This is a genomic window from Puniceicoccales bacterium (assembly GCA_031255005.1).
Lineage (GTDB): Bacteria > Verrucomicrobiota > Verrucomicrobiia > Opitutales > LL51 > JAIRTH01.
This window is the reverse complement of the sequence record JAIRTH010000016.1, coordinates 1-57,671: the sequence shown is the minus strand read 5'-3', so window position 1 is coordinate 57,671 and position 57,671 is coordinate 1. Positions and strand designations below refer to the sequence as shown.

45 protein-coding genes, 3 tRNA genes and 3 pseudogenes (1 of these 51 running past the window's edge) are annotated in these 57,671 nt (G+C 40.6%); 23 read left to right on the top strand and 28 right to left on the bottom strand.

Annotated elements, in window-relative coordinates; genetic code table 11:
- Both dnaE and LBH49_01965 read left to right on the top strand, forming a co-directional pair.
- A protein-coding gene (dnaE, locus tag LBH49_01970) for a DNA polymerase III subunit alpha (protein MDR0351391.1) crosses the window boundary here: on the top strand, nucleotides 1-1,569 show its final stretch. The gene continues 1,953 nt to the left of window position 1, outside the view; the window shows 1,569 of its 3,522 coding nt (coding positions 1,954-3,522); its start codon lies off the left edge, out of view; its stop codon occupies nucleotides 1,567-1,569.
- Between the two features lie 20 nt (nucleotides 1,570-1,589).
- Nucleotides 1,590-1,934, top strand: coding sequence for an HIT domain-containing protein (locus tag LBH49_01965; protein MDR0351390.1), 345 nt, complete (start codon nucleotides 1,590-1,592; stop codon nucleotides 1,932-1,934).
- Here the strand turns inward: LBH49_01965 and LBH49_01960 are convergent.
- Nucleotides 1,896-2,795: a hypothetical protein gene (locus tag LBH49_01960; GenBank protein MDR0351389.1), complete on the bottom strand. Its 900-nt coding sequence runs from the start codon at nucleotides 2,793-2,795 to the stop codon at nucleotides 1,896-1,898. The genes LBH49_01965 and LBH49_01960 overlap by 39 nt on opposite strands.
- A 230-nt stretch (nucleotides 2,796-3,025) precedes the next feature.
- On the opposite strand from LBH49_01960, the gene dnaK reads away from it, so the two are divergent.
- The 3 genes from dnaK to groL are packed head-to-tail and all read left to right on the top strand — an operon-like array spanning nucleotide 3,026 to nucleotide 6,941.
- Nucleotides 3,026-4,945 (top strand): molecular chaperone DnaK, encoded by a 1,920-nt coding sequence (dnaK, locus tag LBH49_01955; protein MDR0351388.1) that lies wholly within the window; start codon nucleotides 3,026-3,028, stop codon nucleotides 4,943-4,945.
- 37 nt (nucleotides 4,946-4,982) lie between these two features.
- Nucleotides 4,983-5,282, top strand: a complete 300-nt coding sequence (locus LBH49_01950) for a co-chaperone GroES (GenBank protein MDR0351387.1) — start codon at nucleotides 4,983-4,985, stop codon at nucleotides 5,280-5,282.
- Between the two features lie 24 nt (nucleotides 5,283-5,306).
- Complete coding sequence (gene groL, locus LBH49_01945) at nucleotides 5,307-6,941, top strand: chaperonin GroEL (protein ID MDR0351386.1); 1,635 nt, start codon at nucleotides 5,307-5,309, stop codon at nucleotides 6,939-6,941.
- A gap of 66 nt (nucleotides 6,942-7,007) precedes the next feature.
- On the opposite strand, the gene ispF is transcribed toward groL, so the two are convergent.
- Nucleotides 7,008-7,487: a 2-C-methyl-D-erythritol 2,4-cyclodiphosphate synthase gene (gene ispF, locus LBH49_01940; GenBank protein MDR0351385.1), complete on the bottom strand. Its 480-nt coding sequence runs from the start codon at nucleotides 7,485-7,487 to the stop codon at nucleotides 7,008-7,010.
- Nucleotides 7,484-8,251 (bottom strand): hypothetical protein, encoded by a 768-nt coding sequence (locus tag LBH49_01935; protein MDR0351384.1) that lies wholly within the window; start codon nucleotides 8,249-8,251, stop codon nucleotides 7,484-7,486. The genes ispF and LBH49_01935 overlap by 4 nt, the downstream gene beginning before the upstream one ends.
- A gap of 91 nt (nucleotides 8,252-8,342) precedes the next feature.
- On the opposite strand from LBH49_01935, the gene LBH49_01930 reads away from it, so the two are divergent.
- The gene (locus tag LBH49_01930; GenBank protein ID MDR0351383.1) at nucleotides 8,343-9,044 is read left to right on the top strand and encodes a LysM peptidoglycan-binding domain-containing protein; all 702 of its coding nucleotides are present in this window, start codon (nucleotides 8,343-8,345) and stop codon (nucleotides 9,042-9,044) included.
- Between the two features lie 58 nt (nucleotides 9,045-9,102).
- On the opposite strand, the pseudogene LBH49_01925 reads toward LBH49_01930, so the two are convergent.
- Nucleotides 9,103-11,097, bottom strand: a pseudogene (locus LBH49_01925) (carboxy terminal-processing peptidase).
- A gap of 316 nt (nucleotides 11,098-11,413) precedes the next feature.
- Entirely contained in the window at nucleotides 11,414-12,727 is a 1,314-nt protein-coding gene (gene ffh / locus LBH49_01920) for a signal recognition particle protein (protein ID MDR0351382.1), read from the bottom strand.
- Between the two features lie 104 nt (nucleotides 12,728-12,831).
- On the opposite strand from ffh, the gene LBH49_01915 reads away from it, so the two are divergent.
- The 5 genes from LBH49_01915 (at nucleotide 12,832) to trxA (ending at nucleotide 18,056) form a co-directional block, all read left to right on the top strand.
- Nucleotides 12,832-13,902: a hypothetical protein gene (locus tag LBH49_01915; GenBank protein ID MDR0351381.1), complete on the top strand. Its 1,071-nt coding sequence runs from the start codon at nucleotides 12,832-12,834 to the stop codon at nucleotides 13,900-13,902.
- Between the two features lie 47 nt (nucleotides 13,903-13,949).
- The gene (ruvA, locus tag LBH49_01910) at nucleotides 13,950-14,540 is read left to right on the top strand and encodes a Holliday junction branch migration protein RuvA (protein MDR0351380.1); all 591 of its coding nucleotides are present in this window, start codon (nucleotides 13,950-13,952) and stop codon (nucleotides 14,538-14,540) included.
- A 164-nt stretch (nucleotides 14,541-14,704) separates the two neighbouring features.
- The gene (gene rho, locus LBH49_01905) at nucleotides 14,705-15,874 is read left to right on the top strand and encodes a transcription termination factor Rho (protein MDR0351379.1); all 1,170 of its coding nucleotides are present in this window, start codon (nucleotides 14,705-14,707) and stop codon (nucleotides 15,872-15,874) included.
- A 28-nt stretch (nucleotides 15,875-15,902) separates the two neighbouring features.
- Nucleotides 15,903-17,654, top strand: a complete 1,752-nt coding sequence (locus LBH49_01900) for a hypothetical protein (protein ID MDR0351378.1) — start codon at nucleotides 15,903-15,905, stop codon at nucleotides 17,652-17,654.
- A gap of 45 nt (nucleotides 17,655-17,699) precedes the next feature.
- Nucleotides 17,700-18,056, top strand: coding sequence for a thioredoxin (gene trxA, locus LBH49_01895; protein MDR0351377.1), 357 nt, complete (start codon nucleotides 17,700-17,702; stop codon nucleotides 18,054-18,056).
- Between the two features lie 9 nt (nucleotides 18,057-18,065).
- Here the strand turns inward: trxA and LBH49_01890 are convergent, their stop codons facing one another.
- The 3 genes from LBH49_01890 to LBH49_01880 all read right to left on the bottom strand — a co-directional run bounded on the left by LBH49_01890 (nucleotide 18,066) and on the right by LBH49_01880 (nucleotide 19,943).
- On the bottom strand, nucleotides 18,066-19,304 hold the full coding sequence (locus LBH49_01890) for a 6-phosphofructokinase (GenBank protein ID MDR0351376.1): 1,239 nt from the start codon (nucleotides 19,302-19,304) through the stop codon (nucleotides 18,066-18,068).
- A gap of 49 nt (nucleotides 19,305-19,353) precedes the next feature.
- Entirely contained in the window at nucleotides 19,354-19,542 is a 189-nt protein-coding gene (locus LBH49_01885; protein ID MDR0351375.1) for a hypothetical protein, read from the bottom strand.
- 326 nt (nucleotides 19,543-19,868) lie between these two features.
- Nucleotides 19,869-19,943 (bottom strand) — tRNA-Arg (locus tag LBH49_01880).
- Nucleotides 19,944-20,091: 148 nt separating this feature from the next.
- Between LBH49_01880 and LBH49_01875 the strand changes: the two genes are divergently transcribed.
- The 3 genes from LBH49_01875 (at nucleotide 20,092) to ftsH (ending at nucleotide 24,275) form a co-directional block, all read left to right on the top strand.
- The gene (locus tag LBH49_01875; GenBank protein MDR0351374.1) at nucleotides 20,092-20,820 is read left to right on the top strand and encodes an LOG family protein; all 729 of its coding nucleotides are present in this window, start codon (nucleotides 20,092-20,094) and stop codon (nucleotides 20,818-20,820) included.
- Nucleotides 20,813-22,240 carry a tRNA lysidine(34) synthetase TilS gene (gene tilS / locus LBH49_01870; protein MDR0351373.1) on the top strand — a complete coding sequence of 476 codons (1,428 nt, stop codon included), beginning with the start codon at nucleotides 20,813-20,815 and terminating at the stop codon, nucleotides 22,238-22,240. Before LBH49_01875 ends, tilS begins: the two co-directional genes overlap by 8 nt.
- Before the next feature lie 88 nt (nucleotides 22,241-22,328).
- Nucleotides 22,329-24,275 (top strand): ATP-dependent zinc metalloprotease FtsH, encoded by a 1,947-nt coding sequence (gene ftsH / locus LBH49_01865; GenBank protein MDR0351372.1) that lies wholly within the window; start codon nucleotides 22,329-22,331, stop codon nucleotides 24,273-24,275.
- A gap of 182 nt (nucleotides 24,276-24,457) precedes the next feature.
- Here the strand turns inward: ftsH and sufB are convergent, their stop codons facing one another.
- Complete coding sequence (gene sufB / locus LBH49_01860) at nucleotides 24,458-25,849, bottom strand: Fe-S cluster assembly protein SufB (protein MDR0351371.1); 1,392 nt, start codon at nucleotides 25,847-25,849, stop codon at nucleotides 24,458-24,460.
- A 1-nt stretch (nucleotide 25,850) separates the two neighbouring features.
- Entirely contained in the window at nucleotides 25,851-26,594 is a 744-nt protein-coding gene (gene sufC / locus LBH49_01855) for a Fe-S cluster assembly ATPase SufC (GenBank protein ID MDR0351370.1), read from the bottom strand.
- A gap of 97 nt (nucleotides 26,595-26,691) precedes the next feature.
- Between sufC and ispG the strand changes: the two genes are divergently transcribed.
- Together ispG and LBH49_01845 are read left to right on the top strand one after the other, a co-directional pair.
- Entirely contained in the window at nucleotides 26,692-27,819 is a 1,128-nt protein-coding gene (gene ispG / locus LBH49_01850) for a (E)-4-hydroxy-3-methylbut-2-enyl-diphosphate synthase (GenBank protein MDR0351369.1), read from the top strand.
- A 46-nt stretch (nucleotides 27,820-27,865) separates the two neighbouring features.
- On the top strand, nucleotides 27,866-28,840 hold the full coding sequence (locus LBH49_01845; protein ID MDR0351368.1) for an NAD-dependent epimerase/dehydratase family protein: 975 nt from the start codon (nucleotides 27,866-27,868) through the stop codon (nucleotides 28,838-28,840).
- A 7-nt stretch (nucleotides 28,841-28,847) separates the two neighbouring features.
- On the opposite strand, the gene LBH49_01840 is transcribed toward LBH49_01845, so the two are convergent.
- The 3 genes from LBH49_01840 to LBH49_01830 all read right to left on the bottom strand — a co-directional run bounded on the left by LBH49_01840 (nucleotide 28,848) and on the right by LBH49_01830 (nucleotide 32,430).
- A complete protein-coding gene (locus LBH49_01840) occupies nucleotides 28,848-30,557 on the bottom strand; it encodes a hypothetical protein (protein ID MDR0351367.1) in 1,710 nt (569 codons plus the stop codon).
- A gap of 198 nt (nucleotides 30,558-30,755) precedes the next feature.
- Nucleotides 30,756-32,243: a hypothetical protein gene (locus tag LBH49_01835; protein MDR0351366.1), complete on the bottom strand. Its 1,488-nt coding sequence runs from the start codon at nucleotides 32,241-32,243 to the stop codon at nucleotides 30,756-30,758.
- Between the two features lie 112 nt (nucleotides 32,244-32,355).
- Nucleotides 32,356-32,430, bottom strand: a tRNA-Met gene (locus tag LBH49_01830).
- Nucleotides 32,431-32,566: 136 nt separating this feature from the next.
- On the opposite strand from LBH49_01830, the gene LBH49_01825 reads away from it, so the two are divergent.
- Nucleotides 32,567-33,160, top strand: a complete 594-nt coding sequence (locus LBH49_01825; GenBank protein ID MDR0351365.1) for a hypothetical protein — start codon at nucleotides 32,567-32,569, stop codon at nucleotides 33,158-33,160.
- 103 nt (nucleotides 33,161-33,263) lie between these two features.
- On the opposite strand, the gene LBH49_01820 is transcribed toward LBH49_01825, so the two are convergent.
- The 5 genes from LBH49_01820 to LBH49_01800 all read right to left on the bottom strand — a co-directional run bounded on the left by LBH49_01820 (nucleotide 33,264) and on the right by LBH49_01800 (nucleotide 37,512).
- A complete protein-coding gene (locus tag LBH49_01820; protein MDR0351364.1) occupies nucleotides 33,264-34,577 on the bottom strand; it encodes a replication-associated recombination protein A in 1,314 nt (437 codons plus the stop codon).
- Entirely contained in the window at nucleotides 34,574-35,233 is a 660-nt protein-coding gene (locus tag LBH49_01815; protein ID MDR0351363.1) for an MBL fold metallo-hydrolase, read from the bottom strand. Before LBH49_01815 ends, LBH49_01820 begins: the two co-directional genes overlap by 4 nt.
- A gap of 427 nt (nucleotides 35,234-35,660) precedes the next feature.
- Nucleotides 35,661-36,095: a hypothetical protein gene (locus LBH49_01810; GenBank protein MDR0351362.1), complete on the bottom strand. Its 435-nt coding sequence runs from the start codon at nucleotides 36,093-36,095 to the stop codon at nucleotides 35,661-35,663.
- Between the two features lie 234 nt (nucleotides 36,096-36,329).
- Complete coding sequence (locus LBH49_01805; protein ID MDR0351361.1) at nucleotides 36,330-37,001, bottom strand: hypothetical protein; 672 nt, start codon at nucleotides 36,999-37,001, stop codon at nucleotides 36,330-36,332.
- A gap of 199 nt (nucleotides 37,002-37,200) precedes the next feature.
- The gene (locus tag LBH49_01800; GenBank protein ID MDR0351360.1) at nucleotides 37,201-37,512 is read right to left on the bottom strand and encodes a hypothetical protein; all 312 of its coding nucleotides are present in this window, start codon (nucleotides 37,510-37,512) and stop codon (nucleotides 37,201-37,203) included.
- Between the two features lie 411 nt (nucleotides 37,513-37,923).
- On the opposite strand from LBH49_01800, the gene LBH49_01795 reads away from it, so the two are divergent.
- The 3 genes from LBH49_01795 (at nucleotide 37,924) to miaB (ending at nucleotide 43,899) form a co-directional block, all read left to right on the top strand.
- Nucleotides 37,924-41,037 (top strand): ribonucleoside-diphosphate reductase subunit alpha, encoded by a 3,114-nt coding sequence (locus tag LBH49_01795; protein MDR0351359.1) that lies wholly within the window; start codon nucleotides 37,924-37,926, stop codon nucleotides 41,035-41,037.
- 81 nt (nucleotides 41,038-41,118) lie between these two features.
- Nucleotides 41,119-42,576 carry a lysine--tRNA ligase gene (gene lysS / locus LBH49_01790; protein ID MDR0351358.1) on the top strand — a complete coding sequence of 486 codons (1,458 nt, stop codon included), beginning with the start codon at nucleotides 41,119-41,121 and terminating at the stop codon, nucleotides 42,574-42,576.
- A 3-nt stretch (nucleotides 42,577-42,579) separates the two neighbouring features.
- The gene (gene miaB, locus LBH49_01785) at nucleotides 42,580-43,899 is read left to right on the top strand and encodes a tRNA (N6-isopentenyl adenosine(37)-C2)-methylthiotransferase MiaB (GenBank protein ID MDR0351357.1); all 1,320 of its coding nucleotides are present in this window, start codon (nucleotides 42,580-42,582) and stop codon (nucleotides 43,897-43,899) included.
- A 19-nt stretch (nucleotides 43,900-43,918) separates the two neighbouring features.
- On the opposite strand, the gene LBH49_01780 is transcribed toward miaB, so the two are convergent.
- From LBH49_01780 to LBH49_01755, 6 genes and pseudogenes are all read right to left on the bottom strand, one after another.
- Nucleotides 43,919-45,175, bottom strand: a complete 1,257-nt coding sequence (locus LBH49_01780) for a hypothetical protein (protein MDR0351356.1) — start codon at nucleotides 45,173-45,175, stop codon at nucleotides 43,919-43,921.
- A pseudogene (gene rpoD, locus LBH49_01775) lies at nucleotides 45,162-45,857 on the bottom strand (RNA polymerase sigma factor RpoD). The gene LBH49_01780 and the pseudogene rpoD overlap by 14 nt, the downstream one beginning before the upstream one ends.
- A 570-nt stretch (nucleotides 45,858-46,427) precedes the next feature.
- Nucleotides 46,428-46,754 (bottom strand): annotated as a pseudogene (locus LBH49_01770) (RNA polymerase subunit sigma).
- 69 nt (nucleotides 46,755-46,823) lie between these two features.
- Nucleotides 46,824-48,653 (bottom strand): DNA primase, encoded by a 1,830-nt coding sequence (gene dnaG, locus LBH49_01765; GenBank protein MDR0351355.1) that lies wholly within the window; start codon nucleotides 48,651-48,653, stop codon nucleotides 46,824-46,826.
- A gap of 14 nt (nucleotides 48,654-48,667) precedes the next feature.
- The gene (locus tag LBH49_01760) at nucleotides 48,668-50,773 is read right to left on the bottom strand and encodes a hypothetical protein (protein ID MDR0351354.1); all 2,106 of its coding nucleotides are present in this window, start codon (nucleotides 50,771-50,773) and stop codon (nucleotides 48,668-48,670) included.
- Between the two features lie 52 nt (nucleotides 50,774-50,825).
- The gene (locus LBH49_01755; GenBank protein ID MDR0351353.1) at nucleotides 50,826-51,602 is read right to left on the bottom strand and encodes an RNA pseudouridine synthase; all 777 of its coding nucleotides are present in this window, start codon (nucleotides 51,600-51,602) and stop codon (nucleotides 50,826-50,828) included.
- A gap of 84 nt (nucleotides 51,603-51,686) precedes the next feature.
- On the opposite strand from LBH49_01755, the gene LBH49_01750 reads away from it, so the two are divergent.
- Together LBH49_01750 and LBH49_01745 are read left to right on the top strand one after the other, a co-directional pair.
- Nucleotides 51,687-51,762 (top strand) — tRNA-Ile (locus LBH49_01750).
- 50 nt (nucleotides 51,763-51,812) lie between these two features.
- Nucleotides 51,813-53,213 carry an MATE family efflux transporter gene (locus tag LBH49_01745; GenBank protein MDR0351352.1) on the top strand — a complete coding sequence of 467 codons (1,401 nt, stop codon included), beginning with the start codon at nucleotides 51,813-51,815 and terminating at the stop codon, nucleotides 53,211-53,213.
- A gap of 2 nt (nucleotides 53,214-53,215) precedes the next feature.
- On the opposite strand, the gene LBH49_01740 is transcribed toward LBH49_01745, so the two are convergent.
- The 4 genes from LBH49_01740 to LBH49_01725 all read right to left on the bottom strand — a co-directional run bounded on the left by LBH49_01740 (nucleotide 53,216) and on the right by LBH49_01725 (nucleotide 56,498).
- Nucleotides 53,216-53,464, bottom strand: coding sequence for an acyl carrier protein (locus tag LBH49_01740; GenBank protein ID MDR0351351.1), 249 nt, complete (start codon nucleotides 53,462-53,464; stop codon nucleotides 53,216-53,218).
- 80 nt (nucleotides 53,465-53,544) lie between these two features.
- The gene (ruvB, locus tag LBH49_01735) at nucleotides 53,545-54,570 is read right to left on the bottom strand and encodes a Holliday junction branch migration DNA helicase RuvB (GenBank protein ID MDR0351350.1); all 1,026 of its coding nucleotides are present in this window, start codon (nucleotides 54,568-54,570) and stop codon (nucleotides 53,545-53,547) included.
- The gene (gene trxB / locus LBH49_01730; GenBank protein MDR0351349.1) at nucleotides 54,564-55,484 is read right to left on the bottom strand and encodes a thioredoxin-disulfide reductase; all 921 of its coding nucleotides are present in this window, start codon (nucleotides 55,482-55,484) and stop codon (nucleotides 54,564-54,566) included. The genes ruvB and trxB overlap by 7 nt, the downstream gene beginning before the upstream one ends.
- Before the next feature lie 57 nt (nucleotides 55,485-55,541).
- Nucleotides 55,542-56,498 (bottom strand): CPBP family intramembrane metalloprotease, encoded by a 957-nt coding sequence (locus tag LBH49_01725; GenBank protein MDR0351348.1) that lies wholly within the window; start codon nucleotides 56,496-56,498, stop codon nucleotides 55,542-55,544.
- A gap of 70 nt (nucleotides 56,499-56,568) precedes the next feature.
- Between LBH49_01725 and LBH49_01720 the strand changes: the two genes are divergently transcribed.
- The gene (locus LBH49_01720) at nucleotides 56,569-57,606 is read left to right on the top strand and encodes an NAD-dependent epimerase/dehydratase family protein (GenBank protein MDR0351347.1); all 1,038 of its coding nucleotides are present in this window, start codon (nucleotides 56,569-56,571) and stop codon (nucleotides 57,604-57,606) included.
- The last annotated feature ends 65 nt before the right edge of the window (nucleotides 57,607-57,671 follow it).

The following is a 57,671-nucleotide window of genomic DNA, read 5'->3' as shown; positions in this document are numbered from 1 at the left end:
CCCAGTGACTGGATTAATGATTATGTTGCAGGAAAAAATGATCCATCAAAAATAAAATATCCTCATCCTCTGCTGAAAGACATTTGTCGAGAGACCTATGGCATAATGGTTTATCAGGAGCAGGTCATGGAGGCCGCCAAGGTCATCGCTGGCTATAGTCTTGCCGGTGCGGACATTTTACGCAGAGCCATGGGTAAGAAGAAGATAGATGTGATGAATGCCCAGAAAGCTAATTTCATAGCCGGGGCAAAAAAACACAATCATATAAGCCAGGAAAAGGCCGAAGAAATATTTTCTATACTGGAAAAATTCGCTGGCTATGGCTTTAATAAATCGCATTCAATTGCTTACGGGATAATATCTTATCAAACAGGATATCTGAAGGCTAACTATCCGTTAGAGTACATGGCGGCCATGTTATCTTCGGAACTTGGCAATGCAGACAAGGTGGCCTATTACATCGGTGAATGTGCCAGAATGAAGATTCCAGTCCTTGGTCCGGATATAAATAGTTCATTGGGTAGCTTTACGCCTCAATGGCAGGATGGATGCATTAGATTTGGTTTGGGTGCCATAAAAGGCGTGGGTGATGCTGCGGCGGAAAATATAATCGCCGAGCGGCAGAAACACGCTGACTTCGTGGATTTTGTGGATTTTGTGCATCGAGTCGATCTGCGCCTGATCAATAGGCGCGTACTGGAATGTCTTCTGTTGAGCGGAGCCTTTGATTCTTTCGGTGTCGATAGAAAACATCTGATGGAATCAGCCGAAAGTGTTATTACCGAAGCTCTTTTGTTGCAAAAGGATCGGGCCATTGGTCAAATAAATTTATTTGACATGTTCGATGAGTCTGTGGATGGTACAGTATCTATCAATACTTCTGGTCCGTTAATGCCTCGTTCGGAGAAGCTTAGACACGAAAAGGCATTGCTTGGATTTTATGTGAGTGGCCATCCTTTGGACGAGTTTAGCCATTGGATTCCTAGGATAGATTATCCGGCCGGTGATGTGGAGGCGATGGAAGATGGAGCGGTGTTCCGGATCTGCGGCGTGGTAAATTCCATCGAAAAAAGAATTACAAAGAAGGATAATCGCCTCTGGGCCACTTTTTCTTTGGAGACGATGACCAAGCAGTTTTCTTTTAATTGTTTTCCCGATGCCTATGAAACCGTTGGTGCCAGCTTGATGGAATCTCGGGTGATGGTGGTTACCGGAACGATCCGGAAAAATAACGATGAAATCAGATACAATGTTTCTTCTGTAGATGCAATGCAGGATTCGCTGCGAAAAATTGTGAAAAAAATTGTGTTTAGAATCGATTGTGCCGAAAAATGTATAAAAAATGCATTGATGGAAATAAATTCCTATTTGCAGAATAATCCTGGTTCGATCGAAGTGATTTTGAGCTTTAGATTTAAAAACGGTCAAACTTTTCCGGTAAAATTACCACTGTCGTTGAGCTGTTGCGCCTCAATGGCTGACCTTAGTCGCCTGATGAAAGATCCCATGGATGTGGATATGGTCACAGTGGTGCCGGTAATTTCAAGAAAAGCTGTACAAATTTTCTAACTTTGCTTAGAGTTAAAATCGTGGAAAATAATACAATATTTCAGAAAATCATCGATGGAGAGGTCAAGAGCGAGATATTATTCGAGGATGAATTTTGCATCATAATAAATGATATAAATCCCCAGGCGCCAATCCATGTGTTGATCATTCCAAAAAAATACATTCCTAGAATTTCAGAGGTCACAGATGTGGATATTAATATTCTTGGAAATTTACTGAGAGCTGCCAGTGATTTTGCTCAGAAAAAGTCTCTGGAAACTGGTTTTAGGCTGGTAATAAACAATGGGTTGATGGCCGGCGAGACAGTTCCGCATTTACATGTTCATCTACTGGCTGGTCGACCGTTGGCCTGGCCTCCGGGTTGAATTACGTCGATATTTTTTCCGTTGGCTTGGTGGATTTGTTGTTGGTGTTGGAGCGTTGTCATCGGTGACTCTGCCTAAATTATTGATGGTTTTTTTAAAAAAGCTGTTGATGGATTTTATTGCAGTAGTTACCATGTTTAGCTCAGGTATTTCTGTCATTGAAGAAAAGAAAGAGGAAATTAAATGATCATTGTCATATTTGAAAAAGTCTACACATAACTGTTTTGCAATATATTCCCAATTAGACACATTATAAAAATCTTTTGAATAATTTATCCGGAGTTTTTTGCCTCTTTTTTTACCTAGATTGAAATTTAGGAAGTTAACTATGCCAATTTTGACGGTGACAGTTTTCGCAATGAAATGGCAGCTATCACCTGTGTTTTCATTGGTTTCTGCTTTATGGCCACTTTTGGTGAATCTGTCGATTAGTATCTCTATGTTGCTGACAGAGATCGGTGGCCGTGAAATCCATAACTCACGGAGGTTTAATACGATATTATCAATGGTCATGGATTTTTTTACCATCTCTGTTAGGGCAAGCTTTCCAGATATGATGTCGAATTTCGCGAGATCAATGCACTCAAATTGCCCTTTGGGGTTTTGGATGATTAGGTCTCGAAAATCTATGATGCCATTAAAGACGTTGCAGCGAGATTCACGCACAATTATCGTAAACCCAAATTTATGCTTGGAGTAAATTTTGATGGCCGTTGGCAGCCAAAAATTGATGGTTAGTGCCGCCAATAGCAGAAGTACAAGAGAGGAGAAAAGCGTAATTAATAGCATCGATAGTAATTTTTTGCCAATGGATGCAGTGGTGAATAAAATTCTAAATGGCCATAGTATGAATTTAAACATGGAAATGAATTTTCTAAAAAATGTACCAATTTTTTTAAATATCAAACACTTTATCTTCTTAATGGAGTTTGAATTAAAGATTAAATTATACTATAGAGAGTGCTTTGTGTTTAGTCAATAAATTCGGTAATTTTTAATTTCTGTAAAAAAATTTAGATTATTTTTTTTATTTTTTTGCCTTTTGGGAACAAAAATTGCTATATATTTTTGCAGATAGGAGTTAATAAATTATGGCAAAAATTTTAGGTATAGATCTTGGGACAACCAATTCATGTATGGCCGTTATGGAGGGCGGCGAAGCAGTGGTCATTCCAAATTCCGAGGGAGCAAGAACCACGCCATCGGTGGTCGCTTTTGCAAAGTCTGGTCATAGGCTTGTGGGGCAAGCAGCTAAACGACAGGCAATTACGAATCCACAAAACACTATTTTTTCGGCGAAACGATTGATTGGGCACAAATACGATGAAATTAAAGAATTGGCCGATTCGCTGCCCTATAAGGTGGTGGCTGGTAAGAATGGTGCTGCTTGTATTCAATGCAAAGTTGGCGATAAAACCGAAATATTTTCGCCGGAACAGATATCATCTATGATTTTGGCAAAGCTAAAAGCTGATGCGGAAACCTATCTAGGAGAGAAAGTTACCCAGGCAGTTATAACTGTACCGGCCTATTTCAATGATGCTCAGCGCCAGGCCACCAAGGATGCCGGTACAATCGCAGGGTTGGAGGTTTTGCGCATTATAAATGAACCCACAGCCGCTTCTTTGGCCTATGGCCTGGATAAAAAAGGTGAAAAGAAAATTGCGATCTATGACCTGGGTGGTGGCACCTTCGACATATCGATTTTAGAAATAGGCGATGGTGTGTTTGAAGTCAAAGCAACCAATGGAGATACTCATCTTGGTGGCGATGATTGGGATAGTGCGGTCATCAACTGGTTGGCCGATGATTTTAAAAAAGAAAATGGCATAGATTTAAGAAATGATCCGGTTGCTCATCAACGACTTAAGGAAGAGGCTGAGAAGGCAAAAATTGCTCTATCATCGGCCCAACAAACCGACATAAATCTGCCATTCGTTACCGCCGATGCCAATGGCCCGAAGCATCTTAATGTTACATTAAGTCGGCCACAGCTTGAGCAAATCTGCGATGATCTCTATCAAAGAACCATAGCTCCCTGCAGAAATTGTCTGAAGGATGCTGGTTTTAGTGCTTCGGATATAAATGAATTGGTTTTGGTCGGTGGCATGACCCGATCTCCAAAGGTTGTCGAGACGGCCAAGCAAATAGCTGGGAAAGAACCTCATCAGGGTGTTAATCCCGATGAAGTGGTTGCCGTAGGGGCTGCAATTCAAGGTGGTGTTTTGAAGGGCGAAGTCACTGATGTGCTTCTGCTTGACGTGACTCCATTGACCCTTGGCATAGAAACTGCCGGCAGTGTGTCGACGCCGATGATCGAACGCAATACGACGATTCCAACGAAAAAGACTCAGGTGTTTTCCACCTACGCTGATAATCAGACTGCGGTGGACATAAAGATTCTCCAAGGTGAACGCCCCATGGCAAAAGACAATAAGATGTTGGGTATCTTTAGATTAGATGGCATTCCCATCGCCCAAAGAGGTCTTCCACAAATAGAGGTTACCTTCGATATAGATGCCAGCGGCATTTTGAACGTGTCGGCCAAAGATTTGGGCAGTGGCAAAAATCAGCACATAACCATTTCCGGAGCCTCAGGATTATCCGAGGAGGAGGTGGAAAAGTTGAGAAAAGAAGCTGAAAAATTCGCCGAAGCGGATAAAAAAGAAAAGGAAAAGGTGGAAGTTAGAAATCATTTGGATTCGTTTATCTATCAGACTGAAAAACAGATAAAAGATACAGCGGATAAACTTTCCGAAGAAGATAGGAATAAACTTGAAACTGCGGTAAATGAGGCAAAAAAAGTCTTTGAAAACAATGGAGCGTCGGTGGAAGAATTGAAATCTGCCCAAGAAGCACTAACAAGGGTTTTCCAGAACATGGCCCAGGAATTATATAAAAATGTCCAGCCTAAGGAGGAAAGCAATGGTGCGGCCGAGGAAGCTTCACAGAAAAAACCCGAAGGGGTGGTGGATGCGGATTTTGAGGTGATAGATGATGGTAAAAATTAGTGGACAATGGATGAACAATTTTGCATTGGAAAATATTATGAATATGAAAGAAAATATACAACCATTAGGTGATCGAATCCTCGTTAAACAGTCCGAGGAGAAGGAGCAAGTAAAAGGTGGAATAATCATACCTGATTCGGCGAAGGAAAAATCTCAGGAGGCTACCATTGTGGCCCTTGGGACGGGTAAACGCGACGAAGATGGTGAAAGAATTGAGTTTGATGTTAAGGTCGGTGACCGGGTTTTGGTCAGCAAATACGGCGGTACCGAGGTCAAACTTGGTGATGAAACCTATTCGTTGGTCAGGAGTGATGATCTATTGGCTATACTTAAATAACACATTGATAATCAGGAGAATAAAATTATGGCAAAGCAATTAATGTTTGATGAGCAAGCACGCAAAAAAATATCAGATGGCGTGGCTACTTTGGCAAAGGCTGTCAAAGTCACACTGGGGCCCAAAGGCCGCAATGTTTTAATAGATAAGAAGTTTGGTGCACCTACCATTACCAAAGATGGTGTCACCGTGGCGAAGGAGATCGAATTGAAAGATCCCTTTGAAAATATTGGAGCGCAAATGGTTAAAGAAGTGGCTTCGAAGACTTCGGATAATGCTGGCGACGGAACCACAACTGCCACGGTTTTGGCCGAGGCGATCTTCCGTGAAGGATTGAGGAATGTGGCCTCTGGTGCCAATCCGATTTTCCTCAAAAGGGGAATAGATAAAGCGGTGGAAGCCGTTGTGGCAGAACTGGCTAGAACTTCAAAAAAAGTAAATGAATCCGGTGAAATTCGGCAGGTGGCCACGGTTTCGGCCAACTGGGATGAAGAAATCGGAAAAATCATTGCCGAAGCCATGGAAAGGGTCGGTAAAGATGGAACCATAACCGTAGAGGAAGCCAAGAGTATAGAAACCACGTTGGATGTGGTCGAAGGTATGCAGTTCGATAAGGGTTATTTAAGTCCATATTTTGTGACCAATCCGGACAGCATGGAGTGTAGCCTGGATAATGCTTATATACTTATCTATGAGAAAAAAATAAGTTCGCTGAATGATCTACTGCCACTGTTGCAGACCGTGGCCCAAAGCGGCAAACCTCTAATGGTTATTGCCGAAGATGTGGACGGTGAAGCATTGGCTGCGCTGGTGGTGAATAAGCTGCGCGGTACGTTGCATGTCTGCGCGGTGAAAGCTCCTGGTTTTGGTGATCGTCGTAAGGCTATGATGGAAGATATCGCCATATTGACCGGTGGTAAATTCATATCCGAAGATCTGGGCATAAAATTGGAAAGCGTCAAAACCGAGGATCTTGGCCGTGCGAAGAGAATAAATGTGACCAAAGAAACCACCACCATAGTTGAAGGTGCCGGTGAGCGCTCAGCCATAGACGCTAGGGTAAAGCAGATTCGCCATCAGATCGATGAGGCAAGTTCGGATTATGATAAGGAGAAGTTGCAGGAGCGCTTGGCGAAATTAGCCGGAGGTGTGGCAGTCATAAGCGTTGGTGCAGCCACCGAGCCGGAGATGAAGGAAAAAAAAGATAGGGTTGATGATGCTCTCCATGCCACAAGGGCTGCCGTTGAGGAAGGAATTTCCGCCGGTGGGAGCGTGGCTTTGCTGCGTTCAGCCAGTGTAATTAATGACCTAGATCTCAGCGGTGACGAGAAGATCGGTGCTTCGATTGTCCATCGTGCCATAGAGGCTCCATTGCGTCAACTATGTGAAAATGCCGGTGTAGAAGGTTCATTGATTGTCAATGAAGTTAAGACGAAGAGCGGTACCCATGGTTACAATGTGGCCACCGGAAAATTCGAAGATTTGATGGCTGCCGGTGTGGTCGATCCGACCAAAGTCAATCGAGCGGCTCTGCAAAATGCTGCTTCGGTGGCTGGTTTACTTTTAACCACCGAATGTATGGTCACAGAACTTCATGAAGAAAAAGCTTCCTGTGGACATATGCCTCACCATGGCGGAGACATGGACGGTATGATGTGATTTAGCCAAAGAAAAGGATTACTATCCATTTGAATGCTAGGCCGATAGAGAACTTTATCCATCGGCCTATTTATTGATTTCGTTCAGTAGACATATGGCGTGGCAGGCTATGGCGTCGCCACTTCCGATGGCATCAAGACCTTCATTGGTTGTCGCTTTAATGCCAATCTGCGAAGAATTTATATCCATGGCAGCAGCCAAGGTTTCTTGCATCTTCGATATAAAAGGTGCCAGTTGCGGTCGCTCGGCCCTCAATATAGCATCGATATTTACAATGCGATAACCTCGCTCCATGGCCATTAGTGTGGCTTTGGTCAGGATTTTTAGTGATACTAATCCGCGATTGCCTTCATCATCGTCGGGAAATAGCTGCCCTATATTTGGTAAAGCCAAGGCTCCGAGGATGGCATCCGCCAAAGCATGGCATAGACAATCCGCATCGGAATGTCCAAGAAGTCCTTTGTCATTAGGTATTTTTATGCCACCAAGTATCAGATCTCGGCCAAAAACCAGTCGATGAACATCAAAACCAATGCCAATTCTCATGAAAATTTTCTGATGATTTTCAATAAAATTTCAAAGTTTTTCGGTGGCTTAGCTTCCAGAGTTATTTCATGGCCATAGATGGATGAATGCAAAATGACCTGACTAAGATGAATACATTGACTGTGGAACAGAGCTGTGGATGGTTTTTTTTCGAAATGAATTTTTTTAAAATACCTGAGACTTGGAATGGGCACATCATTGTAGATATCTTCGCCCAATAGCTTTAGGCCACAAGTGGCTCCATGGATGCGAAGTTGATGATATCGTAGGTAATGGCAGGAAGCTTCATAGATGGAAAAATCGCCTATTTGTTCCATTAATTTAAATTTTGTCCGAGATTTTTTTCCAGTGTTCCGAGAAATGATGGCCATGGGCTTTGAAAAATGCTTGGCCAATGGCAGCTCGCAAATAATCTCAGATTCAACATGTTCTGTGTTTTTACAAAGCATCGTGAACCTGAATAGCAGGATCTCGGATCCATAGGCATTTCTAAGTAATTCCGAAGCTTTGCGATGGGTGGCGATGATCGCGCAGCCGCTGATATGGCAATCCAGTGGGTACACGGATCTGTAAAACGCCTCTGGCTTTTTTCCTCGGAGGGCGGTCACTATATTTTTACCATGCTGTTGAGCCGAATCGTCCAGTTCGATGAAATTTGGTTTATTTAGTGCGATAAAATCATTGCAATTATGAATTATATCTATTTTTGTTGGTTTATCTAGCAAAACCAATTCTCGGAAACTTAAGAAATTTTTTGTTGGCACAGAGCTAAAGAATGCAATTACAGAATTGCCGTAAATGAAAATTTTTATTTCAAAAATATTTTTATGTTGTAGATTAAAATCATCTGGGTGTATGGACTTTTCTATACGGAGAAAGATTATTGTTTTAGGTTGTCTAGCCACGGTGAGTGGTTGCTGTAAATCTGGCAATGAATTGAGTACAGAAGAAGTTGATGATAAAAGGTTTGTCGCCGGACAAAGGTTGCAAAGAGAAGGTAGAGATGTGGATGCCATGGATAAATTTCTTGCCGTCATTGATGAAAGGAAAAGTGCACCCAGATCTCATTTGGAGGCCGGTAAAATTTATTTGGAAAAATATGATGATCCGGTGATGGCCATCTATCATTTTCGTCAGTTTTTGTTGAAATCTTCATCCACGCTGGAGGATAATTTGGTGACACAAATGGTCGAGACTGCTCAAAAACGCTTTGTGCAAAAATTGCTCGGCAAAAGTGCAGAAGGCTATGATAATCAGAATTTTCTGGTTTTGTTGAAGCGGCTACGAGAAGAGAATATTTCGCTGAAAAGACAGCTGGATGAGCTAAGGAAAGCAGAAAATATCAGTGAAAAAGATATCTATTTTTCTGAAAATCGACAGCTGCAAGGTTCGCTGAATAGCTATACAGTTTTGGCCGGTGATACGCTTTCGAGCATCAGCCAAAAGGTATATGGATCTTCGGAGAAATGGAATGTAATTTTTGCGGCCAATGGCGATAAATTAAAGGCTCCAGATAGCTTAAAAGTTGGTCAGGTTTTGGTAATTCCGAGAGATTGAGCCAGTCAATCATTACCCTAATTGCTTCTCGTAGATGGGTATCCGGTCTATATTTTTTTGGTTCTTTTTTATTGTCTTTTTCTTTGCTTTGCTTTTCGACTGCATCGAGGACGATTTCGGCGTACTTATAATCTGATGCTTCGAGTTTTTCGAATTCCTTTTCAATCTTTTCCTTAAAATTTTCTTCGCTTTCTTTTTCTCGGCGGCGTTTATCTAGGTTTAGAGATATTTGTTTATTGTCCAATTTTTCCTTAGCATTGGCTATGCGTTCGGTGAGTAGCTTGAATTCCGGCAGCGAATTTTGTCTGGTTTTACTTTTAGTTGCCAGAGTATCTATGGTTTTTTCATCGACAAAAAATCCAAAGTGTTTGGCATTGGCTACGTAATCATACTTGGCTGCTGCTATCGAATCCCAGGGCAGTGCGTTGGGCAGAGAAGATTCGCCAAGTGGGACTAGTGAATCGAACGAACTGAGTGGAATGTGAGCTTCAACTCCTTTTATTTGAGTGGAGTTACCGCTGGGTAGATACCATTTTTGCAGCGTTATTTTGGCAGCACCAAGTTTATTATCTTTTACCAATTTTATAAAATTATCTATGGGGATCAGTGCCTGTACAGATCCTTTTCCGTGGGTTGCTTCTTCGCCGATTACTATGATCCGATGATGATCCTTGAGGGCACCGGGTAATATTTCGGCGGCGGATGCACTGAATTTTGAGACCAACACTATCATGGGGCCTTGCCATTGGATGGTATTTTTTTCGCTCCACAGGCATTCGGTATTGCCAAATTGACCATGTATTTGCACCACTGGACCCTTATCTATGAACAAGCCAGCCAGAGAAACTGACTCATCCAGTAATCCGCCGCCATTATCTCGTAGGTCAAGTATCAAGCCAGAGATATGGTTTGATTTCAGTTTTTTCAATAGTTCTAGCACATCGTGAGTGCTGTTGGAATTTTTAGGCTCCTTGTCATTGTGGCCATAGAATCCGGGCAATTTTATGTATCCAATTTTGTGGCTTTGATCACCGATGCTATATAGCCTTCCTGAAGCCCTACTTGCGGTCAATTCGATTTCGTCGCGTATCAGAGTTACCACATTTTGATCTTCCAGATCAGATTCCTTGGGCTGAATGGTTATTTTTACGACGGTGTCTTTTTTTCCTTTTAGCAGTTTTACAACTTTATGGAGCATCATGCCAATGATATTTACAGATTTTTCATCGCCCTGGGCAATGGCAACTATCTTATCTCCTGGATGGATGTGGCCACTTTTGGCCGCGGGACCACCTGGTATAAGTTCCTGCACAGTGCAGTAACCATTGTCATCGATGAGATGGGCGCCTATGCCCACAAATGAGTTATGGAGCGATGTGTTCATGTCTTCCATGGTGTCACTGGACAAAAAGCTGGAATGAGGATCATATCTCTTTGCCAGGCTATTTAAAAAATATTCTTGGATTATCCATGGTTCTATATCCGAGAACATTTTCAGTATATTTTCATAGCGTTGCTTCATATTTTTTTTTGCCTTGGCGACTTTTTGTTCAATGGTTTTGGGCTGTTTCTCTGTTTTTTCTGCTTTTTTTTCATCTTTTTCTTTATTTTCCCTATCCTCTATTTTTTTCTTGGTTTTCAATTCCTGGGCAAGGATTTCGGTTGTAAGTTCAAAGCGCAGGCGTTTATCCCAGAGCGAATCGGCTTCGATCTCATTCTTTGGCCATGGTTCTTTTTCTCTATCTATACAAAATGCATCGCTTTCGGCCAGTGAAAATTCTTTGGTTTCCAGATTATCAAGGATTGATTTTATTCTATTTACCAACTTGTTTCTGAAGGTTTCAAATATGGTAAATGCTGGGTTGAGACTGCCAGCTCTTAGAAAAATATCCAGGGTCAGAGAAAATCTATCCATGTAGTTATCCACTTCAGATTGAAGCATATACATTTTTGCGGAGTCCAGACTTGATAGAAAATCTTTGATGACTTCCTTGGAATTTATCATGGAGAGTTTTTTGTGTAGGTAGTGGATTTCTTCTAGACATTTTACCATGAATAGTGTTTCAGACATATGGGCAATGGTTGGTTCCAATGGCTTGAATTTCAGATCTTCGAAGGAAAATTTGCTTGGTAATACTTTTTCCTCCGGCGATAAGGCCACAGGCTGTGACACTGGTTTGGCTGTTGATACTTCTGATGACTGCTGATTGGCTATGGATATTTCCTGGACCTGATTGGAAGTTGTTATGGCGCAAGCACTTATAGCTAAGCAAAATATTACGGCCATGCGTGTAAAAAATCTTTTCATCTATCGCTTACTATGATCTCAATTGCTGTATTTTAGCAAGATCAAAGCGCTAAAATCAAAATTAACCGAACATGGACCTAAATTTTGATCTACCGCTGGTGTTTTTAAATTTTTTCATCATATCCTGCATTTTGGTGAATTGTTTCAGTAAAATATTCACATCTTGCACAGTTCTACCAGAGCCATTTGCGATTCGTTTTCGCCTGGAACCATCTAGAATTTTTGGATTTTTTCGTTCGGCCTTGGTCATGGATAAAATTATGGATTCGGTTATTTTTAATTTTTCGTTGGCGCCATCCACATGATCTAATTTATGGGCACCGGGGAGATTATTGATCAAAGATTCGAGGGATCCCATTTTTTTTATATTGCGTATTTGGGAGAGAAAATCGTCCAAGTCGAATTTTGATTTTTTCAATTTTTCTTCAAGCTTTTTAACTTCCTGATCATCTATGTGTTCTTCGGCTTTTTCCACCAGCGAAACAATATCACCCATGCCTAGGATTCGCTGGGCGATGCGTTCGGGGTGGAAGATATCCAGGGCGTCCATTTTTTCGCCGACACCGATGAATTTTATTGGCAGGTTGGTGATGGAGGTCATGGATAGAGCTGCTCCACCATGGGTATCTCCGTCGAGTTTTGTTAAGATTATGCCGGTGAGATCGAGGGCATCGTTGAAATGTTTAGCTATGTCGACGGCTTCCTGGCCAATGGCTCCATCGGCCACCAGCAAAATTTCGTTTGGATTTATTGCTTTTTTGATGTGGCGAATCTCTTCGATGAGGTCTGTATCTATTTGTAGGCGGCCGGCGGTGTCGAATATTATTGCATCGTGGCCAAGGTCATTGGCCCATTGCAATCCGGCCTTTGCTATGGTGACGGCATTTTTGGAAGATCTGTCGATGTGGCATGCTATTTCTTCGGAATTGGCCAATGTTTCGAGTTGATCATTGGCGGCTGGACGGTAGACGTCGCAACCAATTACCACTGGTTTGTGCCCGGATTTTTTAAGTAACCTGGCCAATTTCACACTGGTGGTGGTTTTACCAGAGCCATGTAAGCCGGCAAGCATTATTATCAGTGGTTTTTGACAGGATAGCTGGCTAGTGGTTTTGCCCAGAGTGGTAATCAATTCATCGTAGATGATTTTTATAATCTGTTGTCCTGGCATAACACCTCGGGTCACTTCATGGCCGATGGATTCAGTCCTGACGCGCTCCAAAAAATTTGTCACCACCTTGAAATTAACATCCGAAGTAAGCAGAGCCTCTTTTACGCTTAGCAGAGCTTCGCCGATATTTTTTTCAGAAATCTTGTCGATGCCTCGCAGTTTGCGCAGCGCATCGCTCATCCTGTCTGTGAGATTTTCGAACATATGGCATGTATGTCTAAATTTTTAACTGAATTCAGCAATGCTATTTTGATTAAAGTAGGCGAAATGTTGCAGATATTTAAATAATCAACATAATGAGTTTCATTATGGTTAATCTGAGTCAATTTACGGATGCTGCATCCAAAGGCTATGGAACCATATCCTTGTCTTCGAAAGATGGGAAAATTAGAACCCACGGCAATGGAATTTTTGGTAAAATAGCTTCATTTTTTCATTCTAAAATAAAACCAAGCCGAAGAAAATATAATGAAAATAGTGCGGCATTGGGCAGCTTTATTCAGGCCATTGCCAGCGATTCGAATTATGGTCCTGAGTATGCTCGTATGGCTAATAAAAATCTTTTGGAACTCAGCGCTTCGTCAACTGATAAGTCGAAATTTCCTAAGACATTAACCTGTGAAGATGTTTCATTCATAATGAAGGCCATTGACACTGAGAAAGAAAAGGAAAAAAAGATAGCCAATCGAAAAGATGAAATCGCCAAAATAAATAAAAATTCACAGACAAACGGCGAAGATAATCGCGTAAAACTGTCGAATTCGTTGCAAAGTGAAATTAGAAATGATATTGAGGATATTTCATCATTAAAAGAAACCGAGTCTGTGTTTTGTGGAGCATTTATCCCGGACGCCAACCGAAATATTATGAAAAGTATCGGTGGAGAGCCTACCAATGCGAGCAATTGGAGAGACCAAATGACCAAATTATTCACCGATGAGAATGGAAATTTTAATGATGAGCTATGTTTGGCAGCCAGTAAAATTATGCAACAGGGAACATTTGCAACAATTTGTAAAGAAGTTTTTCCTTTGATTATAAGTATTATGGATCAGGGTTTTTATCAATTAAATCATGGCTTTGAAATCTCTAAAAATAACGATGGCAATTATAGTATTAAGCTTAATTGCAGTTTCGTAGCTGGTTCTAGCAAAATTGGCAGATCATCAGAAGCTATGCTGAAAGCTGGGATGCCCATATATTCAGCCAGTGCTGAGATCATTTTGCCAGCCAGTGGTAATTCTGATGAGACAATGGTAAAGTCGTTTTCTCATGAATTGGTGGTGAGCTGCTTTGCTTCGGATCAAGCTAAAAGATTAACAGATGAATTTGTCAATGAATATCCTATCCGCATGACGACAGACTATCCAAAGCCATGAAGATGCGAAGACTTGACTGGCGCAATCATATTTCAAAATAATAGAGTGTGATAGTTTCTGTAGAAGGTAAACTCGAGGAGGTAGGGCCGGTGGCCTGTGTGGTAAATTGCGGCGGCATGGGCTACGAAGTCAATGTGCCGCTGTCTGTTACGGAAAATCTTCCGGCCATTGGTTCATTGGTGAAATTGTTCATCTATGCTGTGTACAGAGAAGATAGCCAGGCATTGTACGGATTTTTAGATAAAAGTGAAAGAGATTTTTTCAAAGTTTTAGTGGAGAGGGTATCTGGTGTTGGCCCAAAGATCGCTTTGGCCATGTTGAGTAAATTCCGGGCACAGGATCTAAAATTGGCCATTAGAGCCAAAGATATACCTAGACTTTCCAGCATAATTGGCATTGGAAAAAAGACAGCCGAAAGAATGGTTATTGAACTTAGTGAAAGGTTGATGCAGGAATCCGTTGACAAAGCTGGTGGGTTTATGATAGAATCTAATCGTACAAGCGGCGAGATGGATGCAATTTTGGCATTAGTATCGCTGGGAATTCGACGTAATGAGGCAGAAAAAATGGTCAGCTCTCTGGTGGCCAAAAATGCCGAGCTGTCAACGGAGCAATTGATTAGGTTAGCATTGAGATGAAATGTTATTATTTTCTTTAAAAGTTGTGGTTGACAATCAAATATTACAATTTTAGATAGTAATTAAGTATTATATTTAGTGCTTATAAGGGGCGGCATGTGTTTGTTTTTAATCTATGGCCTAGATGTTGATATGGTAATTTTAATTTATTTCGCGTGACATTGATGCGGCATGAATATATGGAAGAAATTTTAGTGAAGGATTGCCCTGTGGATAATTTGAGGCAATTTTCAGGGATTGTAGATATGGAGCCCGGTGGACGATATGGTCAGCTTATTCCATTGAATGCCAACGGCAAACAGCGTTTGGAGTATCCCTATATAGGGAAGGATTCCATCACGAGGTTTAGGCTTAAGAAGGGTATGGAATTGGAAGCATTTGTTTTGCCGCGTGTGGATTTTCCCAATCCGAAAGTTGTGCAGGTGGTCAGTATAGATGGCTTGCCCAGTGGTAAACGTAGTGCAATGCGGCGCTTTGAAGATTTGACCATCATTGCTCCAAATGAATGGCTGAATCTTGAGGTGGAAGATGGTGAATTAAGCAATCGAATGATTGATTTTTTTTGTCCCATTGGCAAAGGGCAGCGTGGATTAGTGGTGGCGCCGCCTCGAACTGGTAAGACAACTTTATTACAAAACATAGCCCGAGGCATTAAAGAAAATCACAGAGATTGTCATCTGATTATTGCATTGGTAGATGAACGGCCAGAGGAGGTTACGGATTTTCAACGCAGTGTCCAGGCTGAGCTCTATGCTTCGTCGAATGATGAGGATAGGTACAGGCAGATTATGGTGGCTGAGCTGGCCATTGAAAGAGCAAAAAGGTTGGTAGAGGTTGGCAAAGATGTGGTGATTTTATTGGATTCAATTACAAGGCTGGCAAGGGCTTATAATGCCATACAGTCCAGCGGCAGAACCATGTCTGGTGGAGTGGATGTGCGAGCTTTGGAAAGGCCCAGGCAGTTATTTTCAGCGGCACGTAATGTGGAAAATGGAGGAAGTTTGACGTTGATTGCTACGGCACTGGTCGGAACTGGTAGCAAAATGGATGATCTTATCTTCCAAGAATTTAAAGGTACTGGGAATATGGAAGTGGTATTGGATAGGAAAATTGCCGATATGCGATTATATCCGGCCATAGATATAAATTCGTCTGGTACCAGAAAGGAGGAGCTGTTGCTGCCCGGCGAGGTTTTGGGAAAAATTTCGTCGCTCAGGAAAGCTCTTAGCGGATTAAAATCCGATGAGGCCATCGATGCACTTATAAATAGAATGAAAAAAACAAAAAATAACAAAGAATTCTTGATTTTGTTGAAAAGCGCACTAGATCGATGATGAAGTAAAATTCATATAAGATAAAATAATGCAGAATTTTTCCGAGCAATGTTTGGATTTGGCGCGTTCCATTTTAAATCACAATCTTGGAGCTATCTCCGAAGATGGAAAGATTTTACCCTATGGAGATGAGTCGAATGTTGTAGATGAGCAAGTTATAGCAGCTTTAGCTCTGGGTGAGTATTATAGATTGACCCAGGAAAAAGTTTTTAATGGGTTCCATTTGATTGAATTGGCTGCGAAATGTATTTCTTTTGTGGTTATGGCCGGAGAGATGTCCACCAGGTCCCTTGGCTATCTTGGCATTGCTCTGCTATCCTTTGGGTCTGTGCGGAGCCGTAATCCTGTCTGGGAGAAGCTGCCAGAAGAAGTTCAGAATGTGATATGTAAGGCCTTGTTAACTAGGAGGGATAATGGCGGCAATTCCACGGCATTTAGTTTGGCTGTGGCAGTGGCTAAGTATAGCTTGGGGATGACCAAAAGAGATGATACCGGGAAGCTGGTGGATAGATTTTTGGAAAATTTGTCTTCGACAACGGGTAAGTTTTTTGACAATGCTAATGGGCAAGGGCTTGGTGGTTGCTTTGATGTGAATGGCCTATTTGTCTTTTCCTTTATAAGACAGGTGTTGCATATGCATACGGATTTTTCAGTGTTGGGCAAGAAGCTGCCAAGTTTGAGGTCCTATGCGGACAAGTATTTGAAGCTGTTGCCAGATCTGATACGCTGTGACGGAGTATGTTGGAGTTTTGGTTCAGCGGTGGGTGCCTATACTCAGATGTATTGTGTGAATATGGTTATGCAGGCGCTGCGCGATGGCTGGATTCCCCAGGAGAAGCAGAGCAGTTCTGTGCTGATGCTACGAAGCCTTTTTTATAATTTTTTTCTGCACTATATAGATCAGGAAAATGGTTTTGTGGTTGTTCGGGATGGGGAGCGTAATTCACCGGCTTGGCAGACGACAAGGAACGCTAACTTTGACGCGGTTAGATATTTATGTCAATGGGCGGGGCTGGCGAAGAAGACCAATTTGACCTTTGAGCAGTCCGATACCGGGGAGTTAAAAAATATTTGCCGCTATGTGAGTTTTGATAAGACATTGAAAAAAGAACAGGGGTTATTTATCTATAGAAATCAGAAGACCGGTGTTAATTTTCAGTTGCCGCTAATTTCTGGTGGCGGCTCAAAGTCCAGCGACGCTTTGGCTTTTCCCCATTGTCCCGGTGTGTTTGATTGGCCTGTGGATGTGTATCTTCCGATTTTGCAGCCGGAAATTACCATTGATAGGAAGAGATTTTTGCCATCGTTTTACGGAAAAAAATGTGTTTCTGGCATGGGTAGTGGTGGTTCGATGACATTTTCCTATGAACAGCCAGATCTTATAACCGTTGATGAAGAGATAGTTCCAGGACTTGCTTCCTTTAGGGTCCAGTGGACATTTTGGGAGAATAGGGTTTTATCTGAGTTTATTTTCACTCCTAAGACCAAACTTAGAATCGACGGATTACGCTATGTGGTTGCCATATCATCGCCTCATACGGCCTTGGGCATAAATAACTTAGCGCTTGGTGAAGAGGGCCTGAAAATTGAAATCAAGGATGATGATTTTCTGGTTAACTGGAAAGATGTGGCGGTGGTTTCCGATGATCCGTTATATCGTACTTTTTCTGGGAAAATTCACTATTTACAGACGTTGGCTAGGGATAATTTTATGATTATGCAGGCAGGTAGGCCGTACAAATTGTCCATCAGGCTGAGTCCTCAGGTGATTAAGATTTGATTTTTGTGACAATTGGCTGGATCTTTTTTGTTTTTTTATATATGCGTGTTGACTAGCGGTATTTTTTTATTTGATCCTGTGGCAGTGAAGTCCGAAAGAATTATTAATTTAACGAATGAAAATTTTGAGGCTATGGTTGATTTGTCGGCCAAACCAATGGTGATAGATTTTTGGGCGCCGTGGTGTGGCCCTTGTCGAGCCCTGGGGCCGATTTTGGATTCAATTGCCGAAGAAAATGATGATATTGTTGTTTGTAAAGTGAATATCGAAGAAGAGGCTAAGTTGGCTGAAAAGTTTAATGTGACGAGGATACCGACGTTGGTATTTTTTAAGGATGGAAAACAGGTTGACAGAACCGTTGGCGGAATGACAAAGATGGCGATTTTATGTAAGTTGAAGTGATTTGATGGTTTATGGGAATTCTATTTTTTTTAGAGATATGGATTTAGGTAGACCACTGACAAATGGTTGTGCGCTTTCTCCTTGGATTAATTGAGAGGCGTATTTTATGAAGCTAGTTGTAGGTTCGTGATTTTCAGATAACCAGTTGGGCGGTATTGGTTTATCTCGTCCGACAATGTTGCTTAGATCGGCCAGGCCATATTCTACGGAATATTTGCTCGCATCTGCTCTGAGCAGAGTAAGCATTTTTTTGTTGGCTCCATTTAGGGAAAATTCTACAGCTTTGCTACCGGCTTCTATGGCCTCTTTTAGGTCTATGGCGGATGTGAGGACGGAAAATCCTCTTAGAAGTGTTTCGAGTTTTACGATGGTTGCATGTACGTCAAGTTCTTCAATTATAGCGTTTTTTATGGCATCGGCAGCGCTGGCGGCATTGGTGGCGATGGGATTGCCATTATCATCGGTTAGACGGCTTGCCGTTACGATGGTGCAAAAATTACTCGATTTCAGTAGATCGCTAACCTGATCCAACAGAACATCATTGTTGAGTGTGGTGGTGGGTAAATATATCAGATGGGGAGCATTTCGTTGAGATACTTTGCGTGCCAATACACTTCCAGCCACCAGCCAGGATGGGTCATGACCTCCGATTTCAAAGATCTCTACAGCGTTGCGTAACCCACTTGATTGCAGTACATTAGATGACTCTTGCAGTGCTGTAGCCAGTAATTTTATTGCGCTGCCATAGCCAAGACAATGGTCGGTGATGGGCAGGTTATTTTCTATGGTTTCTGGCAGGCCAATTACCCTTAGTTCGTAGTTATTTTCTGTGGCAAGCAGGGCAATTTGTTCAGAAAAAGTCTGAGCTTCCTGGGCGCCGATATTGAAAATGAACCGAATATTATTCTTTTCTATCTGATTCAGCATATTTTCCAGGTCATTGGTAGATATCGCTCCATGGATGTGAGTGCCAAGTATCGCTCCGGCAGAATGTTGCAGGTCGAGCATGGTTTGCTGTTGTTCGGATGCCAGATCTATAAAATTTCCCAAAGTTAAACCTTGGATACCATTTATGCTTCCAAGAATTTCTTGAATGCACTCACTATTAAGCGCTTCAGTTACGATGCCAGATAAAATAGCATTGCTTACAACTGAATTGCATCCGTGTTGGATAATAAGTAAATTTCCTATCAAAGAATCAGACATAATACCAAGTTCCTGAGATATAAAGTGGCTTTTGCTAGCCATGGATGCAATAAAATTTTTACAATTATGTGAAAAAATTATGATAAATTATTTATATCATGTTGATAATCAACAACTTACGGATCGTCAATTTGTTGTATTTCAGGGATGGAATATTCATGCCCATGAATGCTAAATTTAGTATGATATTTTCTGTTAATATGGTTTTGCATAGCCATGGTGTTTTTATCGGCAATGCATATCCACGGATATGACTCGCAAGTTGGTGCAATCCAGTCATTAACGTAACGCCACTGAGGTATGACACTCCACTAATAATATATGATAGTAAAGCATTAGTTCACAGCGCAGACCATTAATATGACACACAACCCAACGGTGCATATCCACGGACATGAGTCATAAATTAGTGCAATCCAGTCATTAACATAACGTCACTGAGGTATGACACTCCACTAATAATATACGATAGTAAAGCATCAGTTCACAGCGCAGACCATTAATATGACACACAACCCAACAATGCATATCCACGGATATGAGTCATAAATTAGTGCAATCCAACCACTAGCGTAATATCTCTGATGACATGGCACTCCATTAATATGGCGCCCCCGCCCAGACTCGAACTGGGATTAACGGTTTAGGAAACCGCGGTTCTATCCATTTAACTACGGGGACTGAGGGAAGAATGCTTAGGATAGCGCCTTATATTTCAAGTAAAATAGATGCATAAAATATAAATGTTTGCCTTGAAAGGCCTTTAATCTAATATGTTAGCCATGTGTTGTATGGTTTATCTAAAAATTTTTTGGTCATGGTGAAGTTTATGCGTGATAGAGTTGAAGCTGTTGGCAGGGATATGGTTAGGCCAATTGAGCATATTAAGAACAAAGGCATTAGTGGTGCCATAGTGTTCTGGGGTTCAGCAAGGATTCCTAGTCCGGAAGAAGCCGCTAAGATGTTGACTGATAAGGCGATCAATGGCGATGCTATGCAGAAAGTGGCCGATATGTCCAAGTATTATAAATATGCAGAAGAATTGTCATTTAAGCTGGCAAAATGGTGTGATTCGTCCTTTGATAAGGCAAATCGTTGCGTAATTTGTTCTGGTGGAGGAGGTGGAATTATGGCTGCGGCTAACACCGGGGCAGCTCTGGCCGGTTGCGAAACCATTGGGTTAAACATAAAAATTCCGTCGGAACAAAAGATCAATCCCTATGTTAGTGATGGACTGAGCATGGAATTTGAGTACTTCATGCCGAGGAAGTTCTGGTTCATGTATCTGGCCAAAGCGATAATTATTTTCCCCGGAGGGTTTGGCACATTGGACGAGACCTTTGAGGCTTTGGTGCTCATTCAGACCGGTCGTCAAAGAACCAAATTGCCCTTGGTGCTTTTTGGATCGCAATTTTGGAAAAACCTCATAAATTTTGATTTGCTCTGCGATTCCGGCTTGGTTGAACCAGAAGCGATGAACAGTTTGCATTTTTCCGACACAGTGGCGGATTCTTTTGATTTTGTTACAAAAAATATCGAAAAAAATATCTGTGAATAAGTATGTTGCTATGGAAGAAGTTAGCAATCATGATTGGAGTCGCTATGCACAGAAATTGTGCCATTTGATCCCTAGGAATAGATTGGAATGGTCTGCGATTAATTTCTTGAAATCTAGCCATTCCTTGGGCGTAGGTTGTTCCGGTGGAATGGATTCGGTTTGTTTGTTGCTGCTGATCTATGGCTACTTTGGCCAAAGTAATGAGGTGATCGTTTTGCATTATAATCACAATACCCGCGCCGAAGAAACCGATGCCGATGAACTATTTGTCACAAATATTGCCTTTTCGCTTGGCCTAAGGGTTTTTTCTGAAAAAAGAAAAAAATCCAATGTCAATTCCGAAGAAGCTTTGCGGCGGGATCGATATGGCTTCTTTTTGAACCTAATGCGTTCAATTGGTTGTAATTGCCTAATTCTTGGCCATCATCTGGACGACATGATCGAGTCGATGCTTATGAGATTAGCGAAAGGCTATGGCCTAAAAGCTTTGGCATCACCATTTGCGCTGCAAAGGTTTGCGGATCATATGCGCGTTAGACCGATGATTAATATAAAAAGAAGTTTCATCGAGCAATCGCTGAAAACTGCTGAAATTCCATGGAGAGAGGATCCCAGCAACCATTGCGATTTGTATTTGCGCAATCGCCTAAGATGTTGTATTCGAAAGGATTTTGATAGGCTTTTTCGGGTTAGAGATTGGCGAAATGGCTTTGCCATGGCCAGACAATTGATGGCCGAAGATTCGGAGGCATTGGACCAGATCGCATCGATGGTTCCGGTTTCTGTTGAGGCTGAAGAACTTGATCTGACAGAGCTAAGGTCAATGCCCAGAGCCATCATTAGGCGCATTTTGATTACCTGGTTAGAGAACAATAATCTTGTTAATATGGCTAGGCGTAAGCACTTAGATGCCATTATGGGCTATATCATAAATGAGGATGAAAAAATTCTGAGCTGTACTACGGCCAAGACGATGGTGGTGAAGCGCGATCGCATAATTATTACACAAGTCAATGAGGCAGAAACATATGATGGATTTAAATTTTGCCATTGGGTTTATGGCGATCTTTATTTACCTTCGGGGGTTTTGAGGCGAAGAGGAGTTCGGTTAGATTCTATTAGTGAGCTATTTACGGATGATAGTTCGTTAGTAAGATTGGCATTGAGATCCGATGCAGAGTTGATGGTGAGAAGTTGGTTACCGGGAGATGCCTATGTGCCGTTCGGTTTAGATGGTTGTAAAAAGCTAAAAAAATGTTTCTGTGAGCGAAAAATCCCAGTAAGTATGCGAAAAATACTGCCGGTGGTGGTCGATGCAAGTGGTGAAATTTTATGGGTACCTGGCCTGCCAATTGGGAATGGTCCTAGGATAAAATCTAATGATATGATGGCTCTAGAGTTGACATTCTTCAGCCGATAACGAGGGTTAATTAAATATAGGCTCTATGACCAAAAATAAGAAAAATCCAAAATTTGGGGTCTCACAATTTCGATCCATTATAATCTGGATGTTGTTGATTGCCATTATATTTACGTTGTGGTCAAGTTTCTCACAGCATGACAGCGTGAAGGTTTCATGGTCCATAAATCAGGCCATGGAGGCTTCGGAAGATGGTAAAATTGTGTTTGGTTTGATACAACAGGATCCTTCCAAAGGCGAACATTGGTATCGATTGTATGGCAAAGCAAAATCCGAGGCGCCAATCAGGTTGCTCAATGGCAAAATCGTTGATTTCGTGGACTTTGAAGCCCAAGGTCGTCTGACCAGTGCTCGATTCAATAGGCTCATAGATTCATCGTCCAATTGGCATGAAAAGCCTAGCAGTACGCTTCTTACTGATTTACTGCTGAGTGTGTTACCGTTCCTGATTGTGCTATTTATATTCTATCTTTTGTTTGCCAGACAAATGCGCACCGCCGGGAAAAGTGCCATGAGTTTTGGCAAAAGCAAGGCTAAATTGTTGGTTAAGTCCGAGAATAAGAAGACTTTTGCTGACGTTGCTGGTTGCGATGAGGCCAAAGAGGAGATGGCTGGAATTGTTGATTTCCTAAAAAATCCGAAAAAATTCCAGGATATTGGAGGGCGTATACCGAAGGGGTGTTTGATGGTTGGGCCGCCGGGAACCGGTAAAACACTATTGGCTCAAGCCATTGCCGGAGAAGCAGATGTGCCATTTTTTAGCATAAGTGGTTCGGATTTCGTCGAAATGTTTGTCGGTGTGGGTGCGGCTAGGGTCAGAGATATGTTCGAGCAGGGTAGGAAAAATGCTCCGTGCATAGTGTTCATAGATGAGATCGATGCCGTTGGGCGCCATCGTGGTGCGGGACTTGGCGGTGGCAACGATGAACGGGAACAGACGCTGAATTCCATATTGGTTGAAATGGATGGTTTCGATGGCCGTGATGGGGTGATAATCATTGCTGCGACCAATCGTCCCGATGTGCTTGATGCGGCATTGTTGCGCCCCGGAAGATTTGATCGCCAAATAGTTATAGATCTGCCAGACTTGAATGGTCGTCTCGAAATTCTGAAGGTGCATGCCGCGAAAGTGAAGTTAGCAAAAAATGTCAGCTTGGCGGAAATTGCTCGGGGGACTTCAGGTTTTTCCGGTGCAGATTTGGAGAATTTGCTTAATGAATCGGCATTGTTGGCCGCTAGGTTCGATAAGAAGGAAATTGAGCGGATCGATGTGGATGAAGCCAGGGATAAAATTTCCTTTGGACGTGAACGCAAGAAGTTGATGGACAAGAAGGACAAGATTATCACTGCCTATCACGAAGCTGGCCATGCCGTTGTCCAGGTGCTAGTTGACGACGGCAATTTACCAGTCCATAAGGTCACGATTATTCCTCGAGGACAAAGCCTTGGCAGTACGATGTTTATACCAAAAAAAGACATTTTGAATTACTCGAGATCAAGTTCATTGAGCCGAATTTGCTGTTTAATGGGCGGTCGTGTGGCTGAAGAATTGGAGTTTTCTGAGATTACCAGTGGTGCCGCTGCGGACATAAAATCAGCGACGAAAGTTGCGCGCCATATGGTTTGCGATTGGGGGATGAGTCCATTGGGGCCGGTGGCCTACGGTGAAAATCAGGATCATATTTTCCTTGGCCGCGAGATAACCAGGACCCAAAACTATAGCGAAAAGACTGCCCAGCAAATAGATAGCGAAATTTTCAAGATAATAGATGAAGAGTATTTGAGGGCTAAAAAAATTCTCACCGAAAAACGCGATTGCTTGAAAAAACTTGCCGAGGCGTTGCTTCGCTATGAAACCGTCGATGGTCGTTTGGTTTATGAGTTGATTAAACATGGTGAATTCAGATCTAGAATTGTGTCTAATCGCAGGTCGACCAAAAAGAAAACCGAACTTCCAAAGGGTGATAATTCGAAAAGTAGTGATGGAAAATCTGGCAATGATTGTGGCGCCAAAGATGCTGAATCGAGGAGCTAGATGTCATTGATAGTGTCACTTTTAGCTTAAATTAAGATTAAAAAAAGAACTATGGCGGAAACGAAGTTGTTTTATAAGGCGTTCAATCAGACACTTTACCCCATTTTGTTATGAGGCTTATCAATGATAATGATAGGAGATTTTTATTATTTGGAAATTTAAAGAAATTATGTTGACAATTTTTAGGAATCGATTTCCAATTCTATCAGTCTTTTGATTTCAATGCCATATTCCAGTGGAAATTCATTGATGAGATCATTGACAAACCCATTGATTATCAGGCTGATAGCTTGCTTTTCTCGAATGCCTCTTTGTTGCAGGTAGTACAATTTTTCATCGTCTATTTTAGAGATGCTTGCTTCATGTTGCAGGTAATTCTTTCTGCCGCCGCATACGGTAATGATTGGATAGGTTTCAGTGCGGCTATTTTGATTTATTAGAAGGGCATCGCAGCGTGTATTGTTGCGGCAATTTGATGCATTTTCGCAGATATTTACAAGGCCTTTATAGGATGCCAGGCCTGTGCCGATGGATATGGATTTGGATAAAATATTTGAAGTGGTTGAGCTGGCTTGGTGTATGATCTTGGCGCCGGTGTCTTGCAATTGGTTATGGGACGCGATGGCCACCGATAGTATTTCCCCTTTGGCTCGCTCTTCGGATAGAATTATGCATGGATACTTCATGGTTTTTTTGGATCCTATGTTGCAATCGATCCATTTTATTTCTGCGTTTTCGTAAGCTAAGCCTCTCTTAGTGACAAGGTTATATACATTATTCGACCAATTTTGTGCAGTGATATATTGCAGTTTGGAATTTTTTTTGGCGATTATTTCGACGACGGCGGCATGTAGGGCTGTTGTTTCGAATTTCGGAGCAGTACAACCTTCCATGTATGTCAACTCAGCCCCTTCATCCACAACGATTAAGGTGCGTTCGAATTGGCCGAAGTTTTTGGCATTTATTCTAAAATATGCTTGGAGCGGCTGTTTGACTTTGACGCCAGGTGGGACGTAAATAAAACTGCCGCCGCTGAAAACTGCACTGTTCAGCGCGCTGAATTTGTTGTCTGCCGCTGGGACGACGGTGCCGAAAAATTTTTTGAAAATTTCAGGATAATTTTTCAGGCCGATGGTGGAGTCGACGAATATTACTCCGTCCTTTGCCAGGGTATCTTTTATTCGCGAGTAGGCGGATTCGCTGTCGAATTGCGCTTCGACGCCGGCGAGATATTTTTTTTCTTTTTCAGGAATGCCCAATCGATCGAAGGTTTTCTTGATTTCGGTGGGTACCTCATCCCAGGATCTTTTTGATTCATTACCTTTTGATAGATAGTATCTTATGTTGTTAAAGTCGATATTATCTTTTTTCAGAGCTGTGGGCAGGGCCAGTGTTTTAAAGATTTCATAGGCTTTTTTTCTGAATGCCAGCAGCCAGTCGTCTTCGGATTTTGTCTTAGATATGTATTCTATGGTTTTTTCGGACAGTCCAAGGCCAGCATCGTATTCGTAGCTTGTATTATAGTGAAAATCGCCATGGTCTGATAATTCCTCTAAATTGTTGCTGATATTCATCTTATGCGTCTTTGTCCAGCCAATGATAGCCGTGGGCTTCCAGCTCTTTTAGGATGGATTTATCGCCGGAATGAATTATTTTTCCCTGGGCCATGATATGGATTTTATCCGGATTTATGCTGTCTAAAAGTTTCGGATAATGGGTTATGATAAGTGCACTGAAGTCGTTATCTCTCATAGAGTTAATGCCGTTTGTCATGATTTTTATCGCATCCATGTCGAGGCCACTGTCGGGCTCATCCAGGATAGCAACTTTTGGTTTTAACATCATCAATTGCAGGATTTCGCAGCGTTTTTTTTCGCCGCCGGAAAAACCCATGTTCAGCTGCCTTGCCGAAAGCGATCGGTTCAGTTCGAGTTTATCCATGCAGCTGTAGAGGTTTTTATAAAATTCCTGAACGCTGATTTTTTTATCGATGGCCATGGAATGGAGGGATGTTCTTATTAAATTTGCAACCGTAACTCCTTCTATTTCAACTGGATATTGAAAGGCCAAAAATAATCCTTGGCGAGCAATTTCATCTGGTTTGAGGCCTATGATATTTATTCCATCGATGGTAAGGTTGCCAGCGGTGATTTTATAATCCGGATGGCCGGAAATGGCCTTTGCCAGCGAGCTTTTGCCGGCGCCATTGGGGCCCATGAGTCCATGCACTTCACCCTTTGGTATTAGCATTGAGAGGTTATGGATTAGCAACTTATTGTGCGTTTCCACGGCTAAATTTTTAAGATCGATGGCGGCCATGTTTACATGAGCTATAGCATTTTTGTTAAAAAGTCAAAATTTTCTGGCAAGGCGGATGGTATTGATAATATATGCAATCTGTTGATTGGTGGCTGTGATGCATCGACGGAAGAGTAGGGAGGTTTTTTTGGGAAATATGGGTCTTGGCGGAAATAATCCAATAAGAGTTCAATCCATGACGAATACGAAAACCGAAGCGATAGAGGCTTCCATTTCCCAGATAAAGAAGCTTTATCATGTTGGTTGTGAGATAGTTAGGCTTGCGGTTACGTCAACACGTTCCTGTGCAGCTTTGGGTGATATCCGCAGCAAATTGAAAGCCTATGGGTTGATTGTGCCATTGGTGGCCGATGTTCATTTTTCAAAAAAAATCGCCTTCGAGGCACTGAAATATGCAGATAAGGTCAGGATAAATCCTGGGAATTTTTTACATTCGGATCGAAATTCGTTGCTAAAGAACAGAGCTGAAAATATTGCTAACTCCTTTGGTGCGTTTGTGATAGCGGCCAAGAATGCGGGGAAAAGCATTCGAATTGGTGTAAATCAAGGGTCATTGGATGGCCATATAATAGAAAATTTTGGGAATGGGCCGGCGGGGTTGGTTGAGAGCGCCATCGAGTTTGCGACTGTGGCCATTGATCGCGGATTCCAAGATATGGTTTTTTCATTCAAATCCAGTTGTGTGTCCACGATGGTTGAGACCTATGAGCTTGCCTGTCAAAGATTTAATAAAATTGGATTCGATTTTCCGATGCATGTGGGTGTGACCGAAGCTGGTGACGGTTCTATGGCCAGAGTTAAGAGCGCCATTGGAATAGGATCGTTGTTGTTGAAGGGGATAGGTGACACAATGCGAGTTTCTTTAACCGGTGATCCGGTCGACGAGATAGGCGTTGCCTATGAAATTCTGCAGGCCTGTGGTGTTCGAAAAACGATGGTCGAGTACGTGGCCTGTCCCTCCTGCGGTCGCACGCAGTTCGATTTAGCAAAAACTCTTTGTGCCATAAAGCTGGCTACGGCAAGGTTTTCTGGTTTGAAAATTGCTGTGATGGGGTGTATAGTGAATGGCATTGGAGAGATGGGTGATGCGGATTTCGGTTATGTGGGAGGATTGCCGGGTAAGATAGATTTGTACAAATCTGGGCAATGTGTAAAGCGTTCAATAGATGAGAAAGATGCTGTCAATGAACTGGTTGCGTTGATTTCTTCCGAAATAAATCCATGAATCAGCATTTGACTTTTGGTCATTTTTTTGCAAATTAGAGGTTGGTATGGGGTATGTTTTGATTGCCGGTGCTGGCGGTTTTATTGGCGGTCATTTGGTCAAAAGATTAAATAGTTTAAAAGAAGTAAAGTTAAAAGCCATTGATATAAAACCACTTAACCTATGGCATCAGATTTGTGACGATGTGGAAAACATTGTGTTAGATTTGAGTGACAAAGGAAATTGCTATTCGGCCATGAGTGACGTTGATTTGGTTTATAATCTTGCGGCCGATATGGGTGGTATTGGGTTTATTGAAACTCACAGGGCCGATTGCATGTTGAATGTGTTGATAAATACACATCTCCTTCTGGCAGCGAGAGATAACGGTGTAAAAAGTTATTTTTTTGCCTCATCTGCCTGCGTTTATAACCAGTCGAAACAGTCTGATTGCGCCAATCCTGGATTGAAAGAATCTGATGCCTATCCGGCCATGCCTGAGGATGGCTATGGTTGGGAAAAATTGTTTAGTGAGAGGATGTGTCACCATTTTTATGAAGAATTTGGCATTGATACTAAGGTATTTAGGTTGCATAATGTCTATGGCCCATTTGGTTCCTTCGAAGGTGGCCGAGAGAAAGCTCCTGCTGCGATCTGTAGAAAAGTTTTGGCTGCTAAACTTTCTGGCGAAGATAGCATTGAAATTTGGGGCGATGGGAAGCAGACTAGATCGTTCATGTATATAGATGATTGTATTGAAGGCATGATCAGGTTGATGAAAAGCAATGTGCTTGAACCACTTAACCTTGGTAGTACCGAATTGGTTGCGGTCGATCAATTGGTGGACATGGTTGAAGATATTGCCGGCTTGAAATTTAAGAGAATTTATTTACCCAATGAGGCCAAAGGAGTTAGAGGGCGAAATAGTGATAATGAGATGATTAGAGATCTTTTACACTGGGAGCCCTCTGTTTCTCTGAAAATTGGTCTGGAAAAAACCTATGCTTGGATTTATAACAAAATGAAATCTAGGTATTTATGAATTTATGCTAATATAAATATCCGTATTTCTTGAGTAATTCCTCGGTCTTCTCTTTTTTATAATTGTAGAGGATATTTTGTCTTGATTCCAATATAGTTTGCTGAAACTTATCTGCTTCATTTTCATTGGTTATCATCCAATAAATTTTGGCATCATCGCTGATGAAATTTGTATAATTGCCCTCGGAATCTTTAGGTGGTTCAATGATGAAGTCTGTTCCTTCGCAGATTTTTTTTAGCTCCCGATATTTTGTATCATTTTTTATTATTTCCTCGAATAGCATTTCCCCGATCGGCACACCATCGTAAATTCCGTTGTGAATAAATTTCACCAGGGCCTCGCTATCGGCTATTTTATTTAGAATTTTGTCAAGATTTTTTATAGGGTCACATTCATTTTCTATATATGCTATGCCAAATTCTGTGAATGAGAATGGCGGCATTGTAATGGATGGAAATACAATATGGCCGAGGTATTCAGTCAAATAGGCCAGGCCCTCTAGCTCTTCAGCGCCTCTTTTGACAAGGATTCGATTTAGCATTTCCTTTTTGTATATGTCCACCAGCACGGCTATGATATTTTTTTCTATGGAATTATTATCTTTTTCGGTGCTGGCATAAGCTATGGCTAAACAACCTGTAAGTTGCAGTCCAGTAACGGCTTGATCTATACAATGATTCATATATTCGGCGATTTTTTTTAGTAATTTTTCCTTTATATCATTGGTTGCATTGGAAAGGAAATGGCTTAGATGAGACATCATGGCCAAATTATTAGGATTTTGACCTCCTTTGCCTTCGGATATTTTTTTGAAAAAATTGTTATGGAGAAGGCCATCTATGGAGGTGGATTGATGAAAATAAAAAATACTATTATCATTAATTAAAGCATTGGTATTGTTGATGATGCTTTGCAAAATATCCTGATCTAGAGTGTAGAAAGAGCTTATTATTTCATTTTCCAGTATATCAAAGGAATTATTTTGGCTGAAATTAGAAATCAGGTTGCTATAGGGTTTATTTTTTAGGATTTTTTTTATTTTTACACCTTTGGTGGTAGAGGCCTCGATATCTATTAATTTTTCTTTAACTTTGGCTAGTTCTGCTAAAACTATTTTGCCATCTTCTGGTAATGTGTGGAATTTTTTTTCGTGATATAGTTGATTGAAATAATTTTCGAATTGAACGATATTTTCTTTCAGCACATCGATCATAGCGAAGGGATCATTGATAGATGATAGGCTTAGTGATGTAGCTTTCATTATATCAATAAGATATTGAGCGTCTGGCAGTTGCGTAAAGCTATCATTGCCATGGAAATCATCATGGTTTTGATAGGTATAACGGATATGATTTTGATGCGATGGGGCTTGTCTAGCAACAGATTCTGTATCGACATGAGGAGAGTTTATGATATTTGAAGTTTCGTTTTGTTGCGTATAGATATGAGGTATAGAGGGTTGCGAGTAATATGCTGGAATAGGGTAGAGGTATATATAGGAGTTTTGATCTAAGAAATTACGTCGCTTGGTACGGCTTTTTCGCCAGAATTTATGTATATTTTCTCTGGTTTTTTTTGTTTTTTTATTCCGGCGAATAGTGGCTAAATGTTTTTTCTTAAATTTTACGGTTTTTGTATTTATAAGGCGTTTTTTTTGTGATTTTTTATACCAAAAAGTGTTTGATCCTCGATGTTTTGCGCTAATTTTAATTGGCATTATGTTAATTATCGCAAAGAAAAACCACAATAGTACACAAAATAATCTATGTCTTTTCATTATCAGTGATGATAATTATAATTACATTTAGATCAGTTTTCAAATTAAAAGCACAACGACATGAAATCGTTGTGCTTTAGATGTTTCTGATAAAACTATCGGAGGTATTTACTAGGCCTAAACCCTATCGTTTAACTATTATAAGGAAATATGATATGGGTTTTCGTTAGGCTCTTCGACTATTATCTTTTGTCCATTTGATTTTTCGGAATCTAAAGAATGATCTTCAATTGCAATCGGATTTATTTCGTTTTTTAGAGGAAGATTTGGTTTTTGTTTTGTATGATTATTTTTAATGGCAAGAAGATCTAAATATTTAGCTTTAGTTTTACTTTCCTTCATTATTTTGTCCATGCCCTGGGTAAAATTATTAATAACTTGCTTATATGCAGGGACAATTCTATTCATTTCATTTTTTAATATTTCATGCACGTCTTCATCGTGGGAATTGCTAGAGTATTGTGTAAATATTTTTTTGATACTTGAATTTATCTTACTTTCTTCAATTTCCAGTTTAATCCTACCTTTCATTGTCTTTCTATTGGCATTATTATAACTATTAGTTATTCCTTTAAATATGTGACTTTTTATTTCTTCTGGAGTGCCATATAATGTAGTATAAGTTTCAGTATCATTAAGAGCCTTCCTCAATGTATTCATGCTGTTACTGTCGTAATCATGTGAGATTGCGCTACCAATGATTTGATTTATATTATCTATTATCTTATTGATCATCTCCTCTTTACTAGTTTGAATTTTTCTCAATTCGGTTTTAATATCAATGTCGGTATGTCTTATCGTAATACCTAGTATCGCATTATCATAATTATATTCTCCATCAATCATATCATCATGATCTATTTTCTTTTTTGATGTCTCGAGTTTGTCTTTCATTGTTATAAAGCAATTCAGAATTCCTACGTTTTCATTTTTAAGAAAGTCTAATGAAGTCATAATAAATTCATCACCAAGAATCTTAATTTTGTTAATATAATTGCGCATATTTTGTTTTAATGCTTCATGTGAATCATTTTTATGTTCTTCAAGGATAATTTTGCAAACATGTACCATTAATTCACTAAAGATTATTTTTGAATACTTCGGAATGATATTAAATACCATAACAGTTGCATCAACTACGTTATGAACAATTTCTCTTTGGCTGATTATGTCTTTTTCCATCTGATTTGCCTTCTTTTTAATTGAAGTCTTATGATTATCAGGTGTAGGTAAACTTATTGAAGTCGTAGGCGTATATGAACTTGTTAATACCGGTGGAATTGCAGGTGTCGATGGAACTATAGGTGTAGGTGGAAAATACGGAAATGTGCTAAATGCATTATCGCTTGGGATATATGAAACATATGACATATCTTCGTCTTCATTAAGCATATCTTTATATCTACGAGCTTTATTTTTGTATTTACTGATTTTGCTTTTGTATCTACTGACTTTATTTTTGTATTTATTGTTATTATTTCTATTATTACCGCGATTGGTTTTCCTTTTACTGGTTCTACCTTTTCTCGCATTAATCTTACCTCTCTTACCTCTTCTAGTATTTCTACTTCTTTTGATATTAGCGGCACTAGTCATATTGGTAAGTGCAGCTTCATTAATCAACATGAACGACAATAACATTACTATATATTTTATTTTCATAATGAACTTATCCTTTCATCAAAAAATTAAGATGTCAATAAAAAAATTAGAAATTTTTGATATTTTATTACGACTATGGTGCCAGAGGGCGGATTTGAACCGCCGGCCAAAGGCTTATGAGTCCTCTGCTCTACCCCTGAGCTACTCTGGCAAATGTGTACCATATGCAATGCACTGCCTGGCCGTTGTCAAGGAAAGTTTAGCTTCCCTTGAATGTGGTTGGTCTATGAAATTTATTTTATTTTTCGCTTGACATTCGAATTTTGGTGTGCGAATATCATTGAGTTGTGAAAATTAATAAATCTAAATTATTGTTGCTGTCGCTGAGTGTGACATTGTTTTTCGGCATATCATTGGCAAATGCTGGTAAGATAGCTGTGAGTGGCTATACTGTTGCAGAAGCCGAATGTTTAGCAGAAGATGGTAAAATATCTGAATTAGGTGAGCTTATTTGCAGATGTTGTTCGATCCCTCATGGTGTTTATATAAGTGATGACGGGCATTCTTGTATAAAAAATCGATCTGAAGTCGTATACAATTTCGTAGTAGAAGTGTTAAAAGCTATTCCGATGAATAAGTTAATGATGCTGATTAATTATCTGAAAAAAAATATTACAATAAACAAATTGATGATATCTCAAGCCAATGATATTTCTAAACGCATTGAGTTAAAGACTTTGAAGACGTTTTGTATAGCTTGTGTATGTTATTCTAATAGATTAATGAATGAAAAGAGCTGTGATAAATTTACATGCGATTATTTGACTAGCTTATTTCAGCATATTAATGAAAGACCTAATGATCTTGTCAAATTGGTGAAAGAAGTGCAGGATGCACAAAAGGCGATAATGAAAGTCGTGTCGAGGCAGCGTATTTTCTAGTTTTTATCAAAAAGATAGATAGCGATGGTTTTATATAATATGTTATTTATATTACAATAAAATATACATGTTTTATGGCGAATGACGATTTCTTGTGTGTTATTTATGGGTGGCTATTTCGTTTTAACGATTTTAGTTCATCCAGTCGTTCGCCGATGGCTTGTTCTGAACCGGATTTTTTGGGAAAATAAAATTGTTCAGGTGCTATCATGTATTCCTGACCGGAAATGTTGTTCGAAAAATCATGGCTATATAGATAATCATTGCTGTTGCCAAGTCCTTTAGACACAGGGCCATGAGAATCTCGTAGCCATAGCGGTACCAGTTGAGCTCCATTCTTTTTGATGGAATCAATGGCTTTGTCTATGGCTAGGTAAGCAGAGTTGCTCTTTGGGGCAGTGGCCAAAAATATTGTTACTTGGGCAAGATTTATTCGGCATTCCGGTAGTCCAACTTTTTCGCAGGCGTCAAAACATGCCACCGCCAGAGGCAATGCTCTGGAATCGGCCAATCCAATATCTTCAGAGGCAGAAATTATCAACCTTCGGGCGATAAATCTTGGATCTTCGCCACCAACTAACATTTTAGCGAGCCAATAAATTGCAGCATCTGGATCGCAGCCGCGTATGCTTTTTATAAATGCAGAAATTGTATCGTAATGTTCATCTTCGTTGGCATCATATTTGCTATAAGTGTTCTTTAATGTTTTATCAAAGACACTCTTATCAATCATCGTGCCAGAAGGGACACTCATTACGATGGTTTCCAATCGGTTCAATGCTTGGCGGAGATCTCCCTCGGAAATGTTTGCGACTTTATTCAACACAGATGTTTCCACTGAGCAGCCGGTGGCTTTCAATCCGTGGATTCCGTCGGCCAGAGCTTTTTGCAATATGAAAACAATGGAATCATGGCCTATGGGTTCGAATTTTACCAACTGACTTCGACTTAATAGTGGATTTATCACGTAAAATCCTGGGTTATGAGTAGTTGCTCCAATCAATCGAATGGCACCGCTTTCCATATCCGGCAGCAATAGATCCTGTTGAGCCTTATTAAACCTATGAATTTCATCGATAAAAAGTATGGAATTTGTGTACTTTATTCTATTAATAATCTCTCTTAATTCTGATACATTTGACAAAATAGCATTGATTTTGACGAACTTACAATTCACGCTGTGGGAAATTATTTCGGCAACGGTTGTTTTTCCACAGCCAGGTGGACCATAGAACAACAAGTTACCAAAAGTATTATTTTTTATCAGGTTCGGCAATGAGCAATTTTCACCAAAAATATGACTTTGGCCAACAATGTCATCCAAAGTTTTTGGTCTCATCCTGGCTGCCAGTGGAATATGAACCTTGGTATGTTCTTCATCTCCCAGCAGATCAAGTGTTTTCTGATCATCGGTCATCTCAATCGCACATAGGGGTTATTTGCTATTTCATGGCCAATGGTTGTGATCCATCCGTGGCCCGGAACTATTGTTGTTTCCTTATTATGGCCATATATGCCTTCACGTATGCTTTTGAATAGCAAGTGCTTATCTCCTCCTGGAAAATCAGATCGGCCAACGGTTTCGCAAAATAGAACATCGCCGGTGAAAGCAATATGAAAATCTTCAAAAAAATATCCTACACTGCCCCTGGAATGGCCTGGGATATGTTCGATGCCGATTTTCAAGCCACATAAGTTAAGTTGTTTGATATCATCGACATATTGGTCAATTTTGCACGGGAGTAGAGTGATGTTAGGTTCGAAAAAAAATGGTATAGTGCTTGGATCTTCTATCCATAGAGCATCGCCAGAATGGGCTAGGACGATGGCACCTTTTTGTTGGAGTGCAGCAGCTTCACCGCAATGATCCCAATGTCCATGAGTAATAAGGACATGTGTTAATTTGAATTTTTTATCCGTCACTAAGGAATCAATGATTTCTGCTGCATTCGGTGGCACATCGATGGCCATTGCTTCGCCGATTATTTTATTATAAATGATTCCAACGTTGGTCTTTAGTGGGCCTAGGCCAATGGTTTCAATTAAAAATTTGTCATCAGAAAATAATTCCATAAGTCACCTATACCATAATAATAATTTTTGGATTTAGCATTTCAATTTCATAAAATAGATAGGTAAATTGTCTCTATGACAATCATAAAATTTACCAAATAGGTTAAAGGAAGCAATGAACTAGAAATGCCTGATCTTGTTGTTGATGTACCACAGAATCTTGGAGCATTTTTTAGTTTCAATGTGGAAAAATTTTTACAGCTTGATTTTGAAATCATTTGGATTAACCAACAGGTTATTTATAGTCTAGAAAAAAACTAGATAGCCTTGTCGTTTAGATCATTGTAACTTTCTTCTATATTAAATTTGTTATAATTTTCCACATGGTCAAGATCATTATAATATTTCATAATCGTCAAGCCTGAACTCTGAATATTCAGATTCGAGTTTTTTGAGGTTTAAATTTCTTGAGATTTCATTTTATTCATTAAACTTCGACCTGAAGTTTTTTGGCAGTGCGTTCTGCTCGTTTTTTTGCCATGTATTTCTTGGATGCTTCACAATGCTTACGTTTGCGATCTTCAAGTTCTTCTGGCGTAAGGCTTGACTTAAAGTTATACAACATTTCACGACGATAGTTTCTTTTTTTTATTAAACTTTCTTTGAAAACGTTGATAGTCTGGTTCACGGCATTATCCATCGATGGATTACCAAGGTTGATCACGATTTCATTGATACGCTTCTTGCTTAGGTAAGGGTGAAGTGCTTTAGTAGCATTGTTAATCTTTGCTTTGTCAGGCTGTAGAATGTCTATCCTCATAGAATTATTTTTAATAATTGCATTACTCACAAGTACATAGATGGCTGCAAGCTCCTTTTCATTGGGCCCATTTTTAAGTGCTAAGGAAGAGAAAGTGCTCATGGCGCAATAGATTAACATTAGCCATAAAGTGCAAACCAACCTTTTGGCAAATGGATTATAGATTTTCATTCCGATGTAGTCCTGTTTGATATACCAGATTTGTCAAGGAGTGTTTCTTCCAAAATTTGATAACATTGTTGTCAGTATTACTTATAATATTTCATAATCATCGAGCCTGAACTTTGAATATTCAGATTCGAGTTTTTTGAGGTTTAAATTTCTTGAGATTTCATTTTATTCATTAAACTTTGGCCTGAAGTTTTTTGCAATGTATTCTGCTCGTTTCTTTGCCTCACATTTTTTGCGTGATTCACGACGTTTGCGCTTATATTCTTCAAGTTGTTCTGGCGTAAAATTTGCCAGTCTCTTTTTTATGGCTTTCTTGGCCGATTCATGGCGTTTACGTTTATACTTTTCAAGTTCTTCTTGTGTAAAGTTTGCCAGTTTCTTTTTCATGGATTTTTTGACCGCTTCACAGTGTATATGTTTACTATATTCAAGTTGTTCTGGCGTAAGGCTTGCTATATATTTTTTTTTCCATTCACGACAATAAATTCTTCTTTTTATTAAATTTTCTTTAAAAACATCGACGGCTAAGCGTACGACATCATCCGGCAATGGATCATTAAGATTGGTCACGATTTCATAGACACATTCCTGGGGTAGATAAGGGCGGAGTACTTTGGTAGCATGATTAACTTCTTCTCTGCTAGGTTGTTGAATGTCTATCTCCTCGCAATTATTCTCAATGATTGCATTATTCGCAAGTACATAGATGGCTGCAAGTTGCTTTTCATTGGGCCCATTTTTAAGTGCTAGGGCTGAGAAGGTACCCATAAAGGAATAGGCCAGTATTAACCATAAAATACATATCAATTTTTTGTAAAATGGATTATGAATTTTCATTCCGACGCAGTCCTATTTAATATATCAGGTTTATCAATTAGGTTTTTTATTTATTTCCATATTTATAGCAAATTCTAACAAGAAATGCACCTAAATTTATAGTAATTTCGGCGCATTTGTACTTTCAATTTTATGGAAAAACTGCTCTATTATAAATTTCTATTGTGAGAATCAATAATCAATGAATATTTTCTGTTTATTAAAGAATGCTATCATTGATATCATCTTTGATTTCTTGTTGATCAATTTCTATTTCGTCGATTTCATCTACGATATCTTCGGCATTTTTCACATTTTCATCTAGTTCTTTAAGAAGTTCCTGCTTTTTGACTTCTGTTTCAACCAATTTAGCAATGTTATCAGCAACGTTTTTATCGGTGCCGAATTCGTCTTCATCAGTTATATTTTCCAATGCATATTCATGGCCATAATTGTTTGCATTATGTGCAGCATTAAGCTGTCCAATTCCAAGCATGGCCCCTAACCAAATTAATAAGATCCCATCTTTCATAATATCTATTTAAATAACGTAATAAAACATATGTAAAAATTGCCTGGAGTCAAGACCACTTTGATAGTAAGATTACTTACTTTGCGCCTTTTATACTTTTCGCGTTTTTTGCCAAGCTATTTGCAATTAATCTCAGACCGGTGCAAACGATAAATATGGGGAACCCGATGAATAGAAATCGTACCATAACTTTATCGATAAAATTTAGGATCCAAAATATTCGATTGGTGATTTTTTGAATTTTCATTACAAATTTTTTAGAATACTTTACTTATTAGAGGAAAGGTAAATAAAATTCGTTGAGCTGTCATTGAATTTCATTTTTTATTGCGTTGAAAATTTCTGGCTTTGTTGGATTAGGTGAAAATTTAATTGTCCTGAGCTGATTATTATTGAGTATCGTAAAGAGTTATGGTTGTTAGAGATAGATTGTGTGAGGATTTGGCTATAAAGAATTTTGTTGCTATGCCTGGTGACAGGAAGCCGAATTTCGATTGGGCATCGGTGGTACGTGGCGATGGTTTATGTGTTGATCAGGAGTTGGCCGGAAATGTGGCCACCATGATTGGCACTGCGATAACCGATTTGATGTTGGCCACAAGTGATGATGAAATTTTTTCCGAAAAAAATAAATCGATGTTGGTGGATGTGGTGCGCCAGGTATGTGCTGAAGTTTCTGATGGCCATGAGATTACAGATGTCATTTCCGATGTGTTGGTGCGAAATTCTTTACATGATATCGCCAGATGTTTTTTGATGAAGTGTGCCTATGCCAATGACAGGGCATCCGATGGCGGTTCTGCCGCTGTTGAAGTAAAACTTATAAGGCGAAATGGTAAGATTGTTCCTTGGAGCAGGGCGAAGGTGGAACAGGCAGTGCGTAGAGCATTTCTGTCTCAGCGTTCGGATCCGGTGCCATCTAAACTTATATCAGAAAATGTTACCGAACGAGTAGTTTCTTCCGGTGTAAAATTTATTCACATCGAACAGGTTCAGGATTTGGTCCAAGAGGAATTGATGAAGAGTGGCAACTTTAAGATTGCCGAGGCCTATATTTTATACCGGGCGGAAAGAGCTAAGTTGCGCAATGATAACAGTAAAGAAACCATAAACGTTGCCAGTCAAGATGCATTGCAAAGGGCGATGATTTTGATAAAAATGGCCGATGGATCGGTTTCCTTTTGGGATGGCAGTGATCTGCGAGAGAGGATTAGCTTTGCTAGGATTGGATTGGATTTTGCGATCGGATTTGAGGAAATAATGACGGCTCTCCGGGATAATATACCCGGCGAATTATCCGAGGCAGAGTTGGAAAAACATATTTTGACCAACGCTTGTAAATTGGTAAGGAAGGATCCGAATTTTTCCATATTTGCATCCAGATTGTCCCTGTCCTATTTGTATCAGCATGTCTTGGGCTGGAATCCATTAGATAAGGATATCAATGGCTTACGCAGATTACATCGCGACTATTTTATAAAATATATTCCCAGAGCTGTGGATTTGGGGCTATTGGATGGCGATATGCTGAAATATGATCTATCTAGGTTGGCAGATTGCCTTTCCATTGGTGCCGATCTGGATTTTGATATAGTTGCAACCATGGCATTGATGGACAATTATCTTCTTAGAGATCCAGTTGCTGGCTTGTTGCTTGAGACTCCACAGATTTTATGGATGCGCGTTGCCATGGGTATTTTTTTGAAGGAAGAGGATGGTCGGGATGACAGGGTCATATCGTTGTATAATCTTTTCAAAGAGAGAATATTTTGTGTTTCAGAGCAGGCGTTGTATTTTGCCGGTACTAGGAATTCGCAGTTGATGTCAGATTATATATATTCGGTTAACGATGACATTGAGAGTATTTTGAACAAATGTGTCATAGAAAGTGCGCTGATTTCTAGGTTGGGTGGTAATTTGGGTGGTTCCTGGACGGCGATAAGAGGCAAGGGCAGTCGAATTAAAGGGACGCGTGGCATTACCAATGGTGTTATTCCCTTCATGCAGTTGCACAAACATCAGCTTTCGATCATGACCAGTGGGGCCGGTGCGCTGGTAGGATCAGGTTGCGTTAGCTGCGAAATTTGGCATTCGGATGTGTTCGATTTCATTGGGTTTGGCAGGGAAAAATCAAGACCTTCGAATGGTGGTAGTTTGAGCACGTCGCTATTGATTCCGGATCTGTTTATGCAGAGAGTGAAGGATCAGAAATGCTGGACATTGTTTAAAGTCGATGATGCCAAAGCGCTTATAAAAACCCATGGATTGGAATTTGAAACCGAATATGAGAAGCTAGAATGCTTGGCGAAGGAAAATAAAATTTGGAGCAACACCGTAAAAGCCAACGATTTATGGTCTTCGCTTCTTCGAAATGTATTTGAAACTGGAAATCCAATGATATTATTTAAGGATCGATGCAATCGGTCGGCTATGATGGCGATGGATGGCTGTATCAACAGCGTTGGTCCGGGGCATTCGGTGCTTTTGCCTTCCGGTGATGACGAGTCAATTGCCTGCAGTTCTGGAGCGATAGTGATATCTCGGTACATTGATGATGATGGAAATATGAATCTTAAAAAACTTCGCGAAGATGTGGCCTTGGGCATTCGGGCGATGGATGCTATGATAGATGCAAATTACTTTCCCACGGAAAATTCGGCCAATAGAACCAGAGCCTACAGACCTGTGGGATTGGGCATGACTGGGTTGCAGAACGCTTTATACAAGTTGAACTATGAATTCGATTCCGATGAGGCCATAGAGTTTGCATCGTTATGTGCGCGAAAAATGATGCTTTTTTCTCTTGATGCGTCCTGCCAGTTAGCCAAGGAAAAAGAAAAATTTATGAAATTCCAAAATTCTCATTGGGGAAGCCATAGATTGCCCTTTGATTTGGCCAAGGATGATGATATGTTAGGTAAATTTGATGTCGAAGATATGAAAATTATTGATGGCATTAGGGCGTCGATGGATAGTTCTGGTCTGAGGAATTGTTTTTTGCTAGCCTATTCCACCGAAGAGCGCCTATCGAAATTGATGGGATGTTTCCCTGGAGTCTATCCGGTGACGCGAAATATATTCAAGAAATCCTATGATGGTAGCGAGGTGATCGTGTTTGTTAACCCAGCCATGGTAAAGACCTTAAAACAAGAGAATATTTGGACCGATGACATTTTTGAGCAGATATGCTATTTTGATGGCGAAGTGGCTGCCATAAATGAAATTCCGTCGGATATCAAGGCAAAATTTAGGACAGCTTATTCCATCGATACCGAGAAGTTGATAAAAATGTATAAAAATCTTCAACAATGGGTAGACCAGGGATTGGCGGTTAGATTATATTTGGGCTGCAGTGATATGGAGGAAATTTCTGCCATGTATATTCGTTGTTGGGAAAGCGGTATAAAATCCATTTGTGAATTGAAACCCAGTGCTCCTCCGGTGGCAAGTTTTTCAAATCAATGCCGCGACCATGGCTCCAACGGGACCATGGGTGCGTTGCATAACTACTTACATCTCATATAGATATATTTTATTAACCAAAGGCATTTTTTTATTATTTACATGTGGTGCGGATTTTTGAGCGTTTTAAAGGAGACTTGTTAAATGCAGGAAAGTGAAAATAATGAATTAATTGTTGTTCGGCGAAATAAATTAGAAGAAATGCGGGGGGCTGGTTTTGATCCGTTTAGGCAGAATTGGGATCAGAAACATACATCGGCCCAGGCCAAAGGATTATTTATCCATGATGGTGAGGCTGTAAGTGTTTCTGTGGCAGGAAGAATTGTGGCTTATCGGCTCATGGGTAAGGCAAGTTTTATAAATTTGCTAGATCGAGATGGCCATATTCAATTGTATGTGGCCCAGGATGATATTGGTGAAAATAGGTACAAAGATTTTAAAAAACTAGACATTGGTGATATCATCGGTGCGAGAGGTAAGTTGTTCAAAACCAAGACTGGAGAGATAACCGTTAGAGTGGACGAGTTTAGTCTTTTGGCGAAATCTTTGCGGCCATTGCCGGAAAAATGGCATGGGCTTACAGATGATGAGCAGATTTATCGGCAGAGATATTTGGATTTAATTGTAAATCAGGGATCTAGAGATAGGGCCTTTAAAAGAACAGAAATTTTGAAAGAGATCCGTAAGTTTTTGTGGAGTAGGGAGTTTACCGAGGTTGAGACGCCGATGCTTCAGCATATTCCCGGTGGGGCGGCGGCGAAGCCGTTCATAACCCATATGAATGCGTTAGATCATGATTTTTATCTCAGAATATCGTTAGAATTATTTTTGAAGCGGATGCTGGTTGCTGGTTTTGACCGGGTTTTTGAACTGGGGCGAGTGTTTCGCAACGAGGGGCTTTCGCGGAAGCATAATCCTGAGTTTACGATGATAGAGCTTTACCAGGCCTATTCGGACCATCGGGGCATGATGTCGCTGATCTATGATTTGATTCAACACTTGTGCAAGGTGGTGCTGGGCAAGACTAGGTTGACTCGTTACGATGGCAAAGAGATTGAATTGTCAGGAAAATGGCGGGAAGAAACCTATAGCAATTTGGTTATGGAGGCTAGCGGTGATGATCATTGGTTTTCCAGGACAAAGGAAGAGAAGCTCAAGGCCTGCAAGGAGTTAGGTGTGGAAGTAAATCCAGATCAAGAGGACTATGAAATTACCGATGATGTTTTCGGAAAGCTGGTGGAGCCGAATTTGATACAGCCAACTTTTGTTTTGGAATTGCCAAAGGAACTATGTCCATTGGCTAAGTTAAACCAAAAAAATCAAAAGGTCTTGGATGTATTTGAGTTATGTATCAATGGCCAAGAAATTGCGCCGTCCTATTCCGAGCAGAATGATCCATTTATTCAGAGGGAAATGTTTGAAGCTCAGGTGGGAGAGGAGATACAAAACCTTGATAATGAATTTCTTCTGGCGCTTGAGTATGCTATGCCTCCGGCCGGAGGTATGGGCATTGGCATAGATCGCTTGGTGATTTTGCTCACCGAAGCAGATAATATTCGGGATACGATTTTGTATCCTACACTTAAGCCGTTGGCTAACTGATAGATGAGGAAAGTTTTCATCAAGACCTATGGTTGTCAGATGAATGAACGGGATTCGGAGGCTATCCAGGCACTGCTCCGATCCCGGGATTATCATATGGTTGATAATGAAATGTCTGCGGATATTATCATATTGAATACCTGTAGTGTTAGAGAACTTGCTGAGCTGAAAGTTTTTGGCAAGTTGGGCTATTTATCTAGGCGCGATATCATTCTGTGTGTGCTGGGATGCATGGCAAAAAATTTGGCCGAGGAGATCAAAAAACGCGTGCCGGCGGTAAATATAATCCTTGGGCCGGAGAATTACAGCAAAATTGGCGATCATCTGGAGGCCGTAATTTCCAAAAAAGAGACTTTTATCATTGATGTGGAGCCAGCCAAGATTGAAAATGAATGGATTATGGATTCGATACATGACCTAAGGCATAGACAGTCAAGTGCTTTTGTTTCAATAATGGCCGGTTGTAACATGCGATGTAGCTATTGTATTGTTCCGAAAACCAGAGGGCCAGAGCGTTACAGGCCGATGAAAGATATCCTTTTGGAAATCAATACGTTAGCTGATAGAGGTGTTAAAGAGGTGACATTGCTTGGCCAGATAGTCAATCGCTATGGTTTTCGCCAAATAGCTGCAAAGAATGGCAAAAGTGCCTTTGTTCAGCTGTTGGAAGAAATTCACAAAGTTTCTGGTATACAAAGAATTAGGTTTACCTCACCCCATCCAGTTGGATTTCGGCAGGACCTCATCGATTGCTATAAAAATCTTCCAAAATTATGTCCACAGGTACATTTGCCAGCGCAGAGCGGATCGGATAAAATATTGCGGGCTATGCGAAGGGCATATAATCGAGATGGTTTTATGAAAATCGTTCTGGCTCTGAGAGATATGATTTCTGATCTGTCTATTTCAACTGATCTTATTGTGGGATTTCCAGGCGAAAATGATGAGGATTTTTTGGAGACGTGTTCGCTTTTTGATGAAGCGAGGTTTGACATGGCATTCATATTTAAGTATAGCAGTCGTCGAGGTACGGTGGCGGCGACGATGTCGGATCCGGTGCCACAGGAGGTCAAGGAGCAGCGGAATGATGTGCTGCTTAAAAAATTGACGATGTATTCTAAGGCCTACAACGATAAGATGTTAAATTCACAGCAAAGGGTGCTCGTCGAGGGTAGAGCTCGACGTGGTGAAAATATGTTTCAGGGCCGGGCGAACAATCATCGAAAGGTGTTATTCCAGGGAAATGATTCGGATGTCGGTGAGTTTGTGGATGTTAGGATAACATCGTCTGCCGTCACCACCTTGTATGGCGAAAGAATCTAGCTATCAGTGACTCTGGCGTTTAGTAGGTTTTCCACTGAAGATTTAGAAATAAGACAATGGAAAAAAATAATAGGCCGATTGAATCCCAAGTTCCTCCGATGCAATCACCTAGTTTAAATATAATTAGTGATGTGGCGAAGGCTATAGCCATTTTGTAGCGGGAAAAGATCAGTCGGATTGCGTGGATGAGAGGGAATAGCCAGAAAAATAGAAAACCAAGAATTCCGCATTTATACATGAAGCCTAGGGCAGTGATGTGAGGCATGGTGCAAAATGATTCCGAAAACTTGAAGTTGTTGTGGTTGTGGTTTCTAGCGCCCAGACCTCGGCCGCATAGCAGCTCAATGTTGGCATCTTTTACCAGATTCATCATTTCGTAAAATCTGTTTTCTTCGCATAGTTTCGTGGAAGTAATGCGATTTTTTAAATGACTAAATATGTCTATATCTACCAAATAAAATGCAGAAAATATTACAATGGCTGATAAGGATGTTGTTATCAGAGAAAGAGTTATCTTGTTTGTGCTAGAAAAAATGACCAATAGACTGCAAGCCACATATAGGAGTAGGCTGCCACGACTGCCAATTATGGCTATGATAACGAGGATTAACAACCACGAACCTAGGAGTTTGATGGAGTTGTCTCGGCATAAGCGCTTGTAGTATAAGGCAATAGGAAACAGTCTTATGCAGTAATCTACGGCTGTTATGATCGACATATTGGCCAATCTTTGATGTGAGGTCGTGCTATGGATAGACCATAGCGTGCCAATGATTGCCAGCAGAAATAGATAATGAAAGCAGTTTGTTAATATCTTCATGATCATCATGTTACTTTTTGTTGCGCAGAGCATTGTTCCGATTAAAAATCCAGACAGCGCTATGAGGTCAGATAGTAGACTGTACCAAGAAAAAAATGATCTATGAAAATTTATTAAACCAATGGTGATGCCGTAAAATATTAGGGCTATGCTGATGTAATGCGTTATGCCGCAATTAATTGGTGATTTCAGGTATTTGAAAAAAACCGAAGCGGCAAAAATTCCATAGACCAAAATTCGCCAAGGATGAGAATCTTGGTATACGCTGCCATGGACCAGCAAACAATAGGCAATGGCATACAAAATCAATAGCTTGCCACTGATTCCGTATTTACCATCCGCCGGTTGTGATATATCTCGATTGAAATTAATTATGTTGTTGCTGCTGTTGCTGTTGTTGCACAAAATCCTCAAATCCAGGGCCTTCTGTATCAAAATCCCCTTCGAAAAATCCATGCAATTGGCGGATTCTTGTGGGGTGGCGCATTTTTCTCAGCGCCTTGGCTTCGATCTGACGAATCCTTTCGCGGGTGACATTGAACGTTTGGCCGACTTCTTCCAGTGTTCTGCTATAGCCATCTTTGAGACCGAAGCGCAACATCAAAACATCTCGTTCTCTTTCGGTTAGACTGATCAGCACGTCATCTATCTTTTCGCGCAGCAAGCTGTAAGCAGTCATGTCGTATGGGTTGTCCGCGCTTTTGTCCTCGATAAAATCGCCAAAACTAGAATCTTCATTATCGCCCACCGGGCTTTGCAACGAAATTGGTTGCTGGGCCATCTTCATTATGGCCTTGACTCTGTCCAGCGGTAAGCTCATTTCGCTGGCCACCTCTTCGGCGGAAGGTTCGTGACCAAGTTCTTGCTGTAGTTGACGTTGTATCTGCATGACTCGATTGAGGACTTCTATCATATGGACCGGAATTCGAATGGTCCTAGCTTGATCGGCAATGGACCGGGTTATGGCCTGTCTTATCCACCAGGTGGCATAGGTTGAAAATTTGTAACCACGGCGGTATTCAAATTTTTCGACAGCCTTCATCAATCCCATATTTCCTTCTTGGATAAGATCTAAGAATGTCAGTCCGCGGTTTGTATATTTTTTAGCTATGCTGATGACGAGCCTCAGATTTGCCTCAACCATCTCAGTTTTGGCCTTATGAGCCTCGCGCATATATTCTCGAAATTTTTTCACTATTTCCAAGAGTCTGACTGGATCGACCTGATGTTTCAGTTCTAATTTTTTCATGGCCTTTTTTATTCGATTGGCCATGTCAGTGGTGTCAATACTTCTTCGGGTAGAGAGAGATGCAACTCGTTGTGATTCATGAACAAGTTGCTCTATTTGTTTCAGATCTGGCCTTAGTCTTTGTAGAAAATCTTCAAAAATTTTCATTTTGAAACAGAAGCGTTTCATGACCGTTTTTAGCTGAGCCTGAAATTGTTTTAATCGTTTCTGTTCGATTTCTCTATTACCTTCGACGGACTGTAAGCGGTTCCAAATGTCATGGATACGTTCCAGTAGGAGCTTACTATCTTGTATGGAGCGCTCGAGAATTCTATAATATACCTCTCGACTTTCGATCTTTTTATCGAGGACAATGCGATCAAATCTTTCTTCGCGTTGTAGAAGTCGTTCTGCCAGATTGATTTGGAAGTCAGCAGTCAGGTGAACAGAAAACAATTCATCCTGGGCCTGAAGTTCAGCTTTTTCTATCCTTTTGGAGATGGAGATTTCTTCATCTCTCGTCAGGAGAGGAACCTGTCCCATTTGCCTAAGGTACATTCGGACAGGATCTTCTGCCACATCCTCCGTTGGAGCATCTTCGAGGTTGCCGGCCTCACGTTGCTTCACATACCTTTCGACATCATTGGTGTCAACGATCTCTATTTCAAGATTATCGAGAATATTCATCATGTTCTCGACATCCTCGGGATTTTCTATGCTTTCCGGCAGATATTCACTGATATCCTGCAGAGTTAGATATCCCTGTTCCTTTGCGAAGCGGATCAGTTCGCGTACACGAACATCCATACCGTTCACAGCACCTGTATCTGATGACGATTTACTAGTTGCCATATTAAAATGTAAAAATTTGTGTGACTATAATCTAGGTGGAGTCGCTAGCGTGCTACGCAAACGACTCTTTTCTTCTTGAAGGCCTTCAATTTTACTGTCTATAAAATTTTTGCTTTTAGTAAAAAACATCGACGTTCTTTCTTTTTCTTGAATTAAGTCAAGTTTTTTTCTCACAAAATCCCTATGTAGTTTTGCTAAACATATGTTGGCAGCATCTTCTGGCGCATCGAATCTATCGCTATCCGTGGCGATGGAAAATATTTCATTTATTTCAGATTCGGTCCAATCGCCATCGTCCAGACCGGAAATGCCAGACCAAATGCCTTCTTTTAACCTGGATAAAATTTTAGTAAGTACTTGTCCAGCAGTGCTTGAGTCATTGATCATGGAATCATCAATGATGTTCGCCAATTTTTCGCCAATGTCGTTGTGGTGAATTATTATCGATAAAATATCGCTTTCCACCGAACTTACTTTTATGCTGGATGAGGCCGGTTTGGAATTTTTGGGTATGCCCATGGAAAGTTTTGAATTTTTCGCGAAAGATGAAAAATCGCACTGTACAGATAGATAATTTATATCGATGTACGCTGCAATTTCCCTCAAATATCCTTCGGTGACAACGATCGACGGACAGTGGACTAATATCTCATATATTTTTTTCAAAGCCTGTTCCTTTTCCATCGGTGTAGATCGGTGGCCCTTGGGAAGCAGCACATCCAATAAAAATCTCAGAGATGTAATTCCTTCGGTGATAAGCATTTCGATGCCAGACTGGCCTTTTTCTAGGATAAATGAATCCGGATCATAGCCGCTGGGCAATTTCAAAATAATGGCATCAATGTTGGCTTTGAAGGATAGTTCTGCGATCCTTTGGGCGCACTTCAGGCCGGCTTCATCACCATCCGTTAGACAATGAATTTTTATTGCATATCTCCGAAGGGTGTTCAATTGAGCCTCGGTGATTCCTGTGCCTTGGGGTGCCACGGCGGTGGTAAATCCAGCCTCCATGCATCTAATTACATCTAGTTGGCCTTCAACTACATAGAATGTTCCTGTGTTCTGGATATATTTTCTGGCTAGATCTAGGCCAAACAGCAAGCTCCCCTTGTGAAATATTGGTGTCTCCGGTGAATTTATGTACTTCGAATCCGACAGTCCGGAGGTTATGCCATCGATTTTTCTTGCGGAGAATGCAACCACATCACCTTGAATATTTTTAATTGGAATCATGAGCCGACCATGAAACCGGAGTTTCGGATTTTTAATATCACCTTGATCATTAAATACAAATAACCCAGACTGTCTCAGCGCTTCCGATGAAAATTTTTTGCCAAGCAAAAGGGTGGTTAGGGAATTATCTCCGTTGGGTGAGAATCCAATGCCGTATTTTTTCGCCACATCCAATGAAAATTTTCTTTGATCTACCCAGTATTCTCGGATGGCCTGAGCATCTTTGGTCGACGAGAAAAATGCACTTTGATAATATTCGGAGGCGATTTTATGTATCTCAAACAGCTCATTCTTCACCGAGCCCATGGATGATGACTGGGTTGTTTCGTATTTCACTGTCATTGAATATCTTTTGGCTAGCCATTCCACCGATTCAATGAACGAAAAATTTTCTTTTAGCTGCAAAAATCGAAAAACGTCTCCTGCTAGACCGGTGCTAAAGCATTTGAAAAATTTTTTATCCGGAAGTACATAAAACGAAGGTGTCTTTTCGTCGGAAAATGGACTAAGTCCCTTCCAACTACTGCCAGAACGCCGAAGACTGACATAGCCTGATATTACATCAAGGATGTCAGCATTTTCCCGAATATCTTCTATGGACTCACGGCTTACGATGGGCATTTTCAATGACACCTTTAGGCTCTAAATTCAGCACGATTTTTAGAGTAGGTTTTATGTAACAGTGGCATTTTTATTGGTATTATAAATTTCTCGCTGTTGCCTTGTTCCTTCTCCTCATTGAATATATAAAGTTTTGAAACAGTCTCAAGTTTAGGTGCCACCAATGATTGATGTCCGGGTTTTATTTTTTTCTTTTTATCGCTGGGTTTCGGTTCCTTTATTTTCTTTACCCCATTGAGTTTAAGTTTTTTAGCATTTTTTTCGGTTTCTTTCTGGACTATGGCAGAAATGATGGTGGATGCTAATTCTGTGATAGTTTTTTGATCTATGATGGTCGATATGGCCAATTCTTTATTTTTGGCTGTCACATCAATTACTATCGGATTTATTACGTCATAGTTAGGTCCTATTTTTAGTCCCAAAGCTTTTACAATATTCTCAACTATGGACCTTAAATCTATTTTGGCCACATCTATATCTCCTGGATTTAATGTTCCCATGTAGGTGCCAAAAGCTTTGGGGGAAATTTTTTTGCTTTTAATTGCGGTTATCAATTCCTTTAAGTGCTCGCTTCTGTTGCTTTTTATCACAACTCCATCGACTATGGCAATGTATTTTTTGTAAAGTTCCGATGTGGAAGTGGTCTGTTCCGGAAGAATACCTTCATTGGGTGATAGAGCATTGGTTGTGGTCGAAATATTATTAATGGTGGTTTGGCTTAGAAGCTTATATTCATAGATGGTCACTCCATCATAGGTTTCGGCAGCATAGGATGAGTAAATTACGTCAGTTTTATTGCCATTTTTTTCGAACGATAAACATTGCTTCATGATGGGAATGGCAACTTTTTCAATGATAAAGTCGTATATTGTAAAAAAATCATTGTGAGTTCCGGTCCATGAAAGACATTCTGCCACGGAAATGGAATCGCCAATGTTTTTTGACAGAGCAGAGATGAGAAGTTCATTTTTAAATGCATTTTCATTGCTTACAAAATCAATGATCTGTTTATAGGATTCACCTAGCCTGGTTATTTGGCAGGAAGTGCCATCGGTGCTGGCTTTTATAACATTCGCAATTTTTGATAATTGCTCTGTGTTTTTAGCGAAATCAAACAGTGGATTTGAGCTCAACAACTTCAATATATATAATGCATAGTCCAGCCAAGGCCCCAGGTTAAATCTGGTGAGTTGGGATAGCACATCGTATTCGATGAAATTTGTCCAGGCAGAGATGGCATTGGTGGAATTTTTATTATCCAAAAGATTGGCTAGCTGAGTGCCCGGAATGGCTTCAATGGAAGCCGATAAAATAATATTGCTATCAGCCACGCCGAATAACAGACTTGCTGTGTTAATATCATCGGCACAGGCCATCAGCATGTCCTGTATTATATTTAGCAATTGAACCGCAGCGGTAGTAATATTATTGCTATTTTCACTTTTAACTATGCCAAAGATTATATCTAGCAATTCATAAATGCATTCTCTGGCCGATACAAATGTAAACTCCACATCGTTTTTCTCTGCGGCGGAAGCTATTTTTACGAAAGGGCTTATGTCGACTACGCGTTCTATAATATTATTAAATGGTGAAAAAAACATCCATCCGTTTACTATTTTCACCCTTGATTCATTGGCTTTAAGAAAATTTTTAATGCTGGATGTGTCGTTATTTAATTTTATCATAGTCAATATATCATTATCATTGCCGCATAAAAAACATGTGATGCCATAGTTGCTGTCAAAGGCCTTAAAATCAGGATAACCGTACTCGGATAGCATGCTACCTATTATTGGCTCGACCAATTTGGTGCTATCGAAGGAATTTACAAATTTCAAAGCTTTGGCAACAAAGGACCTAATATCTGCTAATTTTACATAAACAATGATGTCATCAGCGGTGAAATTTTTGGGCTTTTCTGGCAATGCATTGCCAGGTATGGCTGCTGGTTCATCGCCATTTATAGGCAAAATAGGCAAAGACTGGCTTTCATCATAGGACTGCTCAGTGGATTCTGATTCAACAATTGGCCAGATGGTATCAGAGTAAAGCGACACACTTCCTAAAGAAAATATCATTAATAAAGCTAATTTACAAAAACCGAACATATCTTTCATAATTATAAAATATTATTTCATTTAATAATGTTCATAAAGATTATCAATGCAATCAAATTAATTCGATATTTTCGGTATTTTGAAATGGACAATGACTAGTAGCATAAAATTTATACTCCTTATTTTGTAGATTATATGCTATTTCCATGGATTCGGAGTGCAAGCACATCCTGGGCTGATTTGTTTTTGCAAATAATCTGTTGAGCCGAAAATCGCCATAGGTTTTATCGCCAAGGATCGGTAGATTATGCATGGCACACTGAATCCTTAGTTGATGGGTTTTTCCTGTGATGGGTTTCAATGCTAGCAGTGCCAAGGTTAGTCTTTGAGCATCGATGATTTTTAAAATTTTGTAGTCGGTTAGACATTTTTCACCTGTGGTTTTTATTAATCGAAGTTTGTTATTTACGATGGTTTTTTGCAGAAAATTTTCCCAATGGCCTTGTTTTGGGCAGGGACTGAATTTTGTCAATGCGATGTATTTTTTATGCACTCTATTTAAGCTAAAACTAGTGATCACTGCTTCGGCCAAGCCATGATCAAAACAACCGATTATTACGCCGGAGGTGGGGGAATCTAACCTGTTGAGGAGGAAAAAATCAAGTCCGTTACCCAGAGAATATTTTTTTAATTTCGCATTGTAGGGTGCTGCCAATAAAGAAATTTTTTTTTCTTCTTCTTTTTTTTTGATGGATTTATCATTGGGATGAGCCATTATGCCGATAGGTTTGTCCAGGGCCACCAGCCCATTGGCATCGAATTGTATTAGCTTTACGCCATGGGCCAGGATGGTTGTTAAATGAGAAATTTTTCCATCGAGGCTGTTCATAATAGTTAAAATTTGAATAAAAAGATAAAATTGTGCTTGTAAAGTTAACAAGAGTGCACAGATTTTCGGTTGCTCGGTAGGGCTGGGCCCTTAGCTCAGTGGTTAGAGCAGGGGACTCATAATCCCTTGGTCGTGGGTTCGAATCCCCCAGGGCCCACCAATTTAACCGTGTCTTCACCTTCATGGGGTGCTGTTTTTTCGTTTATTTTTATGATTTCTGATGTCCCAAATGCGCTGTCTAAGTATGTACCTGGAAGTATCCGAGAATTGTTGTCCATTTCCTGGCCAATAATGGTATCTTCAGCATCGAGCTGTTTGATGATTCTTGGAGATAGAATTGTGCTGTCCCGCTATTCTCAGGAAGCTTTCAATATTTGTTTTAGTGTGATGCAATGGTACTGGCTGTTTATGTTTGTACCCATGAACATAATTCTCATTGCCGAGGTTTTCGTTGGGCAATTCAATGGTGCTGAAAAGTTTAAATTGATTGGTCCAGTGGTATGGCAGATGATTTGGTTTTCTGCATTAACCTGGATAATTTTTATCCCGGTATCCATCTGGTTAGTGCCTCATTTGTTGGTGGAGAGTGATAGGGCATTAGGAGTTCCATATTTGCGTATATTGATATTGTTTTTACCTATAAACTATATGGCCTTTGGGGCCATGGCGTCATTTTTCATTGGCAGAGGTATTACAAAGATTGTGCCGGTGGTGGCTGTGATAGTTAATTTGTTAAACATCTTGCTGGATATATTATTAATTTTTGGCTATAGAATTATTCCTGGGTTTCCTGAAATAGGAGCCATTGGGGCGGCCATTGCCACTGGGTTGTCGCAAATTGTTGGGCTTTTTATATTATTTATTCTATTTTTTCGCGAAAAATATTTTGAAAAGTATGGTGTCAATGAAATAAAACCTAGATGGCGATTGATGAAGGATTGTATTGTGATAGGTTCTCCGTCGGCGCTCAATTCATTTATAAATTCTTTTGGTTGGTCCATGGTGGTGCAGTTGATTAAAAAACATGTGTCCATGGATGATTTTTCTGCCTTTGGCATAACCCATTCACTCTATGTGGCATTTTTCTTTGTGATAGAAGGTATTGGGTCTGGTGTGAGAACAATTTGTTCCAATGCCATAGGCCATTCGGGCTATGACGTGGCAAAGCGATGCGTTGGTTCTTCCTGGAAAGCTTCCATTATTTTGGCCATTATAACTTCTTCATTTATGGTATTTTTCCCCGATGGATTGATAAATTTATTTGGAGGTGATGCCTTGGCCAAAGGAGTAAGGCCGTTGGCTAGATCAATGTTGGTTTGGGCTTGGTTGGCATTTTTAAGCGATGGGCTATGGACAGCAATTCAGTCTCTATTGACAGCCGCCGGCGACACAAAATATTCGATGATTGTCAATATGTCATGCTATTGGATGCTGGAGTTTTTGCCTCTATATATCATCATGGGGCGTACAAATTGGGATTGCAGCGCGGTCATTGCTTGGTATGTGATGATGATAGATCTATCCATCAGGATATGCCTTTTATATCGAAGGTATATGACTAATAAATGGAAGGATATAAAGATTACAAAGGTCAGTGCTATGGTTACATAGATTTAACCATTGAATTTTTCAGCCAGATAGTCTGCGCAGCTGTCCAAGGATTCGAGCTGTTTGTAATCAGCTTCCGGAACTTCTATGTTATGTTTTTTCCGTAACTCCATCACTATGTCCAGGAAGTCCATCGAATCCAGATCCAATTGATCGCGCAACGGGACATTGCTCTGAATATTGCTAACATCTTCGTCAGGTGCTATTTCGGCTATTATATCTTTGACGATTCCCTTTATTTCTTCTTTTGTCATTATAAAATTCACTAGAAAAATATCCGACAACGGACCACTGTATTTGTCTCAAAATTTTACATTCTGTCAAGTTGAATTGATTAGCTGATCATAAATTCTCCTTGAATGTTTTTGTCTATGGTTAATCCGATGGCGAGCAGTGCCTTATTTTCTATCATTCGACCCTGGGATGTTCTCTTTATATAGCCTTCTTGGATCAGGTAAGGTTCATAGACCTCTTCTATGGTATGGGTTTCTTCGCCAACGGCAATGGCCAATGTGTTTATGCCCACTGGGCCGCCATGGTAATTGATTGCTATGCAGGACAGGATTTTTTTATCCATTTCATCTAGGCCATGTTCATCTATTTCAAGGAGATCTAGGGCGCTTTGGCTGTGTTCAAGAGTTACCAGATCACCATTGAATTGCTGGCTGTAATCTCGGACAAAGGATAGCAAACTGTTGGCAATTCTTGGAGTGCCTCGAGAGCGTTTAGCTATTTCTGTAGCAGCAGATTGTTCTAGGGCAATGGATAGTAATGCTGCGCTTCGCAGGACTATTTTTTTCAAGTCTTCCAGTCCGTAGTAATCCAATCGAGTATGCAGCGTAAATCTGCTTCGAAGCGGAGAGCTAAGCAGACCGGTTCGGGTTGTGGCGCCGATCAGGGTAAATTTCGGGATATCCAGTCGTATGCTGCGGGCATTGGGACCTTGGTCGATCATGATGTCGATTTTGAAGTCTTCCATGGCAGGATATAGGTACTCTTCCACGGTCTTTGGAAGTCGATGAATTTCATCGATGAATAGTATGTCGCCGTGGTTTAGGCTGGTGAGTAGGCCTGCGAGGTCGCTGGCTTTTTCTATCACCGGGCCGGAGGTTATTTTAACCGTAGTATCCATTTCATTGCCAAGTATCAAGGCCAGAGTGGTTTTCCCTAGACCGGGTGGGCCACTGAAAAGCAGATGGCTAAGTGGTTCTCTGCGTTTTTTGGCGGCATGGGTGACGATGAGTAATCGATCGATGGTCTTTCGTTGGCCGGTGAATTCAGTAAAAAATCTTGGCCGAAGGGAGGTCAGTATTTGGCCATCGGATTCAGCCTTAATGACTTGATTTGAGTCGTCTAACATTTCGATGTTATATAGCGTTCGACTTCCATGGCTGCTGAGCATCCCATGCCTGCGGCGGTTACTGCCTGTCTAAATTTTGGATCAGCGCAGTCGCCGGCGGCAAAAACACCAGAGATATTGGTCTGGGTAGAATCCACAATAATGTAACCTTCGTCATTTTGGGCTAGGCAATTGGCAAATATTTTGGTATTTGGAATGTGCCCTATGGCTAAAAATACTCCGTCGCAATGTAAAATAAAAGTATTTTCTTTACCATTGGTGGCTAATTTCAGGCCCGATAATTTTTCAGTGCCGACCATTTCCAAGGGAATAGAATTCCACAAAACCTCTATTTTATGGTGAGCCATGGCTTTCTCGGCCATGATCTTCGAGGCCCGGAGTTGATCTCTTCGATGGACTATATATATTTTTTTGCAGAAATGGGTTAAAAATAAAGCTTCCTCACAGGCGGAATCGCCTCCGCCGATGACGGCAACGATTTTATTTCTAAAAAAAGCTCCGTCGCAGGTGGCGCAGGTGCTTACTCCTTTGCCGTTACAAAGATTCTTTTCGCCGGGAATGTTAAGAAACCTTGGTGCAGCACCGGTGGCGATGATGACTGTTTTGGTTTCGATGGTCGAGCCATGGGTGATTAAATTTTTTATATTTTTTGAAAAATCGACAGAAATTACTTCCTCGGATAGAAATTTTGCGCCAAATTTTTTGGCTTGCTGCTTCATGTTATCGACCAATTCAAAGCCGCCTATGCCCTCGGGAAATCCAGGAAAATTTTCTATAAATGAGGTTGTGGTCAATTGTCCACCTGGCTGAGCTCCTTCTATCACAATAGGATGCAGATTGGCTCTGGCACAATATATGGCTGCGGTTAATCCGGCGCAACCACTTCCTATAATCACAATATTTTCCGATGCCATCACTGAAATAAAAAAAATAAAATGGTTTTGTTTCACATCCGCAAGTAAAATGCGATTTCAGGTTTGATCGGCATTGCCCTGGCGTTTCCAATGAATGGCTAGTATTATCAATGATAGTATCAATAGACCAAAGGGCGAATCAGTGATTCTATGGGTCCCGAAGAATGCAAATGATTGGGGTGGAGGTGTAATATGTACAAATTTTTTATAGATGAGTAATGAAAAAACTATGCCACAGTGGGTGCCCATGGATCTATCTAATGACTTGCGTTTCAGCGTGATAAGGCAGAGCAATAGGCCCAATAGAAATAGGTTTAAAAATTCGATCACATGGAGGCCTGTTGCCCAGCATGTGATCTGGGCATGGGCACAGAGAAGGCCGTTTTTTATGGTGGCATAATCGTTGCTAGCCAGAGAGGTATGACCCTTAAAATGCATGTATGCAAAGAACATGGAGGCTAGGGTAATGGCCATCGATGGTCTGAAGGCTGTGTAAAATATTTTCAGTAGAATATTTCTGAAGATTATCTCTTCTAGAAAGGCCACTCGAATGCTTGTGCCAAGGGCATTGATCAATGTCATTGTTATGTTTTCTGGTTGTGAAATTGTTCTCTGCGATGATGTTAGAAAATAATGTGGACTGGCAGCTAAAACTATGAATGCCATGCCCATGGAAAAGCCACGGCTGATTTGGCTCCAGCGAAATTTTCCAATGAAAATGTTCTTTGTAAATTTGAATTTTTTATTCAAAATTACCATGCCGATGGCTATGGGAATCCAGCGGATGCGATCGAAAAAAGCTCCCAGGCCTTTGTTTATCAAGTAGGCCCCCATGCGACTATGGTAATTTTTTTCAAAAAATAGCACCAGATTAAATAGCAATGGTGCCAGGATGGCGGCGAATAGCATCGATGTGGCCAGGGTAATAATTAATGCGATGATTCCGTCGAATGAAAATTTTTTAATATCGTCACAAAGTAAGAATTCTCGTTGTCTGTGTCTGGAAATTCGCATAGTTGATTAGGTTGTTTTGAGGATTACTGTCAATGGTGTTGTCAATTTTATAACATGGCATATCTAATTCGTGTGGTTGACTTTCGGTTATTTTGCCCCAGGATGCGATTCCGTGAAGGCTCTTGTCACAGGAGGAAGTGGTTTTCTAGGTTTTCATCTGGTTTCTCTATTGCAGGAACATGGGATGGAAGTGCGTTCATTGGCCAGGCGTGAGCAGTATGTGCTTCAGGAGCGTGGTGTAGAATGTGTGCGTTGCGATGTGTCCTATAAAGATGAGGTCGATGTGGCCATGGGTGGTGGTATCGATGTGGTTTTTCATGCCGCTGGAAAGGCTGGCCTTGGTTGTGAAGTTGATGACTATTTTAATACCAATGTCATAGGTACCGAAAATGTCATAAATGCATGCAAGAAGCACGGAATTAAATATTTAATTTATACCAGTTCCCCCAGTGTCGTTTTCAATGGCAGAGCATTTTCCGGAGGAAACGAAAGCCTGCCCTATGGACGCAATTATCATTGGCATTACGCCAGGACTAAGGCCATAGGAGAGAAGGCTATATTGGCTGCCAATGGCGATGAGCTCAGGACCGTAGTTGTTAGGCCGCATATGATTATTGGCCCCGGTGATCCTCATTTTATGCCTAGGATTTTGGCAGCGGCTAAGGAAAAAAAATTGAAGATTGTTGGCAATGGCCAAAATATGGTCGATGTTACCTTTGTGGAGAATGCAGCCTGGGCTCATTTGCTTGCTTTCAAAGCCATAGAAAATGGTGGTGTGGCCTGTGGGAAGGCCTATTTCATTGGCCAGGAATCGCCCATACGTCTATGGGATTTTATAAACGATGCGATTGAGTTCGTTGGTATGAAAAGGATCACATCTCGCATTTCTCTGTGGAAAGCCTATATAATGGGCTATTTGTATGAAAAAATATATTCATTTGGTGTTGCTTCGAAAGATCCTCCCATGACCAGAGCTTTGGCCATAGCATTGAGCAAAAATCATTATTTTTCCCACGAAGCCGCCAAAAAAGACTTAGATTATGAGCCGATAGTTCTACTGGATGAGGGCAAGGACAGGGTGTTTAAATATCTGGTGGATTCTCTGTGATTATGGGGCATTTACTGCCTAAGATGTCAGATGTTTGGCAAAGGCCAGTAGGTTTGGAAATTCGA

Excerpts from the sequence above, each read along its gene's own strand:
- LBH49_01960 (MDR0351389.1), bottom strand. The coding sequence starts at position 2,795 with ATGTTTAAATTCATACTATGGCCATTTAGAATTTTATTCACCACTGCA.
- dnaK (MDR0351388.1), top strand. The coding sequence starts at position 3,026 with ATGGCAAAAATTTTAGGTATAGATCTTGGGACAACCAATTCATGTATG.
- LBH49_01950 (MDR0351387.1), top strand. The coding sequence starts at position 4,983 with ATGAATATGAAAGAAAATATACAACCATTAGGTGATCGAATCCTCGTT.
- ispF (MDR0351385.1), bottom strand. The coding sequence starts at position 7,487 with ATGAGAATTGGCATTGGTTTTGATGTTCATCGACTGGTTTTTGGCCGA.
- LBH49_01930 (MDR0351383.1), top strand. The coding sequence starts at position 8,343 with ATGGACTTTTCTATACGGAGAAAGATTATTGTTTTAGGTTGTCTAGCC.
- ffh (MDR0351382.1), bottom strand. The coding sequence starts at position 12,727 with ATGTTCGAAAATCTCACAGACAGGATGAGCGATGCGCTGCGCAAACTG.
- LBH49_01915 (MDR0351381.1), top strand. The coding sequence starts at position 12,832 with ATGGTTAATCTGAGTCAATTTACGGATGCTGCATCCAAAGGCTATGGA.
- rho (MDR0351379.1), top strand. The coding sequence starts at position 14,705 with ATGCGGCATGAATATATGGAAGAAATTTTAGTGAAGGATTGCCCTGTG.
- LBH49_01900 (MDR0351378.1), top strand. The coding sequence starts at position 15,903 with ATGCAGAATTTTTCCGAGCAATGTTTGGATTTGGCGCGTTCCATTTTA.
- LBH49_01890 (MDR0351376.1), bottom strand. The coding sequence starts at position 19,304 with ATGGCTAGCAAAAGCCACTTTATATCTCAGGAACTTGGTATTATGTCT.
- LBH49_01885 (MDR0351375.1), bottom strand. The coding sequence starts at position 19,542 with ATGACTGGATTGCACCAACTTGCGAGTCATATCCGTGGATATGCATTG.
- LBH49_01875 (MDR0351374.1), top strand. The coding sequence starts at position 20,092 with ATGCGTGATAGAGTTGAAGCTGTTGGCAGGGATATGGTTAGGCCAATT.
- ftsH (MDR0351372.1), top strand. The coding sequence starts at position 22,329 with ATGTTGTTGATTGCCATTATATTTACGTTGTGGTCAAGTTTCTCACAG.
- sufB (MDR0351371.1), bottom strand. The coding sequence starts at position 25,849 with ATGAATATCAGCAACAATTTAGAGGAATTATCAGACCATGGCGATTTT.
- sufC (MDR0351370.1), bottom strand. The coding sequence starts at position 26,594 with ATGGCCGCCATCGATCTTAAAAATTTAGCCGTGGAAACGCACAATAAG.
- ispG (MDR0351369.1), top strand. The coding sequence starts at position 26,692 with ATGCATCGACGGAAGAGTAGGGAGGTTTTTTTGGGAAATATGGGTCTT.
- LBH49_01845 (MDR0351368.1), top strand. The coding sequence starts at position 27,866 with ATGGGGTATGTTTTGATTGCCGGTGCTGGCGGTTTTATTGGCGGTCAT.
- LBH49_01840 (MDR0351367.1), bottom strand. The coding sequence starts at position 30,557 with ATGCCAATTAAAATTAGCGCAAAACATCGAGGATCAAACACTTTTTGG.
- LBH49_01835 (MDR0351366.1), bottom strand. The coding sequence starts at position 32,243 with ATGTTGATTAATGAAGCTGCACTTACCAATATGACTAGTGCCGCTAAT.
- LBH49_01820 (MDR0351364.1), bottom strand. The coding sequence starts at position 34,577 with ATGACCGATGATCAGAAAACACTTGATCTGCTGGGAGATGAAGAACAT.
- LBH49_01815 (MDR0351363.1), bottom strand. The coding sequence starts at position 35,233 with ATGGAATTATTTTCTGATGACAAATTTTTAATTGAAACCATTGGCCTA.
- LBH49_01810 (MDR0351362.1), bottom strand. The coding sequence starts at position 36,095 with ATGAGCACTTTCTCTTCCTTAGCACTTAAAAATGGGCCCAATGAAAAG.
- LBH49_01805 (MDR0351361.1), bottom strand. The coding sequence starts at position 37,001 with ATGAAAATTCATAATCCATTTTACAAAAAATTGATATGTATTTTATGG.
- LBH49_01800 (MDR0351360.1), bottom strand. The coding sequence starts at position 37,512 with ATGAAAGATGGGATCTTATTAATTTGGTTAGGGGCCATGCTTGGAATT.
- LBH49_01795 (MDR0351359.1), top strand. The coding sequence starts at position 37,924 with ATGGTTGTTAGAGATAGATTGTGTGAGGATTTGGCTATAAAGAATTTT.
- lysS (MDR0351358.1), top strand. The coding sequence starts at position 41,119 with ATGCAGGAAAGTGAAAATAATGAATTAATTGTTGTTCGGCGAAATAAA.
- miaB (MDR0351357.1), top strand. The coding sequence starts at position 42,580 with ATGAGGAAAGTTTTCATCAAGACCTATGGTTGTCAGATGAATGAACGG.
- LBH49_01780 (MDR0351356.1), bottom strand. The coding sequence starts at position 45,175 with ATGGATTTTTCGAAGGGGATTTTGATACAGAAGGCCCTGGATTTGAGG.
- dnaG (MDR0351355.1), bottom strand. The coding sequence starts at position 48,653 with ATGCCCATCGTAAGCCGTGAGTCCATAGAAGATATTCGGGAAAATGCT.
- LBH49_01760 (MDR0351354.1), bottom strand. The coding sequence starts at position 50,773 with ATGAAAGATATGTTCGGTTTTTGTAAATTAGCTTTATTAATGATATTT.
- LBH49_01755 (MDR0351353.1), bottom strand. The coding sequence starts at position 51,602 with ATGAACAGCCTCGATGGAAAAATTTCTCATTTAACAACCATCCTGGCC.
- LBH49_01745 (MDR0351352.1), top strand. The coding sequence starts at position 51,813 with ATGATTTCTGATGTCCCAAATGCGCTGTCTAAGTATGTACCTGGAAGT.
- LBH49_01740 (MDR0351351.1), bottom strand. The coding sequence starts at position 53,464 with ATGACAAAAGAAGAAATAAAGGGAATCGTCAAAGATATAATAGCCGAA.
- ruvB (MDR0351350.1), bottom strand. The coding sequence starts at position 54,570 with ATGTTAGACGACTCAAATCAAGTCATTAAGGCTGAATCCGATGGCCAA.
- trxB (MDR0351349.1), bottom strand. The coding sequence starts at position 55,484 with ATGGCATCGGAAAATATTGTGATTATAGGAAGTGGTTGCGCCGGATTA.
- LBH49_01725 (MDR0351348.1), bottom strand. The coding sequence starts at position 56,498 with ATGCGAATTTCCAGACACAGACAACGAGAATTCTTACTTTGTGACGAT.